This is a genomic window from Scytonema sp. NUACC21 (assembly GCF_054684315.1).
In genome coordinates this window covers 115,344-159,639 of sequence record NZ_BAAFZH010000089.1, presented here as the reverse complement: position 1 = coordinate 159,639, position 44,296 = coordinate 115,344, and the positions used below count along the sequence as shown (strand labels likewise).

Below are 44,296 nucleotides of genomic sequence, written 5' to 3'. Positions count from 1 at the left end.
AAGACCAAACCCGTGCCGAAGTCATCGAACACTACAATCAAAAAGAAATAAAAATTCGTGTTACAGGAGACCGCAAGAAAGAATTGCTGGCTGTTGTCACTCACGAACTCGAAAAAATCCATCAGTCTTTTGAACGTTTGCAGTATGTCACTCTTGTTCCTTGCAACTGCTCTGAATGTGAAGGAAGTCAAGAACCTCATTCCTACCCTCTAGACAACTTGAAAAAGCGCTTGAAAGCTAGTCGGTATCAAATTGAGTGCGAGAAGAGCTATGAAATGGTTGATGTCCGCAGGCTAATTGATAATGTTAATTTACATACGAACTATCAGGATTTTCAAATTTTAGTGACAGCAGACCGCAAGATTCGCGTTTCCTCAGAACAAGGTGAGCAATCAGGTGAGTTGCGGTTAGAAATGAACAAAATTGAGCTGGCATTAAAACTGATTGAGCAGAAACAGACAAATGCTGACTTGCTTAAAGCACTAGGCAGAGAGTTCTACCAGGCACTTTTCCCTGATAAGATTCACGATCAACTGCGAGCGACAATGGCAGGCGCACAAGCCCATGACTACAACGTGCGCTTGCGCTTGGTGTTTGAATCTCCGGAACTCGCTGCCCTACCCTGGGAGTTTCTCTATTATGAGGAGACTAATACCTTTCTAGCAAATGACACCACTACCGTGCTCTCGCGTTATATTGATGTTCCGTTGAAAAAGCGCGAGATTAAGTCAGCCAGCTTACCGCTCAAAGTCCTGCTCGTCATCTCTAGCCCTACTGACTTAGCTCCATTAGATGATGCTGGGGAAGAACAGATCATCCGTGATGCACTAGCAAAACACATAGAATCAGGGCAGATTGAGTTAGATGTAGTGAGAGAAGCAACTATCCGGAACATCAACCAAAAGCTGCGTGAAAAGCCCTACAATGTTTTCCACTTTATCGGTCATGGTATTTTTGAGAACAACAAAGCCTCCATTGCTCTAGTAGATAGCGATCGCAAAGCTCAATTGCTAGATGAAGAGGGTTTTGCCAATTTCTTTTTAGGCAACCGGAGTTTGGGGTTAGCTGTACTCAATTCCTGTGAAAATGCGACCTTATCATCGCAACAAGCTTTTACAGGTACAGCACCGAACTTAGTGCGGCGGGGAATACCAGCAGTAGTCGCCATGCAATACTCCATCTACGATACCACCGCTAAAATTTTTGCAGACGAATTTTACCGCACCCTTGCTCTGGGCTATCCTGTAGATGCTGCTATCCAGACAACCCGCAACGCTATTTCTATGGAAGTCGGACTGGATCGATATGACTTTGCCACGCCCGTGCTTTATATGCGAGCTAGAGATGGAATTATTTTGAGTGGGCTGTAATTCAATAATCTTAATAGGCATAGCTAAACATCATTTTTATGTCTATCTCCAGAATTCCAGGCTTTATAAAAGCTTGGAAAATGTAGTTTCTGAGATATACTCCATAAGCCCTTATAACAGCACACTATTGGATCTTGTGAGCCTACGCTAATAAGCGTTCTTGTTAGAGAATTCCTATCTGGAGAATTGTGAATACAACTCTTTAACCAAATCACTATTTGTGGATATGAATCTATTGAAATAGCAGACAAGTAGTCATGCATAAGTAGTTCTAGACACCAAGCAGCTTTTTTTCGATTGTTTTGATTGCTATCTTTGATCATTATGTCTATTAGAGCTTCGATGATTTTTAGAACTCCTAAATCTAAAGTTAAACCAAGCTGAGATAACCTAGTGTTGAGGTCTTCTTGAAAGTACATCTGAAAATTTTTTACCTCTAATGGCTCATCTCTTGAATCACTAACTTCATAATTACTGAGAAATTGAGCTATCTGAGAACGAATTATAGGCTCCCAGTGCATTTTTGCTAGTACCTGTAAAACGAACCGAGCTCTTGCATTCTCTGGGTCATGCTTGAGCAAACTACACGACGCAGCATAAGCATTATCTTGTTCTTGAAAAAATATAGCCTGCTTCTCATTGAAAAATTGCTCTTCAATGAATCTATCGAGTGCTTTTATGACTTTTTCTCGATCAAGTTCGCGCTCAACTTTAGCATTTCCAAGCATTTGAGCAGCAGACAATGCTGTCATATCCATATTTTTGTTGTTCAGAATTTGGATTAAACCCTCTATTGCTTCAAAGCTGTTTGGATTGATCCTAAGTAAACTGCAAAATGCATTGCACTGGGTATCCTTAAACTCTGTAGTTAATGCTAAGTTGCTCAAAACTTCAACTAATTTAGGACTATGTACTCCTAATTCACCTGCTAGCTTTGCTGCCTCATGCTGAATATCAATATCTTCAGAATGCAGTAGAATAGTGAGCATATCCGCTAATACTGATGTTTTCATTTCCTGAAGAGTCTTCCTAGACGCAGCAGCAATGGGATTATTGAATATTTCTATTTCTCTAATACCTCGATCAAATACACGAGTCACTAATTCTTCCGCACGGCTAAAATTGTAAAACTCTGAAAGCCCAACAGCAGCCAATAGCTCCGCACGACATCCATAAAGATTTGCAATTCCACAATTGTCCTTAAAATCTACGAGAGCATTGAGGAATTCTTCTTTCTGAGAATCGCTATCAAGCTCCCTTCCCAGCCACAACAAAAAAACTTCCTTCCACTGCGCCTCAAAAATCCGATAACTTGCTTTCGGATGACTTGGATTCTCTGGAATATGGTTCAAAAAATAATGCCAATCATCAATCCCCAATGCAGCAAAATACTCCTGAAAAGTGGGATGGAAAAACGTATACACCCCTTTTCTGGGATTCTCCGCCTCCACCCCTACCTTATTCAACCATCCCAACCGCAACGCTAATCCAAACAACGAATCGGTATCATCCGGCTCACCCAAATACTTACACACAAATTCCTGCCGCAGCCGAAACCGCGTTGCTTCCTTATCAATTGCCTCCCGCGCCAGTTCTCCCAAAGCTGCATTCAACCGCTTACGTTGTTCCCCTGTCGTTGCAAACTGCTTCTTCTTCCACTCATAAAAATCCGCCACAAACTGCTCGTACAGCCCTGCTTTCGTTTCTGGTAACTTCCCCTCACCCAAATACCAGTTGAAACACAGCAACGTTAGCCGTAGTGGATTCTTTACCAAATCTCGAATTCGTTCTTTACCCGATTCCCTCAATGCCGCACACAATCGTTGTCCTGTCTGCATTTCTGCTGAAGGTAGAGAACCAAACCAATTTCTAATAAACTGCTCCACCAGCTGGGGATAGGAAAACTCCAAGGTGCGATAATTATCGAAGGAATCCAGGGCATTGCTACCACCGTCCCAAAGATTTAACCGACAGGAAAGCACAATCCGTGCCTGTTGTAGCAAAGTTCCCGTGCGAATTTGCCGCTCAATCTCTCCTAATGGGTTCCCCTGCGTCACCTGCATTTTATCAACCCCATCTAGCAACAGCCACACCAACCCCTGGTTAAATTGAGCAACAAAATTATCTTTAACCTGGGTAGATGCTTCTGCTTGTCCCACTTTCCGGGCTACTGCTTGCAACCAGATATCCAACAAATATGATTCTAGTTCCTTTGAGCGCAAATCAGCTAGAGACACCCAAATCACAACCGACTGCGCCATCTTACGAGACACCCATTGAGCAATTTGCTGCAACAGCGTCGTTTTCCCCGCCCCCGGTTCGCCAATAATTGCAATGCGTCTTCCCTGGCTTCTGGGGCTTTGCCTGTGCCTGAGTACCTGCTCTAAAAACTGGTCATGCTCAAAAGTTTGGGTAATTTCTGTTTCTTGGTAAAGCTCTGAACCTTGCTCCGGTAAAACATCCTCCCTTCGCCGAGGTTGCTTTTTACGTTCTACCAGTCCCAAGGGTACATACACCTGCTCTGTTCGATATGTAATTCCTTCACCAAATGTTAGTGGGTTTGACGTAAGTCCCAGCTGCTCGTTCAGCATGGTTTGACTAATACTGTGCCAATCGATTTCTATTTGTCGGGTGCTTTGAGAAGGTACCTCCAGCAAAATAGTACGAATTGTGTCCGCATCCGTTCCTTTATAAATCTTATCGCCGATATGAATATCCTTCCCCTCGCCAATATTAACGTTGTACTTCCCCAACTGCACAATATTTTGACTACTGCTTGCTTTGAGGGATTGACGCAATATGGCAATATCCCCCTCATCTCGACAGCCGTTGAGAATGCGCTCAAGTATTGTAAGTAACTCCGAAGGGTCAGTCATTTATTATCCTGCTCCAGCTAGTTAAACTTGTCGTGCGTCTTAAAGCAGTGGCATTTCATCGGTAATTTTATCTAAACAGCGATAGCTTCGCTACAGCATAGCGGCAGATCGCTTACCATTAACTTTAGCTACTATTATTACAAATCATTTTTTGCACGAGTTGCTCAAAGACAATCAAAGATGCTATTGCGTCTATCAAGCTAGTTTCCGAGATTTTCTTTATAGAAAAGATATTTTGGAAAACTGGGCTCATAATTCCAGGGATTCATCTACTAATAGCCAAAGACCAGTTAAATAAGTGGAAGAATCATCGCCGTGAGTCAGTTCGAGCGCTTATCGCCTGAGGATGGAGAATATGTATTAAATTTGCCTTATCACTTGGCAGAAGCTGATATGGCAGATGATTTATGTGAATTACTGACTGAGTTTGAGTTTATTGAATATAAGATTTTGACTCTAGCACCACAGCCACTTATTGAAGATTACAATCTTGCCCTACAACGTCCAAAACTAAAGAATATAGCGAGCTTGTCATCGATTAAATCAGCAATTCAACTTGCTGCTCATATCCTAGCTGTCTATCCTTCGCAAGTACCAGAGCAACTGCTGGGACGTTTGCTGGGTCACAAAACGGACGACGAAAAATTACAAAACCTTTTAGCACAGACCCAGCATCACAAATCGGAACTCTGGCTGCGCCCACTGACAGGTAGCCTTCCTCGTCCTGATGGTCTGTTACTGCAAACCATAACAGAACACCGAGGTCTGCTTGATGCGGTTACTGTCGCACCAGACGGAGAATATTTCGTCTCAGCTAGTAAGACCGAAATAAAAGCTTGGTCTGTAGCGAACGGCGAGGAACTATTTACATTCCCAGCATACGGTGATGATGTAACAGATTTAACCATCACGCCTGATGGGCAATATCTTGTGATTGCGTTGCGCGATGTCATGATTAAGGTTTGGTGCTTGAAAAGCAAACAGGAGTGGCTGACGCTAACAGGACATAAGAGTGCAGTCTTGGCTGTGGCTACAACCCCAAATGGTTATTTGATTTCAGCTTCAACAGATAAAACGTTGAAAATCTGGGATCTAAAACAGGGAATTGTAGTGGGCACTCTAAGTGCAAATATTGGCTCTTTTAATGGGATTGCTGTAATGCCGGGAGGAGAACAGATTATCTCTGCTAGTGGTAGTCTTTTTAACTCGCCCAAAGAACATTATGTCCTCAAGATTTGGGATTTAAGCGAGCAGAAAGAAGTGTATACATTAGGGGAACATTCCTTTCCCGTCAGCACAGTCGCGGTAACACCAGACGGACGATATGCTATTGCTGGTTTGAACGATAGTCTTGTTGTTTGGGACTTATCGACTCGAACCAAGCGATGCACCTTAACAGGTCAAAGTTCCCAGATTCAAGCTGTGGTTGCGGTAAACAATCGGTTGGTAATTTCCGCTTCTAGTGGTGATGACCTCAAAATATGGGATATCGAATGTGGCAAAGTATTGACCACCTTAAAAGGTCATCAAGCTGGAGTTATGGATGTGGCGGTGACACCCGATCGCAAACGAGCCATATCTGTTGCCTTGGATGGAACCATTAAGATATGGAATCTGGAAGGTATAGAGGAAACAGCATCCTTGCCCAAACATCAGGATAAGGTGACTAAAGTCGTTATTACACCTGATGGTAAACGGGCAATATCGACTTCTCGCGATCGTACTGCAATTGTATGGAATCTGGAAAATTTCCAACCCCTGCTAACCTTGCAAGGACATACCCATTGGGTAACTGATATTGCTGTCATGGCTAACAGTCGTCATGCTATATCTGCTTCATGGGATGGTACGCTTAAATTTTGGGATTTGGCAACAGGTGAATTGGTGTCAACACTGATAGATATTTCGGAACACATCAACGCTCTGGCAGTCACTCCAAATGGGCAATATGCAGTTTTAGTGGTCAATGACAAACCTCTCAGAGTTTGGGATTTGAACCAAAAAGCTGAGCGTTTTATCCTCCAAGGTCATACCGGAGATGTGAATGCAATCTCACTAACTCCAGATGGTCAACGAGTTATTTCTGCTTCAGACGATCGAACCTTAAGAGTGTGGGATCTGAAAAATGGTTTGGAATTGCTTGCTTTTCCCGATGAATTCCGAGATTCACGCTTATCCTCACCAGCAGAAGAATTTGGTAACGAGTCGATAAAAGCCAAACTTGTAGGGATTATGATACCTCGCGATCGTACCCGACGAAATCCCAGAACTTCATCACTTGAAAAATCAGATGACGCTTTTGAGCAATATCTTTTTGAAAAAGGCAAAAGCAAAAATGCAGTAGTTGTCATGCCTGACGGTCGAAGCGTGATTTCTGGTTCACAGACTGGCTTACTCCAAATATGGGATACTTCTAGCGGCAAAGAATTGTTGGCTTTAAATGATTTGGATGATAATGCTTCTGGCATTACTGCTATCGATGTTTCGCCAAACGGTCGTTTTGCCTTTGCCACCAGTGGTTTGCCCTACTCTTTATCTGATAATACACTGCGTGTATGGGATTTGGAGAAAAGGCAAGTTGTTGCTCGTTTTATTGGGGAAAGCCCAATGACTGCTTGTGAAGTTGCACCAGATGGTGTGACTGTTGTAGTTGGGGATGCTAGCGGTCAGGTTCATTTTTTACATTTGGAGGCTATTAGTTAAGAGTTTAAAATAGTGTTTATACCAATTCTCCAAAAGAGAACAACACATATCCTGGGTAGGGGCGAACAACCGTTCGCCCTTACGAGATATTTCATGTGTAGCGAAATTTTAGAGAATTGATATTACCCCCTTCAATCCCAAAGAATGATTTTATGTTGAAACACAAAGCGATCGCCAATTGACCTCTGCACTCTATTGACTCCTATGAGCGAATTTGAAAATCTATCATGCGATCGCAGTTACACCTGATGGACGCAAGGCGATTTCTGCAGGTTATGATAATACCTTGAAAGTTTGGGATTTAGAGAACAGACAGAAAGTTACCAGCTTTATTGGCGATAGTGCTATGTTCTGCTGTGCTGTTGCACCTGATGGAGTAACAATTGTTGCAGGAGAGGCATCTGGGCGATTGCATTTTATGCGGTTTGAAGAGAGTATATAAGCGGCTAAAAGATTTTCAAGCTTAACACCAAACAAAAACTTACGAGAGATGGCAAACTTCGATGATATTAACAACATTATTAACCGTATCGCTAGTGGCGAACACACTGACGAAGACATCACTGTTTTGCGTGAGGTGCTTTCTTCGAGCGATCGCACAGCGACTTCAAAGGAGTATCTCCAAGTAACGTTGCAACTCGGCAAGTACAATGTCAGCATTGAGCAAGGACAAGGAATACACATAGGCGATTGCATTTATCAACAATGGGATGAACAAGCGCTCCAAGCTTTAGTGAAAGCGATTCAACAAGTAAGTTGGCAATGTGTAGCTAGTTTAACGGAAAATGATTATACTCAAGTTGAAAGCCAAGCTACTGGAATTGGCATAATAGATAAATTAGCCAAACAGTTAACTGATTTTTCCCAACAATCTGTGATGCGTTATGGATTGAAGTTAGCTTTTAGTCCCAATCATAATCAAGAGTATTTTATTAGTGGTGGTAATCAAGTTATTAAACGTTGGCAGATAAACACATGGGAGATAATACAAGAAATTTCGGTTCCACATATTTCCGACCTCTGGTTTACCTCCTTAGCAATTAGCCAGGATGGTCAACGAATTGCTGCCTGTAAAGCTTATCAAATAAAGATTTGGCATATAGGTACAGCCAATGCTCTTCATACCTTTGGGAAAACTCTTTTTAGTAATCCCTTTGATGTGTTTGGTTTTGATTCAGTCGCCTTTAGTCTTGATGGTAAAATCTTAGCAGCTAATGATAACAAAGATGTTAAATTATGGGATGTAGAAAGTGGCGAAGAAATTGCCAAACTATCGGGACATTTAGATAAAGTGACTGGTGTGACTTTTCATCCCAAAATGAGACCAATCCTTGCAAGTTGTAGTTACGATAAAACCATCAAACTCTGGAATATAAATACACAACAATGTTTAGTCACTCTTTCTGCACACCGAGACGCTGTCTATACTCTGGCATTCAGTCCTGATGGAGAAATACTTGCGAGTGGCAGTCATGATAATACCATCAAACTGTGGCATCCTAACACTGGAGAAATGCCCCAAATTCTAAGACGACATTCCGATGCAGTTAATTGTCTTGTATTTCATCCCAATGGAAAAACTTTAGTCAGTGGGAGTAATGATGGAACAATAATAGAATGGACAGTAGATGGAGAAGCATTATATACTTTTCCCGAACAACATCACAGAGGAATTACATCTATTGCAATCAGTCCCAATGGAGAGACTTTAATCAGTGGAGGAAGAGATCAAACGATTAAAGTTTGGAGACGAGCAAATTCAAAAAGTAGATGAGCTTGACCAAGTAGGATTAAAGACGATATAAGTGTCATTTTTTGACATAAAAAAGTGTGATATAGATTTCGATAGGTGTATGCAGTATCTTTACAAAAAGATATAACAATCCGGTTGGAGCGAACTGTTGAAAGCTCCCAGTAACAATTCCAGGGGTTCATCTACTAATTGCTAAAGACCAGTTAAAGAAGTGGAGGAATCGTCGCCGTGAGTGAGTTTGATAATCTGTTACCTGAAGATGCGGAATATGTATTAAATTTACCCGATCACTTAGCTATGAGTGGTATGGCAGATGAGTTATGTGAGTTGCTGATTGAGTTTGAGTTTCTTGAGTATAAGATTTTTGCTTCTAAAACACAGCCACTGATTAAAGATTACGCTCTGATTGACCAGCTTCAAAACAGCAGTTACCTGAATAGCTTGAAATTGATTCAGGAATCCATTCAGTTATCGGCTGAAATTATAGACGAGGATGACACACAACTGGCTGGACAACTACTGGGAAGGCTACTCTTCAATCAGTCTGCCAGAATTCAAAAGTTGCTCAAGCAAGCGAAACCATCTGCTAAGATGCCCTGGCTTCGTCCACTGACTGCTAGCTTGACACCACCAGGGGGACCGCTGCTTCGTACCTTAACCGGACATCGAGATTGGATTCGTGCGATTGCAGTTACTTCAGATGGGCAACTGGCAGTTTCTGCTTCAGATGATGGTGATTTGAAGGTTTGGAATCTAACAACTGGTGCAGAATGGGTAACACTGACAGGGCATACCTCTACGGTCAAAGATGTGGCGATAACCCCAGATGGAGAAAAAGCTGTATCTGCTTCATTTGACGGTACTTTAAGAGTTTGGGACTTACAAACGGGGCAATTGCTTCATACCCTCACAAGTAACGTAGGTGCGTTCAGAGCCGTAGCGGTCACTTTGGATGGGCGACAGGCGATCGCAGCTTGTAGAGAATTAAGGAAGAGCCATATCCTGCAAGGATGGGATTTACAAACAGGGCAACTTCTCTACACACTGGAAGGACATCCTCAACCAATCAATGCAGTAGCCGTTACTCTGGATGGGAAGCAGGTAATTTCAGCATCAGATGACTGTACCTTAAAAGTTTGGGACTTACAGAAATACTCGATTCTACATACGTTTGCAGGACATAACGATCGGGTAATAGATGTTGCGATCTCAGCAGATGGGAAATATGTTATCTCTGCTTCTCTCGACAAGACCATAAAACTTTGGGATATCCGTACAGGTATAGAGCTTTCTAGCTGGACTATCCCTCCTTTTGTTGAGTCGGTGGCAATTACCCCAGACGGACAAAAGGTAATCGCTGCTATGAATTGGATTTTGAAGGTCTGGGACTTACCTACAGGCAAAGAACTAAGTACGCTGAAAGGTCACGCCGGACCCGTCTTTGCGGTAACAGCTACTCCAGATGGACAACGGGTAGTTTCTGGAGCGTTTGATGCCACGTTGAAAGTCTGGGATTTACGAAGAGAACCTCAGACAAGCTCTCTGGCAGGACATCAGGACTGGGTCAGAGACATAACTATAACTCCGAATGGAAAACAAGCAATTTCTGCCTCAGACGATGATACATTGAAAGTTTGGGATTTACAGACAGGTAAGGAATTGTATATTCTAACAGGGCATACAAATCATGTCTCAACAGTCATCGTTACACCAGATGGCAAGCAGGTAATCTCTGGTTCAGATGACTGTACGCTGAAAGTTTGGGAGATACATACAGGTAAAGAATTGCACGCACTAACTGGACATACGGACATTGTTCGGGCGATCGCTGTTATCCCAAATCAGCCAAAGATTATTTCTGCTTCCTATGACAAAACCTTGAAAGTTTGGGATTTAGCTACTGGCAGGGAGTTAATGACTCTCACAGGTCATACTTTCGCCATCCGAGACGTTGCGGCTACCCCAGACGGGCAGCGGGCAATTTCCGCCTCTTTCGATAATACGTTAAGAGTTTGGGATTTACAAACAGGCAGGTCAATGCATACTCTGACTGGACATACCAACGAAGTTCGAGCCGTAGCAGTTACTATAGATGGACAACAGGCAATCTCTGCCTCAAATGACAGTACGCTAAAGATTTGGGATTTACAAACTGGTAAGGCATTGCACACCTTAACTGGACACACTAACTATGTACGATCTGTCATCGTAACTCCCGATGGACACCGGGCAATTTCAGCTTCGGCAGATGCTAAGGTGAAGGTTTGGGATTTGATAACAGGGGAAACATTGTATACCTTAGCGGGTCATACTGCCTGGGTAAGAACCGTAGTATTAATGCCAGATGGTCGAAGAGTTGTTTCAACTTCTTGGGATCACAGCCTCGCAGTTTGGGATTTAGAACAAGGAGATGCCATCGCCTGTTTCACAGGTGAAAGCCGAATGTTGACCTGTGCTGTGACACCTGATGGGGCAACGATTGTAGCTGGTGAAGAATCAGGACAAGTACATTTCTTGCGATTGGAGAATTTAGATAGTCTGGGAGAGCGATCGCCCCACTCAATCCCATGAACCTTATTGTATAAATTTAAGGATGCATAGCATTTTATGGTCTAAAATAAAATTAAAAAGTTCTGAGAAATGGCAAACCCTAATAACCTCAACGAAATTATTCAACGCATCCTCAACGGAACTCAAACTGATTCCGACGTTGAAGTTTTGCGTCAGTGGTTAAATAGTGGTGGTATTCAAAATCTGCAAGTGGGGAAATATAACGTCAACATCGGACAGGGACAAGATATTCATGTTGGAGATCGTACCTACCAAGGACTTGATGCACAAGCCATTCGAGAAGTGGCTCGTTTTGTAATTCAAGGTTCTGACGCCGCAGATATTCGAGAAGTTGTTCGCTCTATCCTGAAAGACGAGTTTCCTAACGTGGCTCAAACAGATAATCTTCAAAGTAGTTCGCGTAAAACAATTTTAGTGCTGGCTTCCAACCCCACCAATCAAGCACGCCTACGTCTAGACAGCGAAGTGCGAGAAATAGATGAGGGTTTGCGAAGAGCACAGCAGCGAGAAAAGTTTACTTTGCAGCAACGATGGGCAGTTCGTCCTGATGACCTACGTCGTGCTCTACTAGATTTTAATCCTCAGATTGTTCACTTTTGCGGGCATGGTTCGGGTGAAGATGGATTAATTTTACAAGATGATGCTAGCACTGCACAACTCGTTTCAACTCGTGCCTTAGCCAACTTATTCAAACGATTTGCCGAGCGAGGGCTTGAATGTGTTGTTCTCAACGCTTGCTATTCGGAAGTTCAAGCCAATGCGATCGCCGAACACGTAGATTATGTAATCGGTATGAGTAGCCAAATTGGAGATGATGCCGCGATTAAGTTTGCAGTTGGCTTTTATGATGAACTAGGGGCGGGTTGGTCGTATGAAGATGCTTATAACGGTGGCTGTGATGCGATCGCACTACAAGGAATCCCAGAGGAACATACCCCAGTCTTTAAAAATTTAAAAAAAAAGTCCAGTTAAAGACAACAAATCGAGTTGATGACTTAGTGCAACAAGTGCGTGCCCATCTCCAGGACAACATCCAAAGCCTGCACGGTACGATGCCACTTTGGGGAATAGACCATTGGGTACCTTTGGGGGATTTATAAATCATTCTGTCAGTGCGTAAGTTCTAAGTAGCCAGCATCTTTTGGGAACTGAGAAACTTGAGATAAATCGTAAACGCAAAGAAGCTTAAGAAAAACTTAAGTATATAAGCTATTTTATTGTGTAAAATAGAACAAAAACTTCCAACAGATGACAAACCCTAATGACATCAACAGCATTATCAATCGTATTATCAGTAGCGAACATACTGAGGCAGATATAGCGGTTTTGCGAGAGGTACTTTCTTCAACCAATACTCCAGCAACAACACAACTCGGCAAATACAATATCAACATTGGGCAAGGACAAGGCGTACAGATAGGCGATCGCACCTACTTGGAACTCAACAATGAAGCAATGCAGGCACTCATCCGTGCCATCCAAAAGCCACCAACAGTTCGCAGTCAGTTTCAATCGTTAATTACTGACAAAACCGAAGACTTTGTTGGACGTGAATATGTGTTTCATGCCATCCAAACCTTTGTCGAAGAAAACCCCAAGGGCTATTTCACAATTATTGGCGATCCTGGGATGGGCAAAAGTGCGATTTTGGCAAAGTACGTACAGGATACTGATTGTATTGCACATTTTAACGTCCAGTTGCAGGGTCCCAACCGCGCCGACCAATTTCTAGAAAGTGTTTGCAAGCAACTGGTTGAGCGTTACCAACTCCCTTATGACCCCTTGCCATCAAATGCCACACGAGATGGGGAATTTCTATCTCAGTTATTGGACGAGGTTGCTCAAAAAAGGAATGGTAAACCCGCAGTCATTGCTATTGATGCTCTCGATGAGGTTGACTCAGCTAGCTATAGGGATGCGAACATTTTGTACCTCCCACCTCACTTGCCTGATGGAGTGTACTTTATTATGACAAGGCGACGGGGTGTAGAGGTACCATTCACAACTTACGCACCTCAAGAACTTTTGAGTTTGCTGGATTACCAAGTAGATAGCCAGCGTGATGTACGTGTATATATCCAAAATCGGGTGAACCGCAGTGAGAAACTGCGTCATCAAATTCATGAGCGCCAGGAAACTATTGTTGTTTTCACTAATAAAATTGTTGAGAGAAGTGAGAACAATTTTATGTACTTGCGCTATGTGTTACTAGACCTTGAAAAGGGTTTATACAAGGACTTGAGTTTGGAAAGTTTCCCTCAAGGTCTGCAAGGCTACTATGAATTTCATTGGCGGCGTATGGGGATGACTGCTAACCCGTTACCCGATGCCAAAATCAAGATTGTTTACATTTTAGGAGAAGTAAAACAACCTGTTGCCCGCCAGCAAATTTGTGACTTCTCTGGGGAAGATACCCGCATAGTGCAGACTGTGTTGAATGAGTGGGAACAGTTTTTGCACGAGTTGCTTAAAGACGAACAAAAACGCTATAGCGTCTACCATGCTAGTTTTCGAGATTTTCTCCATAGAAAAGATATTTTGGAGAAAACTGGGCTAACAATTCCAGGGATTCATCGACTAATTGCCAAAGACCAGCTAAATAAATGGAAGAATCGTCGTCGTGAGTCAGTTTGATAATTTGTTACCTGAAGATGCAGAATATGTATTAAATTTACCTTATCACTTAGCTATGAGTGGGATGGCAGATGAGTTGTGTGATTTGCTGATTGAGTTTGAGTTTCTTGAAAATAAAATTCGATTTGTAGGACCAGAACCACTTATCGAAGATTATGATTTTGCTACCAATTTTCATATCCAGTTTTCTGAGGAAACAAAACTTAGTTTCCAGTTAATCCAAGAAGCAATTCGCTTATCTGCTCACATATTATCCGAAGACGCAACACAACTGGCAGCGCAATTACTGGGACGGTTAATGTTACACAGTAGCTCTATTAATATTCAAAAACTACTGAAGTTAGCTCAAAAATACCAAGACACACCTTGGCTGCGCCCCCTAGTTGCCAACTTAATACAACCCAAACGTGCTTTACGACGTATTCTTACAGGGCATACAAACTCAGTATATGCAGTAGTTATTAGCCCAGACGGAAAACAAGCAGTATCAGCCTCAGACGATAAAACCCTAAAAATTTGGAATTTAGCTACAGGCGAAGTAGAAAAAACTCTTACAGGACATAAATACTGCATAAGGACAGTAGCTATCACTCCAGATGGAAAACTCGTGGTATCCGCTTCATTAGATAAAACTTTAAAAGTTTGGGACTTAGTTCAAGCAAGAGAAATTTACACTCTTAGAGGGCATACAAACTCGATTACAGCAATAGCTATTACTCCTGACGGGAAACAAGTAGTATCCGCGTCACAAGATAACACCCTGAAAGTTTGGAATTTACTTACAGGACAAGCAATTTATAATCTTAAGGGACATAATAAGTCGGTTACAGCAGTAGCCATATCTGCTTCTAAAGATAAGACTGTAAGAATATGGGATTTAGCTACAGGAGAAGAAATTTACAGTCTAATTGGGCATAATTCTTTAGTTTATGCACTCACTATTTCCCCAGATGGAAAACAAGTGATATCAGCTTCATGGGATAAAACTTTAAAAGTGTGGAATTTAATCACAGGTAAAGAGATTCAAACACTGACAGGACATACTGGTGGTGTAACTGCGGTAGCAATTACACCAGATGGAAAACAGGTAGTATCTACTTCATTAGATAAAACTTTAAAAATTTGGAATTTAGCCACAGGAAACGAAATTTGTAATTTATTTGGAGATAGTCGTTTCAATTGCTCTGCTATTACACCAGATGGGTTAACAATTGTTGCGGGTGACTGTTTAGGAATAGTACATTTTTTGCGATTAGAAGCTATGGATAAGTTTTTAAAGAGCAATCTCATCAAGGAACAATTTTTATAATTTTTAACTCAAACATAGAACAATACAGTTCAGTTAAGATTAATGTGTAAGAAAGCGGCTTTGCATTTATTCTTAAGGTAAATTTGGCATATGAACAAATTCTAGTTTGATTCCATCAGGATCGGCAAAGTAAAAAGCATAGTAGCCAGGAGCATAGTGGTTGTATTCTGCGGGTGCATCCAAGATTGTACCGCCCATATCTAAAACGAGTTGATATAGTTTATCGACTTGCTCTCGACTTTCGGCGTTAAAGGCAAGATGATGCAACCCAGGGGAGTAGCGATCGTGAATTTTGTTAGGAGAGTCCGGACGGCTGTTGTAAATGAGAATAGCCCCCGCGCTTTGTTGCCACCACATGATGAATTCTTCGTTCTTTTCTACTTGCTGGTACCCCACGAACTGTAAAATTTGGTCGTAAAATGGCTCGGATTTAGACCGATCGCTTACGGTCAAGGATAAGTGGTTAATTGTACCCAATGTCATAGTAGCTTTGAGTAATTGTTTGTACTGAGTTTATATTAGTATTTTTGTTCTCTCATGAAAAGCCGCTTGTTAACCCATAACACGGTAGGTACTACTGTACATTTGAATCCATTCCCAACGCTGACCGCGTGACCCCACCTGAAGTCGTTGCTTTCAGTTTAACTATGCTTGCTACAACACCCAGTGGTAATGCTTATACCTTTGCAGAGTACGAACAAATGTTTGGGAATGCTGGCTTTCATCAAAGCGAGCTTTACTCGTTACAGTTGATAATCTACATTATTAACCGACGATTGCCATACCATTGACTTAAATCCCGCTCAATTCCTTCAAGAATGGCGATCGCATCTATTATGGATTTTGCATCACTCGCCAAATTAGCAAATACTGACTCAACCCGTTGTTGATAGTTCTGCGGGCATAGTGCGAAGTTGTTGGCAATTGCCACCGCGCCTTTCTCATTCAATAGATACTCTTCATTGAGTGCAAATAATACCTGATTCATACAGGCTACGCAGGCAGAACTCCTCCTGCAACCTGCTTTTAGTCGCGTGGTCGATAATATTCGCAAGTTGCTTGATGTATCGTCTTGGACAGGAACTTATCAAGATGTCTTGATATGGCCTACTAGCACTACCGATGAGACTAAAGCTATAGTGACTAAGCTCCTGCAAGACCTGGAAGCTGCAACACCAGAGCAAGCATTGGAAATTAGAGAAACTCTCTCCCGTCTACCAATGCCCCATCCAGGATATCATTTGTGTCTGCAGCGTCAAGAGCAACAAGTCAGTATTGATTTGTGGGATTTATGTTACCAAGTTTGTTTTCGTGACTACATACCAGGGTATGAGAAAGTAGAGATCGATACTAGTTTAATTGATGAACTTGGTGAAGTGGACTGGCAGCGTTTAGACGCTAAAGCTAAAGAGTTGGTCGAACAGGCGTTTGCACGGTTACCAGACAATTAAGATAGGAGCGGGTTTCCTAACCCGCCCCTAGTGACACTGTCTTTATCCCCTTAATGAAGTGGAGGGGAGATCAAATTACCTCTAACTCGCTTTCACGTAGGTGTGCTTTAAATTTTTTATTAAACTGGACGTAGATTGGCAAGTTAGCGCTAACAGGTCTACCTTGCCACTCATTGATAATAGCCAAAACTTCACCTTCGGTGCCTTTGATGTCAAAAGCTTTACCGCGATTTTCGGGATGATGGTAAACTATGACGGATTCTGTTACGCGGACGCGATCGCCAATTTTCATACCTTCTTTCACACCTTGCTTCTGTATTTCCACCAATGTTTCCACAGCCATTCCTCACTGAAATTGCTTTTTTGAAAAATAGACTGCTTGCAAAATCTTTGCTTCGGACTCAGTCTTCACAGACACGCTGTTTAACGTATCTGTTGCTACCAGACAAACAAAGCCTGCCTGTGCAGGCTTAAGTGTTATGGGTTAGCACCCAATCTCACCTTCTTTTCTTAGAGGAGAAGAGAAGGTGAACGTTTTTTGGGCAATATTCTAGTCCTCCCTCAGTACCTTAGCAAGAGGTCTAATCTCTCTTATCTTCACATAACATTGCCACTCTTCAAAGCACTCTCCCCAACCACTTCTGTCCCCTTAATCTTGAGGAGGACACAACTGCTTTAAGTCTTGGGGAAGTTTGCTGCACGCTTGCTGGAAAGTTTGAGGGCTCAGTTGCCACCAAGCAAATAAACCTATACCAGCACCGCCCAGCAGCAAAGCCAAAAATCCTCCAAAAAACCACAGCCATCTTAAAGAACGGCGATGCTGGTTTTTAGCGGGGACTTTAGTCGGATTTTGCCGATTCTTTGCAGGTGGGGCTTCTGTTGTATCTAACTCTAAAAGTGCCTGAGCACTTGCTGCTAACTCCGGTTCTTCTTCTTGTTGCGTTTGTTCTATTTGTACCGGTGGTAGCGATCGCGTTACAGGTACCAAAGAAACTGGGGAGACACGACAAAGAGTAATAACCACTGATATATTGTCATGTGCATTTTTTTGATTTGCCAAATCAATCCACGCGGCGACAGCATCCTCTAGGGAAAGTTCGCCGCTCAAGACTGGTAAAGCAAATTCTCGCCAAGAGTGTTCTACCCAGTCATTGTCACTCAAACCATCAGAACACAGCAGCAGTAAACCATCCTCTTCCAAAATAAATCGCTGAATCAGGGGACGGAGAAACTCTCCATCTTTTGTTCCCAGGGCTTGGGTGAGGGCTGTAGCATCTGGGCGTTGTAAGGCTGGACGATAAAAACTGCGGGCATAGCGTACTTCCCGCGCTGCAACATCATCATCTACTGTCAGTAGCTGACAATAATTGCGAGTTATCCAATAGGCACGGCTGTCACCGACACTAGCTAAGTAAAGTTCGTGGGCATTTTTAAATTGCTGAGTTGGAGTTTGGACGCTTTGGGGTAGTTGTACTGCCATCACAACAGTTGTACCCATCCGTTGGGTTCCTTCGCGATTTTGCTCGTTGTTAGAACTGCAAATGACGTTATTCACAATTCGCAAAATGGCTTCGAGTTGTTTTTGGAGTAAATCCGGCGTTACGATTTCTGTTTGTTGTGTCGCCTCAGCTACTAAAGCGCGGATTTGTAACTTCAAAGACTGCACTGCCAATTGGCTGGCTACCTCGCCACCTTCATGCCCGCCAATTCCATCACAAACAATTGATACTTGAGGTAGTAAAGAATCATCTGGGTCTGTAGAATCAGTAGGGTAGCAAGCATCTTCATTCTGTTGCAGTTGTACTGAACCAATATCTGTTGCCCCTGCTACCTGTAAGCTCAATGGCAATTCTGCTGCTGATGATAGTAGTAAGGTATTGAGTTGAGAGCTTATAACCTCTAAATCTTCTTCCCCACTACACAGCTGCTGCACAATTTTTTCTAGTTCTTTTGCTACTTGACTTTTTGCAGTCGCTACCCAAGGTTGCCAGCATTCTCCCAATTGTTTTAGAGATGCACCGCGTGTTTCTACAAGTTGCAGCAATCGCACGCACCAACCTTGTACTCGCAAGTTATACGGAACAAGCAAACTCCCTGCAACTCTCAGTTCTGCCAGAGGTGTCCATAGTTGGAGAATTTGCCACAGCCAATAAACTTGTCTGACACCTTTTGCCTGTTCCCAAGCATCCTCTATTGTTGGGTAAAGATTACCAGTTTCATCTATGGGCCCATTCTCCAACAAGAAAATAGGTTTCCCATCTCTCATAGGTGAGTACACAAAACCATAGACTTGCGGCAGATGCAAGCGCTGATGATATAACCTTAGGTAGGGAGTAATGAATTCTGGTATATCTTCAGGTGTATCTGGCGATCGCCCAGGTAGAGTCTCCAACCAAATTTGAGGTGTAATAATCTCATACCTGTCAGCTACTATTTCTCCTGGCTGAAGTTCAGTGGTTGATAAACCAGTTGCCCAAAGGTAGCGGTACACGATGGGAGTTTGACAACTTGCACAAACACTATCCCCTACAGAATTCATGGGGTCGCTACAGCCTGGATTTGTGCAATAAATTATTCGCTGAGTAGAAAGCATGAAAATGTTTGGTAGTTAGTAGGTTGGGTTGAGTCACGAAACCCGACATTTAATCAAATTGTTGGATTTCTTTATAAAACATCTCTGATGCCAAATTACAGATAACAAATTAAAACGTTAAAATAGAATTGGATGCTATGCCTATAGTGAAACAGTGTAAAAACATCATTACTAAAAGTCATAAAATTTTACTGCAAAAAGCAGTTAGCGGTTAGTTAAAAAGTTGTGAACTTAAGAAAGCTAATAGCTGATAGCTAAAATCCTTTCTGGAAATAGTTAACGCGTGAATGTATCTAATCATAAAAATGCGTTGACGGCTTAATGTCTTCTTACTGGATGGCTCTATGCCAAGTACTACCTTAATCTGGCTGTTAGCAGGTGCAGTTCTGTGTTTAACGGAACTGTTTCTGCCGACGGCTTTTGTTGCCTTCTTAATGGGTATAAGCGCCTTTGTGGTGGCGCTGCTATCTCAAGTTGTTTTGGGCAAGTTATGGCTGCAAGGCGTGGTTTGGTTGTTGCTTTCCACATTTCTAGTCTTACTCTCCCGTCGATTTGTAACATTACCACGACGCAAGTCAAAAATTCAGCATGCAATCATAGCTGAAACTTTAACTGAGATTCCACCTGGGAAAACAGGACGAGTCCTCTACGAGGGAAATTCTTGGCGGGCAAGGTGTGACGATGAAAAACTCAGCATAGCACCCAATCAAAGAGTTTATGTCACGAGGCGGGAAGGCACGACTTTATTCGTGATGCCAGAAAACTTACTGCACTCGTAAGACATTTTAAAATTTAGGAAACATACAATGGAACAGTTCTTTTTACTTGTATTTTTAGCTTTAGGTGGTTCTGCCTTAGCAGGTTCTGTAAAAGTCATTAATCAGGGTAATGAAGCCTTAGTCGAACGGTTAGGAAGCTATAACAAAAAGTTAGAACCAGGGCTTAACTTTATCGTTCCCGTTGCCGATAGGGTCGTCTTCCATGAAACTATCCGGGAAAAAGTGATAGACATTCCCCCACAACAGTGCATCACTCGTGACAACGTGACAATTACCGTCGATGCGGTGGTGTACTGGCGTATTGTTGATATGGAGAAATCTTACTACAAAGTAGAAAATCTCCGAATGGCAATGGAGAATTTGGTACTCACTCAAATTCGTGCGGAGATGGGTAAATTGGAGCTAGATGAAACCTTTACTGCCCGCGCTCAAGTGAACGAAACTTTGTTGCATGAATTGGATGAGGCGACCGATCCTTGGGGTGTGAAAGTCACGCGGGTGGAACTGCGGGATATTGTCCCTTCTCAAGCAGTCCGGGAGTCAATGGAACTACAAATGTCAGCAGAACGTCGCAAACGGGCAGCGATTTTAACTTCTGAGGGGGAAAGGGAATCAGCGGTTAATAGCGCTAGAGGTAAAGCTGATGCCCAAATTTTGGATGCAGAAGCCCGTCAAAAATCACTCGTTATGCAGGCTGAAGCCGAACAAAAGGCGATTGTTCTTAAGGCACAAGCTGAACGGCAGCAGCAAGTTCTGAAAGCGCAAGCTATTGCTGAATCGGCAGAAATCCTTGCCGAAAAAATCAAGACAAACCCAAACGCCCACCAGGCTTTGGAAGTGTTGTTTGCCTTAGGTTACCTGGATATGGGTGCAACAATTGGTAAGAGCGATAGCAGTAAGGTCATGTTTATGGACCCCCGCACAATCCCTGCTACCTTGGAGGGGATACGCTCAATTGTTGCTGATGGTCAAACTGGAGACAACTCAATGCCGAGCATGGGATTACCTCCAGTGAAGAATAAGCACGCTGCCTAGGAGGGGAGACAGGGGACATTGTTTGTTGTCCCCTTGTCTGTTTTATTCCCCTGCCGCTTGTCCCATCTGGCATTGGCTGCACAAACCGAAAAACTCCAGGGTATGGTAAAAAATTTTAAACTTATGTGAATCTTGCAATTGGCTTTCTAAGTCATGCACTGGGCATTGATCGATCGGAATGGATGCGCCGCATTGCAAGCAAGTCAGGTGGTGTTTGTCTTGCTGCGCCAAGCTGTAAAGCGCTTCACCGTTACCTAATGTCCGCACTTGTACCATGCCTTCAAGTTTTAAGGCTTCTAGGGAGCGATAAACTGTCGCCAAACCCATACTTTGGTTGCGATTACGTAATTCTACATAGATATCCTGAGCGGATATGCCCTGTTTAATAGTCTTAAGTAAGTTTAGAATACGCTCTTGGCTGCGGGTCCGAATGGCTCTCATAGACAACATAATTTAGATATTCCGTATTTACACAAGGATTTTTTATACTATTACCTTGGCTATTTTCTAGCTTACTTCTAAATACTCGGGATTTTGTCGCTCGCTTGCATCAAGAATTTTTAAATTATTACCTTGGCTGGGTTTTAGGCTAACTCCTAAGACTTAGAAACTTGGAGTGCCTGAGTTGCAACAAAAGGATGTAGTATAACAATCGCAGTATCTAGCAAAAGCCAGTGCAAAGGAAGTATCAAGCTAAAATTTATGTGACACTTCGTCCTTCAGTCCTAGATCCTGCTGGTGTAGCAGTTCGTTCTGGACTGAAAAAGCTAGGATATCACAATGTCGAGCAGGTCAGGATCGGTAAATATATTGAAATGACTCTCACTGCGCCTGATGAAACCACAGCCCGCCAAGATTTGGATCGGATGTGTGACCAAATGCTGGCGAATCCTGTGATTGAAAACTACCGCTTTGATTTGATTGAAGTCGAATCACAGTCGGGTGTCTATTAAGGTGACTGGTGGGTGGGAAGTGGTTAATTTTTTTGAGCCACCAACCACTCACTACTAACTACTAACTCCTAACTCCTAACTCCTAACTCCTAACATGAAATTTGGTGTAATTGTTTTTCCTGGTTCTAATTGCGATCGCGATGTCGCTTATGTAACAAGAGACTTGTTGCAGCAGCCAACTCGCATGGTTTGGCATCAAGAAACAGATATTTCTGATTTGGATATTATCATTATACCCGGTGGATTTAGCTATGGGGATTACCTGCGCTGTGGTGCTATTGCGCGGTTTTCTCCTGTGATGCAACAGGTTGTAGAACACGCCCGTCAGGGTAAACCAGTTCTCGGTATTTGTAACGGTTTCCAGGTATTAACTGAGGCAGGGCTGTTACCGGGGGCTTTGGTGAGAAATCAAGACCTGCATTTTGTTTGCGATCGCGTGCCCGTAAAAGTTGAGCGTACAGACCTTCCTTGGACGCAAAACTATAAAACTGGCGAAATTCTTACATTACCAATTGCCCACGGAGAAGGGCGATTTTACGCTGATGACAAGACCCTATCAGAGATAGAAGATAACGGTCAAGTCTTGTTCCGTTACGAGGTAGGCAACCCCAATGGCTCCCGCAACAACATTGCTGGGATTTGCAATTCTACAGGTAACGTGTTGGGGATGATGCCCCACCCGGAAAGAGCATCTGACCCCATGCTGGGTAACAGTGATGGGTTGAAGTTATTCCAGGGGTTGCTGGAGAAGGTGGCAGCGTTGGTGTAGGTAGATTGGGCAACGGATGACCAGATATAGCGGCTTGATTGTTTGTAAGGGATTACAAGGAATCAAAATGTTATATTTGCTACATCAAACGTTGCCAGTCAAATTTCAATAAAAGCTCTGATGTCAGTACAAAAATAACGATTTATACTAAGTACTCAACTGACAAGCCGTAGGTGTAGATAACGGCTAGGAGCTAATCAAGTGAATATTCTAGACATCGGTAAAGATTTAGTTTACTTAGACTATTCGGATTTATTACAAAAAATTTTACACACTTTACACAAGCAGCAAATCTTTAAAATTTCTGATGATAGAAACCGCTTGAGGATTGATATTGACACTGTGGCAAATCAGGTTGCTGCTTTAGAGGTAGAAAACCCTTTAGGCGCATCTAGTAATAGTGTACGTTCTGCCACGATTAATATCAGTCCTGGTTCCCAGGAACGCTTTCACAAGCAAATTCAAGAAATAAGAGATTCTGTTAAGCAGTCCCTGCAGTCCGTGCTAGGAAATAGTTCTTCAATTCAAGAATTTGTAACCAATTTAGTAACAGATTTAGAGAATTTTAAAGGAGAAAAACATGACTTAGGCTTTACCTACCCTTTCAAACCCTTTGAAAATTTGCAAAAGCAGAGATTAACTTTTAATAACAAAACTGCTGGCAGTAGGGAGATTTTAAAATTCCATAAGCTGACGATCGCGGTACAAAACATTCATGCCTTTAAAACACAGCTAGAGCAAGGTTTAGAAAACTATATTAATGTCAATTTTTCCGGTGCAACCGCAGAACAGAGAGAAGACTTAAGTTATGTTCTTGAAGATTTAGAAAATGATGAAAAATCGGATTTGTATGAACTTCAAAAGATTGTAGATAAAGAGACTCTTGGGAAATTAAAAAAACAGGCACAGATAAATTATTTAGAATTTCTCTTAGAAAATATTAATACCGATACAAGCCAGCGAAATTCTGAGGGTGCTATTTATCTACAAGATTTTATCAGAAGGCTCAAACTGATAGAAGAATATATTAATAGTACTACCAAGGCTGATGGCGATTTCTTGGTAAACTACGGTAAAGCTCAAATCAATTACAGGGATTCCTTTGCTCGTGGCGAAGCTTTTAATATCCTGCCAATTATTCCTATCATAGAGGGTTATTTAGGAGAGATTAAAAATGAAACCCAGGGACAAATTCAATTTGTCTTTGGTGTCAAGTTGAAATTGGATGGCAAAGCTCAAGCTCATGGAGGTAGGAATTCGTTTCAACATCACCTCAATCTACTAGATCCAGATAGCAAAGAACACAAAGAAGAGTTGGCAAATGAATCTAGAAGAGAATTATTTGCTCGCAGGGTTTTAAACATAGCATTTTTGTACTTCTTTTTGTTTGCATCTCGTAATAATCCTGAAAGGGAAAATTATAATTTAAATGCTGAATTAGAATACGACCCAATTGCTGGGTTTGAAAAAAATATCCTGCCTATCTTAAAAAATTCAGATGATGCAGAAAAAAAAGAGTTATTTCGGAAGATAGTGAAAGGTTTCAAAACCTATAAAGTGCAAACAAAAATTAATCGTATTAAGGAGTCATTGGACAATCTTTTAAAACGCAAGATGACTTTTCCTACACGAGAATATCCGCTCCATATTTCTGTTAAAAATGGCATTGTAGAGGATAATCTTGAAAAGATTTTTACTCGGCATACATTTTTTAAGCAAGTCTTGAGAGCTAACTCTAAAGAAGTCTTGAAATACATATCTATTGGAGAAGCGAAAGCACAGACAAGTACTTTGTGTACTTTGTCGGCAAAAATCACTATTAGCGACATTCACTTTTTTACTACGGAAGACCGGGAAACCTTTAGTATGGAGTACGATATTAAAGGTATCCGTACCTTACCCTTACTATTTGCTCCTTTGAACGATTTAGGAAACGGATATCGTGCTATTTACGATCAAAACTTTAGCGATCGCAAACTGATATTGTTTCTCTATAGCCAAAAAGGAAATAATCTAGAACCTCCTCAGGCTTTTACTTATAGATTTACCTTTTGCTTGCTTGCCTATATTTGTCTTTGGGTTTTGTTAGAAAAGCAAAGTTGGTTGTTTATTCCAATTTTACGACTGCATTTACACAAAAAGCAAGACAACGCACCTTTAGAAAAATTTATAGCTTCTTTGTCAGGAGTCTTATCTCATCTACTTAATGAAAAACATCGTTCCAATGCACAAGGCATTGATATTAGAGACTTCTCTAGTAAAGGAAGAATTTTAAAATTGCCCAACACTTTGAGCTCGTTGTACTCAGTATTGCCTAAAAAATTTCGTTTTCAAAATTCCTCCTATTATCCGGAATTAGACAAGCTTGCTATTGTAATTGTTTCCAGTCGTGAAAGCGATAGCAAATGGTCTGGTTCTAAAAAAATATCGAATTTAATGGGAGAGATTGTAGGTTTACAATTACAAGATAGCGCTGTTAGGATACAGCTAATCAAAACATTCTCTGAAAACTACGATAATCAAAGAATGTTTACATATCCCAGTGTTGTTATTGAGGGAGTTGCAAAACTTTATAAAAAAGGATACAGGCATTTTGTCTATATTGCTAAAGCTCCCTATACAAGTACATTGCATATGACTCAGGGTGAGGATAATGATGGACTATTTTTTATGTCAAAAGAAGTTATAAAGGCTTTAAAAGCCGAACACAATGACATAAAACTATACCCAATATTCTTTGATAAATACTATGCAATTAAGTTAGAAAAAGTAGATGTTTCTTTGTATATTCAAGACACGATAGAACTCACAAATTTAGTAGAAGACCCCAGCAAACAATCCCTTGTGTTTTTTAACTTATTTAATGGGGTTAGTGTACCGGGAGAGGAAAAAAAATATAACGGAGTTATTTCTTATGCTACTTTGTTAAATATCTATAAAGGCATTCTCGATGATGAAGACATCCGTAAAGGTTTAATGTATGAAGGACCTTTGAAAAGCAATATTTTGCAGTATTTGACACTATTTCACTTCTCACGATATCAAAAGTCCGATCGCATCATTCATCTCAAGCTAGATCCTTATGAAAACCTTATTGGGGATGACTCTGTTGGCAAACTTTCCTTGCTTAACCATATGAAAGGCAAAGGCGAATTCAACTCCTTGGCTTTTTTAACTTATGTTCGGAACGTACTGAATGTAGCGCAATCGTAACATCTGTTTCCTCAGTTGTAGGGTAGGCACTGCCCACCCTATAAGGAGATATAGATATCGGTGGGAAATGTTCACCCTAGGAAGAGATGTAGCAATGAAATCAAAGATAGCAGAAGATTTGGGGCGTTTGTTTGAAGTTGGTTTTAATATTGGAATTTTATCTTATATTGAAAACTACCAAATAAAACATCGATTTGGAAACTTATATCGTCACGAATTACAACAGCTAAAGTTCCCTAAAATGCGGCAGCGACTCGTAGATAAAGTTATCAGCACTTTAGAAAGAGAAATGGCTGATAACTGGGGAACATTTTTTCTACAAAAAGGATTTTTAAGTGGCTTAAATTTTTTTCGAGAATATATCAATTCTACGGGTTGTAACGAACCTCATAAGCTAAGACATCTAGAAATTTTATATTATCAATGCAAGTTTAGTGGTGACAACAGCATCGGCACATACAATGGAAAAGATGACGTTCAATGGTTTAGAGAAATTTTATCACAATTGGGCAATATCGATAATGTTTCGGAGTACATTGGGCGTTATAAACAAAAGGGTGATTTTCTCAATGCAGACGCCTTGCTGCTGCTGCAATACAGAAGACAGTACCGCATTCTATGTGTTGATTTATCAGTTTTTTCTATTCAATCAGATGCAGATATCGCCAATATAGATTATATAGAAATTATCCGCAGATTATTAGTCCGAGATATTAGCTATTTACGCTCGAAAAGTGTTTTTTCCAAGCTTTGTATTGATACTGAATCGTTAGATTTAGAATTATCAGAAAACTTAAAGAGCTATTTTACGGCTTTTAAATATAGGGATAAAGAAAGTGCCAAATTAATTCAGGCTGCTGGTTATGCCCATAGCTTCTATGAATTTCTTCGGGACACTGCTATTCTCCCAAATACAGCATCATTGATAGTCAATGCGGTAGGATATAGCGATCGCGGATTAAATGCTATATCTATCTGTCAGGAAAATTTAGATGTTCTGAAAACCTGTTATCAAATTTACAAACATGACTCAAGCTCTAAAGAGATTTCCGAAGCACGCAAGCTGGTTTTAAACCGAATTAAACGCAGCGCCTATGCCAGTTTTGAGTCTGGTAGAAAATTTGTGGATGCACTATTAAATATTCCTCCAGACACGATAACTCCCATACCTCCTCACACAGAGAAGCTCACTGGTTTTTTTAACTCTGTTGCTCAGATCCCTTCAGAACTCGTGCATCAGCTAGGATTAACTGGAAGTATGGATCTGCGACAAGCTCATGCCGAACTCATTAAAAAAGCACTGTTTTCTCAAAATACCTATCTCTTTTTAACCGGAAATCCTGGAATTGGTAAAACCACGGCAATTGTCGAGTTTCTCAAAAATCATATAGATGATGGTTTTTTGTTCTTTTACGTCAGTCCCAGAAAACAGGTTAACCTGGACGTTATCGAGAAATTTAAAGATAAAGAAACGGGAAAATTGTGCGATGACCGACTATTAGCCCTAAATACTCACAGCAACCTCATCACAGATAATTATGGACGGTACACGGTTCAATACACTTGCAATCGACGTCAGGATTTCTTGAAAGGTTCTCCTGTCGAATTTCTTGATAGTGCGGCAATGGAGCAAACTAAACGTCGTTCCAATAAACTAAACAGAACGTCTGATGATGTTATTCAATACAGCAGGCACAAGAGCAGAGGTGTTTTAAATAGCATTTGCGAAGCAATAGCAACTATTATAGAATATCAACATTCAAATAATATTATAGCTACTACTTCTATCCAGTCTTTAAAGAAAACCGAGGTAGGGGATACTTTAAAGTATTTTGAAAAAATATTTAGAAACGCTTACAACGAAAGAGACAATATTGTTTTTCCTGAGAAGATGCTAGCAATTTCTCAGAGAATTAAGCACTTGTTTATCATGATAGATGAGATAACGGGTGATGATGGCGGAGTTGAGTTTTTAGAGGGAATTCACAAGATCTTATTTAACCAGTATAAATTAATGAATTTCCAGTATGGTTTTAACACTAAGGTTATTGTTGCTGATGCTTCCATTGTAGATAAAAATGTTATCAACCAACACCTTGCTGACACTTCACCAGAACCAGATAAAATATATTTTCGTCGTGCTCTGAATTCAGGTCAGCCTCTTTCTGTTGAATCCTTAGAGTTTAAAGGGTTGCCAGCTACTATTATCAATGCGAATTCTTACCCAGCTAAAAGTTTATCCATCACTTACAAAGTATTCATTCAGTCTTGTCAATTTAGTAATGATGTTCGTTTAAAGCAAAAATCCGATCTAGAAGAACTTCTCAGAGAAGAGATTTTAAAGGATATCGAGTCTCTTTTAAAGCGTTCAGACGTTAACCAATTGATAGTTTACATTCAAAACAAGCGCCGATTGGCAGAACTCATTAAGATAATTAGAAACCATCGGGGTACGTTTGAAAAATTCAGAGATTACCTAGAAATTCATTCCGATATCTCTGAGGAAGAAAAGCAGGAAATTCAAAAATTCCAAAACCAAGTCCAAGTCGTTTTTATGACTGCTTCTGGAAGTCGCGGTCTATCTTTTCCCAAAACCAAACATATTCTGGTAGAAATTCCTAAGTTTCAAATTGAGAAAAACTTGATGGAAGTTATTCAGGTTATTTATAGAGGTCGCGGTGATAATAAGATTGATAACGAGGATAAAGAATTATGGTTTTATTTAGCAGAAAAGTCAGTTTATTATCAAGACGAGCGGCTTTTGTCTTCCCAAGAAAGTGCTCTAAGTCTGTTAAATATCTTATTAATTTTAAAAGCTTCTCTCATGACCAGAATTTTTGGCTCTGGTTCTATAGGTCGAGAAAATTTTATCATTATTCCCATAGGTGGGAAGTCTGTGTTTGCTGCTGGTGAAACATTTTCTTCTCAAATGGCAAATCTCATTAGCCAATTAAAAAAAGAACATCATAGAAACCCAGGCGATCCTCTACCAGAAATGGTATTCAAAAATTTAGAGCAGTTGTTAAGTCAGGCAGAATTTGTTGTTAGAAATACAACTGAGTCTAATTATCTGGCTTTGCGTAAGTCTTTCAACCAGAAGTTTTCACAAATGTGTAACACCCTTGACAAGCTACTGGATTATGGCAAAGTTGAACCGGGATACATTAGTGGTAGTCTGTTGGTCGTGCCTATTGGTAACAATACATTGGAAGAAACTTATCAAATGCGTCTGGTGGATATAGCAAACTATGCTAACGAGGCTCTATGGCAAAATATGCTGGAAATCAGCCGTCGTAAATCTTATCCAGAGAGTTTACGCTCTGCAATCAAGGATGCTATAGAATTAGTCAAACAACTTAGGAATGGGGTGAATAAAACACAGCGATTTGAGCAGAAAAGCCAACGTTCGGATCGGTATTATGCTTTGCCTTTGTTTGCATTTATTAGCGGTGAGGCGATGAGTCAATATTTTGCCAATGAGCCAGAGGAACCAGAAGACCAACGTTTCCGCGATATTCTTGCTACATATATTCGCACCCTCTATCCTGTGGGCAATATTCTGCCTATCGGACATAACTATAAAGATTTTCCTTTCGTTGTCTTTAGAAGTTACAGCCTGGAGGAAATTAGGCAGAAGATTTTTACAGACAAGTATTTGTTAAGTTCTCATGAGTTGAATGTTCTAAATTTGATTCTGTCTCAGGAAAGGGGGGCTTGATATTAAATTGGCTTCTCAAATATCATGAGATGCTGTTGAGGCAAAAAGTTTTTGGTTTCACGCCAAGCCAAACCAACAGCTTGCATTTCTTTTTTGACTTGTTTCTGAGTCATTTTATGCAAAGCTTTAATCATGATGAAGGGATTTTCGCCTCGGTACTCAACAAGCACAACCCGACCACCTGGTTTAAGTGCCCGAACAATTCCTTGCATCATCTCTCTGGGGTATTCAAATTCGTGATATGCATCCACCATCAAAGCAAGGTTAATACTTTCTGGTGGTAAGTTGGGGTCAGTCAAAGTAGCCAAAATAGGCTCAACGTTGGTAATATTTTTCTCCTGTTTGAAGAAGTTAATAATTTCCAGCATTTCTGGCTGAATATCCACAGCCATGACTTTCCCTGATGGAAGTAGGGAAGCCATGCGAAAACTCATGTAACCGGTACCCGCCCCAATATCCGCTACAACATCATTCTTGTTGAGGTTGAGGGCTTCTACGACTTTGCTTGGCTGTTCTTCCTTCTCTCGGGTTGGTCTTTCCAGCCAACCAGCCCCCGTATGCCCCATGACTTTGGCTATCTCGCGCCCCATATAGAATTTACCAATTCCATCCGGGCTGTGAAGACGCCGTTGTTCGTAAACAACCGAGGATGGAGAATCCGCGATCGCTGTACTATTTAATCCAAGCACTAAATAGCATACTATTACTATAGTAATTGCAATTAATTGTAAAAAGCTATACTTTGGTTTTGTCATTTGTCACTGGTCATTTGTCATTTGTACTTCCCCAAGTATCCCTAATCCCTACGCCCCGATAACAAAGGGTTCTAAATCGCGATTGTACCACTCACCTTGGAAGCGTTCAGCAACAAATGGTCTGACAATAAACTTGGCTGGGGAACCATCTCGAACATCAATTCGCACGAATGAGTAAGGAAGACGTTTTTGAGTATCGTATCCGTTGCGACCAATAAAAAGAAGTGAATCAGCAATTTTACGATGGGAACTCCCTGTCATATCCTCAAAAGTTTCCATCAATTCCGATCCTTCCTCCCGCTGGCGGCGGGGACGGCGACCGCTGCCACCAGAAACGATGCAGTTGATATGAGAGTCAGCAAATCCGGTGTCAGTTGTACGGAGATACTCCAAACAATGGGCGTGACCGTTCAAAATCAAATCCACTATCGGACGCCCTTGAGTCAAAGAACCAAGGGTATCAGCTACAGCTTCAAACACCCAACGCAGGCGGCGGCGAACTGCTAAAGTTTGTGCTTGGTGCCACTTACTTGCCTCAGTGACGTAGGGCGGATGGTGAAAATAGATCACCCGTCCGCGCACATCTTTATGATTCCAAGATTCAATTAACCTTTTTTCAAGCCAGTTTAGTTGTTCCAAATCTACAGGCGGTGCTTTGTGCGATTCAAGTTGTTTTTCAATATCAATTTTTACTTCATCAATTTGGTATAACTTGCCTTTGAGGGCATCAAGTTGTTCGGCTTCTTCAGGAATATCTAGATTGAGGTTAGAACAAGCTTCTAGAATTTGCATTTCCTCTTCTTCTATTTCGTGACGGCGCTTTTCTAATTCACGACGTTCTTTATCGCCTTCCTTTGTTGTGGGGAGTGGGGAGGGCGCATTGAAAGTGTTGGAGTCGAGGGCGAAGAAGTCAATTCCGCCATAACGAAATGTGTAATATCGGTTGGGTAAGCGGGTAAATCGCCCTGGTTCGTAACGCAAACAGTAACCTGTCTCGGTTTTTGCTGTGTAATGGCTGTCTAAATGTTTTTCTAGCTGTTCCCCTGGAGTCAGCCGCTTGAGATAGTCAAGAAACGCCCTTGCATATGCGTCACCTTGGTAGGAACCATGCCAGCCAATCTCTATATCTTTGTAACGCAGTAAGCGACGCAGTGGTAGTGTACTTCCTGCTAACAAGCGGGGCATCAACGGCACATCATAGTAATCGTGATTGCCAAGTACTGGCAGGATTGGTGTGTTAAACACCATACTGTCATAGGAAATACGTTTGGGGTTCTCCCCTCCTACAAGAAATTCCCGATAGGGTTCGATAAAATTTTGCGGGTAATACTCACGGGAACCTACAACATAAATAACATCACCAGTGTGGAGAACAAAACGACATTCCTGGCGCTGAGTTATCATTAACTCTGCAATTTGCCGTTGGGGATGGTACCCGTAATATGATTTAGATCCGGTATCACCTATAACCATAAAGGAAAATTCCGGATTATCCGAGTTCCCGTCATCTAAGACCATGCTGGTTTGGTCGATCCCCCGTTTAACGAGACTCGGATGCAGCCACCGCACCCGTTCCTTCATTTTTTGAATTTTTACCGGAATCGGTGGGTCAAATATAAATTTCATTGTCAATTGCTCTCTGATACTGGGGTTCTTGGTTTGTCGTTTCTTTTTCTTTTGTATCCTGATTTTGATGAATCAGCTGTAATTGTGTTGGGTTTCGCTATCGCTCAACCCAACCTACGACAAATGACAAATGACCAATGACCAATGACCAATGACGGAAAATCGATTCTCATGCTAGGACGCCCAGGAGTGGGCAAAACAACAGCCTTACGGGAGATTGCTCGTGTTCTGGCTGATGAACTGAATAAGCGAGTGGTCATTATCGACACATCCAACGAAATAGCAGGTGATGGTGACGTTGCTCACCCGGCCATTGGGCGATCCCGACGGATGCAAGTGGCTCACCCAGAACTTCAACATCAAGTGATGATTGAAGCGGTGGAAAACCATATGCCAGAAGTGATTGTGATTGATGAAATTGGTACGGAACTGGAAGCCCTAGCAGCCCGTACTATAGCCGAACGAGGCGTCCAGTTGGTCGGTACCGCTCATGGTAACCAAATTGAAAATTTGATCAAAAACCCGACCCTTTCAGACTTGGTTGGTGGAATTCAGGCTGTGACACTGGGAGACGATGAGGCGAGACGGCGGGGCACTCAAAAAACTGTTTTGGAACGAAAAGCCCCTCCAACTTTTGAAATTGCTGTAGAAATGTTGGAACGGCAGCGCTGGGTGGTACACGAGAGTGTAGCAGACACAGTGGATACTCTTTTGCGGGGGCGTCAACCCAACCCGCAAGTACGAACTGTTGATGAAAACGGCAAGGTGGTTGTTACCCGCCAAGTCATCCCCCTCAACAGTCGCGCCCACACAGCCCCAGGGGAGGAAACCTTTGCTCCCCCAGCAAGAAATTCCAATGGCTGGCGTGCAACCGGGCAAATGCTCCCACTACCTTCACTGGTTGGTGAAAAGCAAAACGGTTCAGGGCAAAGTGAGTTTGACCGCTTGCTGGATGAATCGTTAAATCAATTTGATGGTTTCGAGCTTGACGATCGTAGATATGCCGGACCTAATGGCGAAGATTTGCCCCTGCACATATACCCTTATGGAGTCAGTCGCAGCCAGTTAGATCAGGTCATTCAAGTGCTTTCTTTGCCAGTGGTATTGACAAAAGACATCGATAGTGCAGATTCAATATTGGCATTGCGATCGCACGTCAAAAACCATGCCAAATTGAGGCAATTGGCAAAAGCTCGGCAAATACCAATCCATATGATCAAAGCTAGCACCATACCGCAAATTACCAGAGGTTTGCGGCGCTTGCTCAATCTTGACGATCCCGACATCGGCGACGAGCGCGAAATGCAACTCTTTCTTCACAGCGCTAGCGATGATGAGATTGACGCTTTAGAAGAAGCAAGACTTGCTGTAGAGCAGATTGTCATACCCAAGGGACAACCAGTAGAATTATTACCCCGTTCTGCCTCGGTACGCAAAATGCAGCACGAGTTGGTAGAACACTATCGCCTGAAGTCTGATAGCTTTGGGGAAGAACCAAATCGGCGTCTGCGTATTTACCCGGCTTAATCTCATTTTCTGTAGGGTGGGCACTGCCCACCAATACCTCAAATAACCCTTTGCTAGATGTATATTATGAATTTGGGATGGTAGTGCGGAACGGTAGTAAGCACTGCCCGCCAATATCCAAAATCCCCCTCTGATGGATGTATATTATGAATTTGGGATGGTAGCATCGGATAATGTGTCCAAGTTTTCCAACATAACAAGAATATGGTATCCTCAGTTGTATACAGTCCGGATGGAAATTTCTTGGTTAGTGCCGGCGCAGATTGCCTCCTTCGAGCTTGGAATGTAAATACGGGGAACTGCATTAAAACCTTTGCAGGGCATACTCACGGAATTTTGTCAGTTATTTTTAGTCCAGACGGGCAAAATTTGGCAAGTAGTAGTGAAGATACAACTATAAAAATTTGGGATTTCAAAACCAGCCGGAGCCTATTAACGTTAAGAGGGCATTCTCTTGGTGTCATAAGCATAGCCTACAGTCCCAACGGTCAACTGTTAGCCAGCGGAAGTAATGACCAAACTATAAGAATTTGGGACGCGAATACAGGAGAGTGTTTGAGAGTGCTTGAAGGTCATACGCGAGCCGTTTATGCAGTTGCATTCCTCCCTTCTCATGATAGCTTACCTTCAGTAAAAGGTCCCATTCTTGCAAGTACCGGTAAAGACCATAGTGTTCGGTTATGGGATATCGAGACAGGTGAATGTCTAAAAATTCTCAGCACCCCACGCCCTTATGAGGGAATGAACATTACGGGAGTGACTGGCTTGACAAGGGCTCAAAAAGCAGCACTGATACAATTAGGGGCAATTGTTGACGAGGAGTAGCTGACTTGACTTTAGATCTTCGGGTAACTCTCTTCCTGTTGTATCAAAAATTCTGTGTAAAATTAAAAATTTGATACAACAGGAATTTTCTGAGGGAGAATTGATAGTATTGCCTGTTGTGGTTAACTTTATGAAGAAATTAATTAGGGGTCTGCGCGAATTTAAAGCTAGCTACTATTGTAAGTACCAAGAACTTTTTAAACAACTCTCCCACGGTCAAAAACCTAGAGTATTGTTTATTACATGCTCGGACTCCCGTGTCGATCCAAACTTAATTACACAAGCCGGGTTGGGTGAATTGTTTGTCATTCGCAATGCTGGTAACATTATCCCGCCATTTGGAGCAACCAATGGTGGTGAGGGAGCCACAATTGAATATGCTGTTCAAGCACTCGATATTCGACAGATTATTGTTTGCGGTCACTCCCATTGTGGCGCAATCAAAGGGCTTATGAAGTTAGACAAGCTGCGTGGGGAAATGCCGCTTGTCCATGACTGGCTCAAGTATGCTGAGGCAACTCGACGATTGGTAAATGACCACTACAGCCATTACGATGAGGAAGAACGGATAGAAATCGCGATCGCCGAAAATGTACTAACCCAAATAGAGAATTTGCGAACCTATCCAGTGATTCGCTCCAAGCTCTACCAAGGACAACTGAATATTTATGCTTGGATTTATCAAATTGAGACAGGAGAGGTTTTGGCATACGATTCCGAGAATCATGCTTATGTCTTGCCCCAAACCCAACTCCCTCCATCTGAGGTAGATGAGTCCCTGTTAGTACCTCTTCCAACGTGTGAGGAATGCAATACTTCTAACGGAATTCAGGATAGGATTGTTGAACCAATTCAGGAAATTGAGATCTCCCCATACAGACAGTTTCCAATGACAGCACTTTCTCAGGAGCAGATAGAGCGAATTTATCGAGGCTCTCGGTCAGCAAACTGAGGTAGTTGACAAAAAAGAGGGAACAGGGAACAGAAAGTCAAGAGTTCCTCTGGAAGACATTGTAGAGATGTAGTATCATCCTACGTCTCTACTTCTCTCTACTTGGAATGCTCATAATAGTCTCAACTGAGTATCTCTACCTTCCACTAAAGAAAGATTCTGAGCATCCCGAGCGTTTATACTTGGTTCGAGCAATACTTCGACATCATTTCCTAATAAATTGTGTGCTGCTTCCAACATCAATTCTGCTATATCTTTGAGGTCATTGCGGTTGTCCAAGTAAGTTTTTAGCGCATCTATCGGGTCAATAGTGTTACTTGCACTCAGTTCGGGAATACGGGGGCGAGCCAATTGACTTATCAGTTCTGGTTGTATGCTATGGGTATGAGCGGGGCTTAAAGCCTTATGCAATGATGTTGTATCAATTAAATCCAACTGCTCCGAGCGGAGTTTGTAAATCAGTCGCACGACAGCATTCTGGATGTCATGCTTGGCGATCGCTTTCAATATCGCTTCCTGGGGGTCTTCTACTTTGGAGACATCGACCTCAATAGTCCGAAAAACTCTTGCAGGCAGAGGACAAAATTCCCAATTAGTGCTCCCCCTCTCGATTTCTACCATCACATAACCTTTGTCTTCCTTTTCTTCGCTAAAATCCACCCTCTCAATACTTCCTGGATAAACCACTGGGGGATCGTTAGACTTATTGAGATTTTGGTGGCGGTGAACGTGACCCAATGCGACATAATCAAAGCAAGGGCGTGCTAGCAAAGAGACAGGAAGCGTAAAGCCCTTACCCACTGCTAAATAGCGTTCAGCGCCCAAACATGCATTATCTGCCATCAAGTGACCTAAAAGAATAGTTGGTAGATTGGGGTCAAAGCGACGAATTTCTCCTTCTAAGACAACCTGCAGACGTTCAATGAGCAGTTGATTAACTTCCAATAAAGATAGCCCTTCTGTTTCCTGGCGAGTCATGAGTGTAGAACGGGTCAGCCAAGGTAGAGTCAAAATTTGTACTAAACCACTACGAGTTTGTACTTGGTGGGTAGTTAAGCTATCACCCACAATCACTCCCGGTACACCTAAGGTACGGTAAATACAGAGACTGGCTCCCCCCAATCCTTGAGAGTGTTGGTCGTGGTTGCCCACCAACAACACCGTGGGAATGCGAGCATCTGCGAGGCGACGAAACTGACTGGCAAAAGCTTCTTGTACGTAGGGCGGCGGTGTCGCATCGGGAAAAGCATCACCACCAAATATGACTAAATCCACGGGTTCTGAGAGTGCTCGGTCAATACATTGAGATAGTGAATTGACAAAATCTTCTAATCGTGTATTTAATCCTGTTTCAGCATTAATCTTTCCGTGGGAAAAGCCGCTTCCCATATGGATATCAGAGAGATGAAGAATTTTAATCATAATCAGTCATGAGTTGACAAATCTGACCGCATAGTTGTTGAGTTTTGTAGAAACACGGTTATACAGTTTCATGCTAAAGAGTGCAAAGAACTCGTGCGGGCATACCTTAAACACCCTTGTAGAATGAGTATACTGCTTGTAAACCCCCGCGTTCATTAAGAATAGCAAGCATTTTTACACGATCTACAATGTCAGTCCGCTTATTTCCACTGCATAAGTTGGAGAAGCAGCAACTATTAATAGTTGTAGTGAAAGACTACAAGCTTTAGTAAATCGTTAATGAATAACAATTATTTTCTATTATGTAACTGATTTAAAATTTAAAATCAACAAAAATGTTGGTTATCAAAAAATTGTTCATTGCCAACTTTCTGCAGAACAATTACATATAGATAAGAGGGTTGACAACTTTCTTAGTTGTCATTCTGAAGCCAAGGTTTTTCGAAGTACCACACAGAGTTTTAGTTTCAATCTTTTTAACTAAAACTATTGCAAAAAGTACTCAAACATACATAAATTGTCCGAAAACAGAGATAACATGGGGGATATAAGTACATGGACACGAAGACAATATTGTTTGTAGTAGGACTCTAGCAATAAAGTACTGCTGCAAGTATTTGAACTTTTTTTTCGTAGTTTTTGACATTTTTTTTCATGTTGTCCATCTACTTCGGGGCTTTCTTTTGTTTATTTATGTATGCGTGTGTAAACCATGTGAGAAATATGTGCATTTATAGTTTTTTTCATAACTTTGGCAACAAAGTTCAAGGAAAAATTACCCCTATTGGGTGAGGTGAGACTTGACATAAGTCTGCGATTATGCTTTAAAAAGCTAAATACTTAAGGAGTTTGCCATGTATCGACAAATGTGCTGGTTATCACAGTCCGGTAGTGATGGGGATAAGATTCTGCATTTGCAGACTGCGCCCAATCAACCCTGGCGTCCTTACACAGCTTTTCCACAATATTCTGTCCCAGATTACCAGATACCTGGAGGTTCTAAAGGTTGGGCAACTTATCAGAAACTTTTAAAAGCAGGTTGGACTCTAGTGCCTAGCGCAAGAGCAAACGAGTTTAGTCCTCGATCTATTGAAGTTAATAGCTAAAACTAAATAAAATTAAACCTCAAAAACCTCTTGGAGAACCTTCACCACGCGGATCTGCTGCGCCTTCTAGAGTACCATCAGGTGTTACTAAAATTGCGTTGATATTCCCCCAAGGTGTTGCCTGCATAATTTTATGTCCCCTTCGCTGTAATTCTGTGAGGGTCAAAGCATCTAAACCCAGAGGTTCCACTCTTAATTCATCTGGCAACCACTGATGGTGTATGCGGGGTGCAGAAACAGCTGAACCTGCATCCATATTGTACTCCAACACATTGAGGATAACTTGCAGCACTTGGGTAATAATAGTCCCACCACCAGGCGCACCTACTGCCATGCGGAGGCGACGGTTTTCGGTGACAATGGTGGGAGCCATGCTGGATAGAGGAGTTTTTCGCGGTGCGATCGCATTTGCCTCAGCACCAACAAGTCCGAAAGCATTGGGGACTCCAGGTGCAGCTGCAAAGTCATCCATCTCATCATTCAGCAAAATACCAGTTGTCGGCACTACGACCCCAGAACCAAAACCGTAGTTAACTGTGAACGTGAGACTAACAGCATTGCGCTGCTCATCCACAACAGTGAGATGGCTGGTTTCTGGCGACTCAGCAGATAATTTTGTCTGAATTGGCCGTGCATCCAAGACAGGGTAGGGTTGCCATTTTGGATTGAGAACCGCAGACGGACGCAGACGGACGCGCATATTTTTCTGCTGTAACGATTGGAAGTCTGCTGGTTTGACCTCAGTTGAAGGTTTAGCCCGTTCCAGACTAATTTCTTGACGGCGTTTCTTAGCGTAGTCGGGGCTAAGAAGTTGTGCTGTGGGTACTGGGACAAAATCTGGATCGCCGAGATGCTGGGAACGGTCAGCATAAGCGATTTTCATGGCTTCAACTATCAGGTGTAGTGCGTTTGGGTGATGCCATCCTAAGGATTTCAAATCAGTGTCACCGATTATGTTGAGAATCTGTAATAAGTGAACTCCTCCTGACGACGGCGGTGGCATGGAACAAACCCTAGCTTTGCGGAAGTTGCCACAAACGGGAGTACGCCAGATTGGTTTGTAAGATTTTAGGTCTTCTAGAGTGATGAGACCTCCGTTTTTTGCCATATCAGAGGCAATAGTGCGGGCAATACTTCCGGTGTAAAAACTTTGAGGATTTTTAGCGATTTCTGTCAAAGTCCTTCCTAAATCTCGCTGTATCAGCCTTTCTCCTGGTTGATAGAAATCTCCATTGCGAGTAAAAATTGCCCGTGCGGCTGGATTATTGAGAATCAATTGCTTGCGAGCTTCATACACTCTAATCGATCGCCAAGTCTGCCGAGGACTGAGGATAAAGCCATCTTTTGCAAGAGCAATTGCAGGTTGTAACACCTCTTGCCAAGGTAATTGACCGTAGCGACGGTGGGCGTCATACAATCCAGCTACTGTTCCTGGTGTTGCTACAGCTAAATAACCATTAACACTTGCATTGGGACGTACCTTGCCTTGTGCATCCAAATACATATCTTTTGTCGCTTTGAGCGGTGCTCGTTCGCGAAAATCTAAAGCTTTAATTTCACCAGTTTTTGACTGGTGCAATAGCAAAAAACCACCGCCCCCAATGCCAGCCGAAAAAGGCTCAACCACGGAAATAGCAAAGGTTGCAGCCACTGCAGCATCAACTGCATTACCACCCTTGCGTAACATGGTAACTCCCGCTTCACTTGCCAGGGGATGAGCCGAAACCACCATTGCCTTTTTTGTGCGTAGCGGTGGAATAACAGCAGCCAATGTAATTTGGCTGGAAAATAACATACTCAGGGAAAAAGCTGCGAATGCAACCTGTCTGCATTGATTCAAAATATGGTGTGCCATATTATTTTTGTTCAACGCTAACGGTTGCAAACTCATTAGCGATGGATGAGTAACGTATGTAAAGGCTAAATTATAGCCATCGTTGTATCTTACCATCCTCCATGCGAACAATGCGATCGGCAATATCTAGGATACGGTTGTCGTGGCTCATAAGGAGCTACAGTAGATTCCATACCATTTTGGATTTTCAATTTTGGATTGGAAATAGTGAGTAGAATAACGGATGACGACCTGTTATTCAGGAAATTCCTCTGCGTCTTCTAGTTCCTCAAAATCTGCTGATTCAACCGCATCCTTAGTACTTACCGCATACTCTTTGGCTAGACTAGCAAAGGGAAAAGGAAATGGCAGAGAAACATCATCTGCAAAATAGGGCCACCGATTTCTAAGGCTATGAACAAACCCAGCCAGTTTATCGCGTTCAATTCCAGGGTGATGCACAATAGCGATTTCTAAGAGTTTGGGGTTGCCTGCTGGTCTGTCACCATTATCAAGCCGAGATTGTGACTTGCGTAATAAATTCTGCTCCGTATTCAATAGTTTTCGTAAACTTAAATAGAGTGAATTTTCAGCACTGTCACATACATTTTGCCAGCGAAATACACCACCAATATTACTTCTCTTCCCAGGAGAATCAATCTTCTAAATCTTCATCTTCGCTTTGCTGGGGAATATTAGATTTTTGGTAAAGATTATGACAAGGTTCGTTACCAAATTCCCATTTCTCCTCGGATTGTACCAAAGCGAGTATTGCACAGACGGGACTAAACCAGCGCCATGCAGGATGGATGGCTGCTTTTTCAATCTCCTCACCTTTTTTGGTAACCAAAATTGATTTGTAGACTTTCTCCAATTGTTGGAAGCGATCGCTTCCCAACACAGGAGCTGCAGGAATTCCCAACCCTTCCCGAAATAGAGAGGCGAGGCGCACGGCGCTGACAACATCATTTACAATCAATGCACAGCGATACCCCTGTTTGGCAACATGGTAAATGAGCACTTCCAGCAGTGTGGATTTACCCACGTTCAATAACCCAACAATGTGGAGTAGTCGCTCTAGTTGAAACTCACTACCAGTTTGAAAATCATTTGTGGAGCTATCATACAGTCGTAGAGCAATTCCTTGGAGGCGATCGTCATCTCAGTTACTTGGTTTCTCAAACTGGTGCAAGACGTTAGTTGATTAAGTTTAGCCTTATAATAAATGACTAAGGGCTTAAGTATGACCCTCAAAATCTAGCACTCGACTCCAGAAGCTAGGCATTGAGGTGCATTGCCTTTTACTAAGAACAACTCTATCATCGGGTCATCTACTTTTCTTCGTTTAACTTACTCAAACTTTTTAATGACCAACTAAACCTATAATATCAAATGATACTGCTTGTCATTTTTTTTTGTCAAGATTTCATGTAAAACTGACAAAAAATAAATTTTAATAATTTGACTGCCATTCTAATAATTCGAGTTTGATGCGGGAAAATAAAGACAAGCATGATATCAACAGTCTACAGAATGACCAATAGAAATGACTGACAAAAGGCGTTCTGCTGATTACAAGCAAGTCAGCGGCTATGTTTCGGTAGAGTTAGCGCGGGAATTCAAAAGCATCTGCGCTCGTGAAGGGGTATCCCAAAGCGATGCTCTAGAAGAGATGCTCTGTGAATGGCTAGCTAAACGAACAACTTCCAACTTCTCAAATCCCGAACGAGCAAGCCCTCCGCTGACTATTGCCGATTTAGTTCGAGCCAACATGACAAAACTGAAGCGCTTTGGGATCAAAAACTTACAAGCGCTTGCCAGAGGGGAAGTACTGCCGACCCCAGGGGATTTCGCCATTATCACGTCTACTTTGGGTATTCCTGAGGAAGAACGAAAAATGATTTGGCAACAAACTTTTAATTGTCTGCATGACGATTTTGAAGGTGTAACAGATGAGCACGAGTGTTCTGAGAATCCTCAATCAACCAGGCTGGAACTATAAACTGTCCCCCGAAGGAGTCTCTATTCTTGCCCCGACAAAGCAAGACGCTACCCACCTTGCTCAAAACTACGGTTATGTTTTGACTGCAACCGCAGCAAAAATGAAGGGTAAGGTGCGAATAGGGTGGAGACGTTGCAAGCAACCAATAGAGTTTTACGGATGGATGGCATTTCAAGAACCGCCTCCCTCCGGAAACACTGTCAAGCGTACTTTATTAGGGGGTGGAGTCTTTTGCAGCCAGGTACGCTTACCCATAGCGTTGTTGCATCGAATGATGGCAGCAGCTGAAAATGAGCGTCCAGTGAGTATCGTCAGGCAAGATAACCACAAGCAAATTATTGTTAACAGAGCCATGTCTCATATGTTACAATCCTTTCCTGGGATTGCCACTCAAAGAGTGATGACCCGATTTTGGCTACCTGAAGATTTGGCAGAACTGCAACAACGATTACGCAGCGAAAGCCGATTCACTTGGACTTACTGTGGTGGACTAAACGAGCGAACTTGGGCAATTTTGACAACAGAATTCGAGGCTTTTGAGGTTGAGGGGATTTGGTACAGACAGAGCACCTGCTTAACAAGCCCTCAGCCTGTACCCATTCCGCCTGGGGCTTTTGCTCCAGCTTGAAAAATGGTGTAGGGTGGGCTATGCCTCACAAACTCCAGATATGTCAGGCATGACACACCCTACATCAATCTAATTATTATATGAAATACATAGATATTATTTAAAACGAAAACCTATGATTCACTGCAAGCACAACTTAGCCAAACCGGAGTCTTGGTGGTTCATTAATAAGTAATATTTAGGCGCGATCGCAGTAGTTAAACTGTCTTTGATGCAACACAATTACGAGTTTTTTCACTATTAACAATTTTTAACATTATATAGGTTGAATTCCGCCAATCTACTTAACAATAATAGTTTGTAAAAGGGTATAGCAATCTTATGGATTGAACTCATACAGCGGACTGCAATTAAATGGGGTACAGGTTGTTGTAAGGGCGCAAGGCGGCCGCGCCCCTACCTATGTACTTCATTTACCTGAAAAATGCTGTAAGTAGGTGGGCAAAATTAAATATAACTATGAAGATCGTCATTCATCATTAATCATGAGTCCTTGCATTGAGACAAATGACTGATGACTAATGACGATCTTCACCAGTTAACTTTATTTGTACCAATCTACTAAATATAGCTCAATTGTTACTACGACAGAACTGGGATAATTCATGGCAACAGCATTGAGCTACCCATGACTTGGCTAAAACCTTTTAATTGCTAACATCACAATTCCAAAGGTATAAAACATGAGTGCGTGTGTTCTTAGAGTTCTCAATCAACCAGGCTGGAACTATAAACTGTCCCATGACGGAGTCTCTATCTTTGCCCCTACAAAGCAAGATGCCCTCAATCTTGCCCAAAACTACGGTTATGTTTTGACCGAAACCGCAGCAAAAATGAAGGGGAAGGTAAGAATCAGGTGGAGACGTTGCAAGCAACCAATTGAGTTTTTTGACTGGATGGGATTTCAAGAACCATCTCTATCTGCAGAAACTGCCGAGAACCTCTTACGAGGAGGTGCAGTCTTTTGCAGTCAGTTGCACTTACCAGTGACTTTGTTACGCCGAATGATTGCAGCAGCTGAAAATGAGCGCCCAGTGAGTATTGTCAGACAAGATAACCACAAGCAAATTATTATTAACCAAGCAATGTCGAACCTCTTACAGACTCCACCCGAGATTGCCACTCAAAGGGTCATGAACCGATTTTGGCTACCTGAAGATTTGGCAGAACTCGAACGACGGCTACAAAACGAGAGTCGCTTTACTTGGACTTACTCTGGCGGACTAAACGAGCAAACATGGGCAATCCTCACAACGGAATTCGAGGCTTTTGAGGTTGAGGGGATTTGGTACAGACAGGGCACCTGCTTAACAAGCCCTCAAATTGTACCCATTCCATCGGGGGCTTTTGCACCAGCTTGATAAGAAGTCGGATTTCACTGGGAAAGAGGAACAAAAAAAGACAATTTTTCATCCTTGGTTATAAGTTTTGACCTAGCGATCGCTTCTAGGGTCTGTTAAATCAACGAAAAATCATCAGGTGCATTTTTGTATAAAATTAAACTCTTCTTTGCCAGTGTCATGATTTTTTTAAATGACTTCTTGACATAAAAAAATGACAAGCGTTAACATAATGATGTAGCACAACATATTGTTTCCTCAATAGGAAAAGCCCCATCCATCAATGAGGCTTGGCTGACATATGTGCACTGTTTTTTATAATACTCCTGTTGTGAGGCTTAGTGTAAGGAGTATTATAAAAAGTAAAGTAGGAAGTTTATCTTGATTCTGCTCCATAGATACGCCGCTCGAAAGAATGCAATGAGCTAAGGCTAGATTTGCTGGAATTTGCTTGCTGTGAAGGTACTAGCAGGGTTTGTAATGGGTTTGGTCAATTGTTGGTGGGCAGTGCCCACCCTACTACTACTTGAAAGAAGGCAATGAGCTAAGGGT

At 42.0% G+C, this 44,296-nt stretch carries 34 protein-coding genes and 3 pseudogenes; 24 read left to right on the top strand and 13 right to left on the bottom strand.

Translation table 11 applies throughout. From position 1 onward, the window contains the following. Nucleotides 1-1,370 (top strand): CHAT domain-containing protein (locus tag ACYRY3_RS23715; RefSeq protein WP_460204088.1); only part of this gene is annotated, 1,370 nt, incomplete at its 5' end. Between the two features lie 23 nt (nt 1,371-1,393). Here the strand turns inward: ACYRY3_RS23715 and ACYRY3_RS23710 are convergent. Beyond that, nucleotides 1,394-4,246, bottom strand: a complete 2,853-nt coding sequence (locus ACYRY3_RS23710) for an NACHT domain-containing protein (RefSeq protein WP_460204087.1) — start codon at nt 4,244-4,246, stop codon at nt 1,394-1,396. A gap of 315 nt (nt 4,247-4,561) precedes the next feature. Here ACYRY3_RS23710 and ACYRY3_RS23705 point away from each other — a divergent pair, with 315 nt between their 5' ends. From ACYRY3_RS23705 to ACYRY3_RS23675, 7 genes are all read left to right on the top strand, one after another. After that, complete coding sequence (locus ACYRY3_RS23705; RefSeq protein ID WP_460204086.1) at nt 4,562-6,949, top strand: hypothetical protein; 2,388 nt, start codon at nt 4,562-4,564, stop codon at nt 6,947-6,949. A 214-nt stretch (nt 6,950-7,163) separates the two neighbouring features. After that, a complete protein-coding gene (locus ACYRY3_RS23700) occupies nt 7,164-7,391 on the top strand; it encodes a WD40 repeat domain-containing protein (protein ID WP_460204085.1) in 228 nt (75 codons plus the stop codon). 48 nt (nt 7,392-7,439) lie between these two features. After that, on the top strand, nt 7,440-8,723 hold the full coding sequence (locus tag ACYRY3_RS23695) for a WD40 domain-containing protein (protein ID WP_460204084.1): 1,284 nt from the start codon (nt 7,440-7,442) through the stop codon (nt 8,721-8,723). Nucleotides 8,724-8,930: 207 nt separating this feature from the next. After that, nucleotides 8,931-11,273, top strand: a complete 2,343-nt coding sequence (locus ACYRY3_RS23690) for a hypothetical protein (RefSeq protein ID WP_460204083.1) — start codon at nt 8,931-8,933, stop codon at nt 11,271-11,273. A gap of 69 nt (nt 11,274-11,342) precedes the next feature. Beyond that, nucleotides 11,343-12,245 carry a CHAT domain-containing protein gene (locus tag ACYRY3_RS23685; protein ID WP_460204082.1) on the top strand — a complete coding sequence of 301 codons (903 nt, stop codon included), beginning with the start codon at nt 11,343-11,345 and terminating at the stop codon, nt 12,243-12,245. A gap of 276 nt (nt 12,246-12,521) precedes the next feature. Further along, a complete protein-coding gene (locus tag ACYRY3_RS23680) occupies nt 12,522-13,907 on the top strand; it encodes an AAA family ATPase (protein ID WP_460204081.1) in 1,386 nt (461 codons plus the stop codon). Beyond that, nucleotides 13,894-15,216, top strand: a complete 1,323-nt coding sequence (locus ACYRY3_RS23675; RefSeq protein WP_460204080.1) for a hypothetical protein — start codon at nt 13,894-13,896, stop codon at nt 15,214-15,216. Before ACYRY3_RS23680 ends, ACYRY3_RS23675 begins: the two co-directional genes overlap by 14 nt. Nucleotides 15,217-15,288: 72 nt before the next feature. On the opposite strand, the gene ACYRY3_RS23670 is transcribed toward ACYRY3_RS23675, so the two are convergent. Continuing rightward, entirely contained in the window at nt 15,289-15,699 is a 411-nt protein-coding gene (locus ACYRY3_RS23670) for a VOC family protein (protein ID WP_460204079.1), read from the bottom strand. Nucleotides 15,700-15,973: 274 nt separating this feature from the next. After that, nucleotides 15,974-16,204, bottom strand: coding sequence for a hypothetical protein (locus ACYRY3_RS23665; RefSeq protein ID WP_460204078.1), 231 nt, complete (start codon nt 16,202-16,204; stop codon nt 15,974-15,976). Between ACYRY3_RS23665 and ACYRY3_RS23660 the strand changes: the two genes are divergently transcribed. Beyond that, entirely contained in the window at nt 16,203-16,667 is a 465-nt protein-coding gene (locus tag ACYRY3_RS23660; RefSeq protein ID WP_460204098.1) for a hypothetical protein, read from the top strand. The genes ACYRY3_RS23665 and ACYRY3_RS23660 overlap by 2 nt on opposite strands. A gap of 70 nt (nt 16,668-16,737) precedes the next feature. On the opposite strand, the gene ACYRY3_RS23655 is transcribed toward ACYRY3_RS23660, so the two are convergent. Then, on the bottom strand, nt 16,738-17,010 hold the full coding sequence (locus tag ACYRY3_RS23655) for a ferredoxin-thioredoxin reductase variable chain (RefSeq protein WP_460204077.1): 273 nt from the start codon (nt 17,008-17,010) through the stop codon (nt 16,738-16,740). Between the two features lie 306 nt (nt 17,011-17,316). Continuing rightward, entirely contained in the window at nt 17,317-19,260 is a 1,944-nt protein-coding gene (locus ACYRY3_RS23650; protein WP_460204076.1) for a protein phosphatase 2C domain-containing protein, read from the bottom strand. Nucleotides 19,261-19,604: 344 nt separating this feature from the next. Between ACYRY3_RS23650 and ACYRY3_RS23645 the strand changes: the two genes are divergently transcribed. Continuing rightward, nucleotides 19,605-20,039, top strand: a complete 435-nt coding sequence (locus tag ACYRY3_RS23645) for an NfeD family protein (RefSeq protein ID WP_460204075.1) — start codon at nt 19,605-19,607, stop codon at nt 20,037-20,039. Between the two features lie 27 nt (nt 20,040-20,066). Next, on the top strand, nt 20,067-21,074 hold the full coding sequence (locus ACYRY3_RS23640) for an SPFH domain-containing protein (RefSeq protein ID WP_460204074.1): 1,008 nt from the start codon (nt 20,067-20,069) through the stop codon (nt 21,072-21,074). Nucleotides 21,075-21,116: 42 nt separating this feature from the next. Here ACYRY3_RS23640 and ACYRY3_RS23635 read toward each other — a convergent pair whose 3' ends face one another. Beyond that, on the bottom strand, nt 21,117-21,515 hold the full coding sequence (locus ACYRY3_RS23635; RefSeq protein ID WP_460204073.1) for a Fur family transcriptional regulator: 399 nt from the start codon (nt 21,513-21,515) through the stop codon (nt 21,117-21,119). A gap of 233 nt (nt 21,516-21,748) precedes the next feature. Between ACYRY3_RS23635 and purS the strand changes: the two genes are divergently transcribed. The 4 genes from purS (at nt 21,749) to ACYRY3_RS23615 (ending at nt 29,727) form a co-directional block, all read left to right on the top strand. Further along, nucleotides 21,749-22,027: a phosphoribosylformylglycinamidine synthase subunit PurS gene (gene purS, locus ACYRY3_RS23630; protein WP_460204072.1), complete on the top strand. Its 279-nt coding sequence runs from the start codon at nt 21,749-21,751 to the stop codon at nt 22,025-22,027. Between the two features lie 94 nt (nt 22,028-22,121). Next, nucleotides 22,122-22,796: a phosphoribosylformylglycinamidine synthase subunit PurQ gene (gene purQ, locus ACYRY3_RS23625; protein WP_460204071.1), complete on the top strand. Its 675-nt coding sequence runs from the start codon at nt 22,122-22,124 to the stop codon at nt 22,794-22,796. 201 nt (nt 22,797-22,997) lie between these two features. Further along, nucleotides 22,998-26,009, top strand: a complete 3,012-nt coding sequence (locus ACYRY3_RS23620) for a hypothetical protein (RefSeq protein WP_460204070.1) — start codon at nt 22,998-23,000, stop codon at nt 26,007-26,009. 94 nt (nt 26,010-26,103) lie between these two features. Further along, a complete protein-coding gene (locus tag ACYRY3_RS23615; RefSeq protein ID WP_460204069.1) occupies nt 26,104-29,727 on the top strand; it encodes a helicase-related protein in 3,624 nt (1,207 codons plus the stop codon). A 2-nt stretch (nt 29,728-29,729) separates the two neighbouring features. Here ACYRY3_RS23615 and ACYRY3_RS23610 read toward each other — a convergent pair whose 3' ends face one another. Next, complete coding sequence (locus ACYRY3_RS23610) at nt 29,730-30,482, bottom strand: class I SAM-dependent methyltransferase (protein ID WP_460204068.1); 753 nt, start codon at nt 30,480-30,482, stop codon at nt 29,730-29,732. A gap of 48 nt (nt 30,483-30,530) precedes the next feature. Continuing rightward, nucleotides 30,531-32,108: a metallophosphoesterase family protein gene (locus tag ACYRY3_RS23605; protein ID WP_460204067.1), complete on the bottom strand. Its 1,578-nt coding sequence runs from the start codon at nt 32,106-32,108 to the stop codon at nt 30,531-30,533. Nucleotides 32,109-32,252: 144 nt separating this feature from the next. On the opposite strand from ACYRY3_RS23605, the pseudogene ACYRY3_RS23600 reads away from it, so the two are divergent. From ACYRY3_RS23600 to ACYRY3_RS23585, 4 genes and pseudogenes are all read left to right on the top strand, one after another. Then, nucleotides 32,253-33,635: pseudogene (locus ACYRY3_RS23600) on the top strand (R3H domain-containing nucleic acid-binding protein); the annotation flags it as partial. A 186-nt stretch (nt 33,636-33,821) separates the two neighbouring features. Beyond that, a pseudogene (locus ACYRY3_RS23595) lies at nt 33,822-33,908 on the top strand (hypothetical protein); the annotation flags it as partial. A 30-nt stretch (nt 33,909-33,938) separates the two neighbouring features. Then, the gene (locus ACYRY3_RS23590) at nt 33,939-34,460 is read left to right on the top strand and encodes a WD40 repeat domain-containing protein (RefSeq protein WP_460204097.1); all 522 of its coding nucleotides are present in this window, start codon (nt 33,939-33,941) and stop codon (nt 34,458-34,460) included. A gap of 130 nt (nt 34,461-34,590) precedes the next feature. Next, nucleotides 34,591-35,412, top strand: coding sequence for a carbonic anhydrase (locus ACYRY3_RS23585; protein WP_460204096.1), 822 nt, complete (start codon nt 34,591-34,593; stop codon nt 35,410-35,412). 111 nt (nt 35,413-35,523) lie between these two features. Here the strand turns inward: ACYRY3_RS23585 and sbcD are convergent, their stop codons facing one another. Continuing rightward, complete coding sequence (gene sbcD / locus ACYRY3_RS23580; RefSeq protein ID WP_460204066.1) at nt 35,524-36,834, bottom strand: exonuclease subunit SbcD; 1,311 nt, start codon at nt 36,832-36,834, stop codon at nt 35,524-35,526. 854 nt (nt 36,835-37,688) lie between these two features. Between sbcD and ACYRY3_RS23575 the strand changes: the two genes are divergently transcribed. Continuing rightward, the gene (locus ACYRY3_RS23575) at nt 37,689-37,940 is read left to right on the top strand and encodes a hypothetical protein (protein WP_460204065.1); all 252 of its coding nucleotides are present in this window, start codon (nt 37,689-37,691) and stop codon (nt 37,938-37,940) included. 19 nt (nt 37,941-37,959) lie between these two features. On the opposite strand, the gene ggt is transcribed toward ACYRY3_RS23575, so the two are convergent. The 4 genes and pseudogenes from ggt to ACYRY3_RS23555 form a co-directional block, all read right to left on the bottom strand. Continuing rightward, nucleotides 37,960-39,735, bottom strand: coding sequence for a gamma-glutamyltransferase (ggt, locus tag ACYRY3_RS23570; RefSeq protein WP_460204095.1), 1,776 nt, complete (start codon nt 39,733-39,735; stop codon nt 37,960-37,962). 130 nt (nt 39,736-39,865) lie between these two features. Further along, nucleotides 39,866-39,952 (bottom strand): annotated as a pseudogene (locus tag ACYRY3_RS23565) (ABC transporter ATP-binding protein); the annotation flags it as partial. A gap of 77 nt (nt 39,953-40,029) precedes the next feature. Continuing rightward, nucleotides 40,030-40,407, bottom strand: a complete 378-nt coding sequence (locus ACYRY3_RS23560) for an RNaseH domain-containing protein (protein WP_460204094.1) — start codon at nt 40,405-40,407, stop codon at nt 40,030-40,032. Between the two features lie 22 nt (nt 40,408-40,429). Beyond that, nucleotides 40,430-40,819, bottom strand: coding sequence for a hypothetical protein (locus ACYRY3_RS23555; protein ID WP_460204064.1), 390 nt, complete (start codon nt 40,817-40,819; stop codon nt 40,430-40,432). Between ACYRY3_RS23555 and ACYRY3_RS23550 the strand changes: the two genes are divergently transcribed. The 4 genes from ACYRY3_RS23550 to ACYRY3_RS23535 all read left to right on the top strand — a co-directional run bounded on the left by ACYRY3_RS23550 (nt 40,804) and on the right by ACYRY3_RS23535 (nt 43,765). Then, entirely contained in the window at nt 40,804-40,974 is a 171-nt protein-coding gene (locus tag ACYRY3_RS23550) for a hypothetical protein (protein ID WP_460204063.1), read from the top strand. The two genes, ACYRY3_RS23555 and ACYRY3_RS23550, sit on opposite strands and share 16 nt — an antisense overlap. Nucleotides 40,975-41,320: 346 nt before the next feature. Then, complete coding sequence (locus ACYRY3_RS23545; protein ID WP_460204062.1) at nt 41,321-41,776, top strand: ribbon-helix-helix domain-containing protein; 456 nt, start codon at nt 41,321-41,323, stop codon at nt 41,774-41,776. After that, the gene (locus ACYRY3_RS23540; protein WP_460204061.1) at nt 41,727-42,404 is read left to right on the top strand and encodes a hypothetical protein; all 678 of its coding nucleotides are present in this window, start codon (nt 41,727-41,729) and stop codon (nt 42,402-42,404) included. Before ACYRY3_RS23545 ends, ACYRY3_RS23540 begins: the two co-directional genes overlap by 50 nt. 683 nt (nt 42,405-43,087) lie before the next feature. Further along, nucleotides 43,088-43,765 (top strand): PAS domain-containing protein, encoded by a 678-nt coding sequence (locus ACYRY3_RS23535; protein WP_460204060.1) that lies wholly within the window; start codon nt 43,088-43,090, stop codon nt 43,763-43,765. Nucleotides 43,766-44,296: the final 531 nt, after the last annotated feature.

Excerpts from the sequence above, each read along its gene's own strand:
- ACYRY3_RS23710 (WP_460204087.1), bottom strand. The coding sequence starts at position 4,246 with ATGACTGACCCTTCGGAGTTACTTACAATACTTGAGCGCATTCTCAAC.
- ACYRY3_RS23695 (WP_460204084.1), top strand. The coding sequence starts at position 7,440 with ATGGCAAACTTCGATGATATTAACAACATTATTAACCGTATCGCTAGT.
- ACYRY3_RS23685 (WP_460204082.1), top strand. The coding sequence starts at position 11,343 with ATGGCAAACCCTAATAACCTCAACGAAATTATTCAACGCATCCTCAAC.
- ACYRY3_RS23680 (WP_460204081.1), top strand. The coding sequence starts at position 12,522 with ATGACAAACCCTAATGACATCAACAGCATTATCAATCGTATTATCAGT.
- ACYRY3_RS23670 (WP_460204079.1), bottom strand. The coding sequence starts at position 15,699 with ATGACATTGGGTACAATTAACCACTTATCCTTGACCGTAAGCGATCGG.
- ACYRY3_RS23665 (WP_460204078.1), bottom strand. The coding sequence starts at position 16,204 with ATGAATCAGGTATTATTTGCACTCAATGAAGAGTATCTATTGAATGAG.
- ACYRY3_RS23655 (WP_460204077.1), bottom strand. The coding sequence starts at position 17,010 with ATGGCTGTGGAAACATTGGTGGAAATACAGAAGCAAGGTGTGAAAGAA.
- ACYRY3_RS23650 (WP_460204076.1), bottom strand. The coding sequence starts at position 19,260 with ATGCTTTCTACTCAGCGAATAATTTATTGCACAAATCCAGGCTGTAGC.
- ACYRY3_RS23645 (WP_460204075.1), top strand. The coding sequence starts at position 19,605 with ATGCCAAGTACTACCTTAATCTGGCTGTTAGCAGGTGCAGTTCTGTGT.
- ACYRY3_RS23640 (WP_460204074.1), top strand. The coding sequence starts at position 20,067 with ATGGAACAGTTCTTTTTACTTGTATTTTTAGCTTTAGGTGGTTCTGCC.
- ACYRY3_RS23635 (WP_460204073.1), bottom strand. The coding sequence starts at position 21,515 with ATGAGAGCCATTCGGACCCGCAGCCAAGAGCGTATTCTAAACTTACTT.
- purQ (WP_460204071.1), top strand. The coding sequence starts at position 22,122 with ATGAAATTTGGTGTAATTGTTTTTCCTGGTTCTAATTGCGATCGCGAT.
- ACYRY3_RS23615 (WP_460204069.1), top strand. The coding sequence starts at position 26,104 with ATGAAATCAAAGATAGCAGAAGATTTGGGGCGTTTGTTTGAAGTTGGT.
- ACYRY3_RS23610 (WP_460204068.1), bottom strand. The coding sequence starts at position 30,482 with ATGACAAAACCAAAGTATAGCTTTTTACAATTAATTGCAATTACTATA.
- ACYRY3_RS23605 (WP_460204067.1), bottom strand. The coding sequence starts at position 32,108 with ATGAAATTTATATTTGACCCACCGATTCCGGTAAAAATTCAAAAAATG.
- ACYRY3_RS23585 (WP_460204096.1), top strand. The coding sequence starts at position 34,591 with ATGAAGAAATTAATTAGGGGTCTGCGCGAATTTAAAGCTAGCTACTAT.
- sbcD (WP_460204066.1), bottom strand. The coding sequence starts at position 36,834 with ATGATTAAAATTCTTCATCTCTCTGATATCCATATGGGAAGCGGCTTT.
- ACYRY3_RS23575 (WP_460204065.1), top strand. The coding sequence starts at position 37,689 with ATGTATCGACAAATGTGCTGGTTATCACAGTCCGGTAGTGATGGGGAT.
- ggt (WP_460204095.1), bottom strand. The coding sequence starts at position 39,735 with ATGTTATTTTCCAGCCAAATTACATTGGCTGCTGTTATTCCACCGCTA.
- ACYRY3_RS23545 (WP_460204062.1), top strand. The coding sequence starts at position 41,321 with ATGACTGACAAAAGGCGTTCTGCTGATTACAAGCAAGTCAGCGGCTAT.
- ACYRY3_RS23540 (WP_460204061.1), top strand. The coding sequence starts at position 41,727 with ATGAGCACGAGTGTTCTGAGAATCCTCAATCAACCAGGCTGGAACTAT.
- ACYRY3_RS23535 (WP_460204060.1), top strand. The coding sequence starts at position 43,088 with ATGAGTGCGTGTGTTCTTAGAGTTCTCAATCAACCAGGCTGGAACTAT.